This is a genomic window from Paenibacillus anseongensis (assembly GCF_009757995.1).
Classification (GTDB): Bacteria; Bacillota; Bacilli; order Paenibacillales; family NBRC-103111; genus Paenibacillus_E; species Paenibacillus_E chondroitinus.
Genome location: NZ_WSEM01000012.1, coordinates 288,357 through 345,558 on the forward strand (window position 1 = coordinate 288,357; position 57,202 = coordinate 345,558).

Consider the following 57,202-nt stretch of genomic DNA (forward strand, 5'->3'; position numbering starts at 1 on the left):
GACCTGATCGTACAAGCGCAGCAAAGCGATGGTTATTTAAATACATACTTTACGATTAAAGAACCTGGCAAGCGTTGGACGAACTTGTACGAGTGCCATGAATTGTATTGTGCAGGCCATATGATTGAAGCTGCCGTTGCGTACTTTGAGGCTACAGGGAAAAGGAAGCTGCTGGATGCGATGTGCCGTTTTGCGGATCATATTCAGGATGTATTCGGACCCGAGGAAGGTAAGATTCGAGGCTACGACGGGCATCAGGAAATTGAATTGGCCTTGGTCAAATTGTATACGGTAACGAAGCAGGAGAAATATCTCCAGCTTGCCTGCTATTTCATCGATGAGCGAGGACAGCAGCCCGATTTCTTCGATGGGGAGTGGGAGCGTAGGGGAAAAACCTCCATCTATCGCGCCGGTGAAACCCCATTGCCGAGTCTGAGCAGCATTTATAATCAGAGCCATCTGCCTGTTCGTGAGCAAGATACAGCTACCGGGCACTCGGTTAGGGCCGTTTACATGTACACAGCCATGGCTGATTTGGCCAGATTGACCGGGGACGAGAAGCTGCTTGCCGCATGCAAGAAGCTTTGGGCGAATATGACGCAGAAGCAAATGTACATCACGGGAGGCATCGGTTCGACGCACCATGGGGAGGCGTTCTCGTTCGACTATGATCTGCCGAATGATACGGTGTACGCTGAGACTTGCGCTTCCATCGGTTTAGTGTATTTTGCTCAGCGTATGCTGCGTCTCGAGACACGGAGCGAGTATGCCGACGTGATCGAGCGGGCGTTATATAACATCATCATTGGTAGTATGAGTCAGGATGGCAAACGATTCTTTTATGTGAATCCGTTGGAGGTTTGGCCACAAGCATCGGCGAACAATCCCGGCAAACGTCATGTGAAAGCCGAGCGTCAGAAATGGTTTGGATGCGCTTGCTGCCCTCCGAACTTGGCGCGGATTCTCTCTTCACTTGGGGAGTATATGTATACGACTGAACCAGGACGAATCAACTGCCATTTGTTTATCGGCAGCGAAAGTACGATCACGTTGGACGATGCAACGCAAGTTGGGCTGAAACAAGTCAGTTCGTTGCCTTGGCGTGGGGATACTTCGCTTGAACTAAGCTTGGCTCAGCCACGCTCGTTCACGTTGGCTTTGCGCATGCCTTACTGGTGCGACAGCCAACCTCAATTGCTCATCAACGGTGAAAAAGAGGATACGTACGCGGTTGAGAATGGCTATGCGATTATCAATCGAATTTGGACGGATGGTGACACCGTCACTTGGCTGCTTCCGATGGAGGCACACCTCATCCAAGCGAATCCGCTTATCCGCAGCAATGCCGGGAAAGCCGCTATTCAAAGAGGGCCTTTAGTGTACTGCGTTGAGCAGGTCGATAATGGCGCTCCTCTGGCAACACTTAGCCTTCAGAGTGGAACGAGGTTGAAAGTGGACGCCGACACAAGTGCGCTTGGTGGCACAGTGAGGATTGAGGCTGAGGGCTTTAAGGATGCGACACCTGAGGCTTGGGCTTCGGCGGAGCCGTACCGTCGCTGGGCGCCATCGGCGGACCCAGTCGCCTTGCAGGCGGTTCCCTATTTCCAATGGGGGAATCGTGGGGTTGGCGAGATGGCGGTGTGGATTCGGGTACACCAGTGAAAATAGAAAAGAGGCTGCTTTTTGAGGCGGCCTCTTTTTTGTGTTTGCATTTGTACTTGGTCTTGGGCTCTTCGGGTCTTGATTCCTAGAATTCTCGGTTAGAGGGAACTCTGGTACGCTATTTTGCCAATTTGCCACTACTTGAAGGTTTAGTGGGAACTACAGTCCCCTATTTCGATGTATTCCCCTGAAAAAGCGGAGTTTGCGAACAAATAAGACCCCACAGTTCCCCCTAATCGCGAAAAGAGCCCTTTTCGATCAAATAGGGGACTGTAGTTCCCTCTCGTGAGCGAAAGAGACGAGCCCACGAGCCCACACCTACCAAGGCCGCTTCCCGCCGCCAAGCTTCGTCAAAACGCCGTCGTTGGCAGCGTCATAAGCTTGAAAGATTTTCGCCGCAATCGGAGAGGCGCCATAACGCCCGAAGCCCCCTTCGGGCACGACAACCGCAACGGCCAGCTTCGGATTCTCGACCGGCGCAAAGGCGATGAACACGGCATTTTCAACCGAGCCTCCCGATACGCTTTGGGTGGATGTGCCTGTTTTGCGCGCCACATTAAAAGGCAGCTCCTCGATCCCCTCAGCCCCGCTTTTCATCCCATGGATAATCGTGTTCCAATGCTCTTTGGCAAATTCGGCGGAGAAGTCGTCCAGTACTTCGGGCTCTATTTTTCTAACCAGCTGGCCCTGGTAGTCGCGTATCTCATCTACAAATAGCGGCTTCATCCGCTTCCCCCGACTAGCCAACGTGGCGGTGTACTGAGCAAGCTGCAAGGTTGTGGTCTTTTCGTTTTGTCCCCAGGATGCATAAACCATCGCGGATTGATAACTGTCTTTCACAGCATTTTTGATAAAATCATTAGAGCCTGCAAGCTCGCCCGGTAAGCCGCTGCCTGTTTTGACGCCCATTCCAAATTTCGCCATGTATTCCGCCCATTTGGCCGTCACTTCCGGATTCTCCCTGCCGTATTTGGCCCAGAATGGAATCCCGACTTTTTCAGACATGAACGTGTTCGAGGAATGTTCAATCGCCCCGGCAGCATCCATCGCCCCGTAAGCCGCTTTTCCCGAATTGGTGATGGTGCTGTTGCCTCCTTTACCAAAACTAAACGACCCCGTATCGTTATAAACATAACCATTCCCGCTGAAAAAATTCTCCTTAAGCCCTATCAACACGGACATAGGTTTAATCGTGGAACCCATGAACACAATCGACGATGGATGTTTCGCATTTTCTTTCTCGTCTGGATATTTGGCTTTTGCCGTTCGAATGCTGCCATTAGGAATAAAGCTCTCGATTTCTTTGTAGACGCTTGCCGACATGCCGCCGGTCCACGCGTTTGCATCGTAATCCGGATAGTTCGCCATCGTAACCACGCGTCCCGTATCCACTTCCATAGCCACTGCAAACCCGGATGCTGCCTGCATCCCAACACTCAAGTACAAATCATTGGCGTGCGATGGGCTGCGCAAGTAACGAATATGCTCCTCCAGCATGCGTTCTGTCGCTTTTTGGATATCTTTATGTATGCTCAAATATAAATTATTTCCTTTAACGGGAGCCGTGACATCGGCTCTCCCAATGATTTTGTTAACGGCGTCCACGGGGTATGTCTTCCTGCCGTTTCTGCCGCGCAGCTCATCCTGATACATGCGTTCAATGCCATCGAAACCTACATTTTCAGAGCTCAAATATTCTTGAACCATAGGACTGTCTTTATAGATTTCTTTGGCTGTAGGAGAGGTAAAAGAGTTCGTATATCCCACTAAATGCGTAGCAATTGTTGTGTTACCGTCATCATCCAGTTCATAGGTGCGGATGCTTTCCTCCGTTACGTCCAGCCATTTAAATTCATCCCGATGTTCTAAAAGGTAGGCGATCTCTTCGCTGGACAAATCCGCCTTAATTCTTCGCGGAACCCAGTAATAGCTTGGTTTCTTAATTTCAGCCTTATGGTAGTCGTAGCCGATGTCCATGGCTAAAATGATTTCTTCCGGCGTCGGACTTTTCGAGTTTGGTTTGGCATACTTGTCGAAAACATCCACTTTCAGCCGATCCGCGATAGCAATTAACTCATCTAACTTTTGCGCGCTGGGATCAATTCGAAAAAATAAGGATTGCATGGGAATGGTATACGCAAGCGGAGATTTCGAGGAGTCATAGATGTTGCCGCGAATGGGAGCAATTTGTATCGTTTGTGTGCCGTTTCTATTCTCTGCGGCTTTATGTATTTTCGTTTCAACAAACTGCAGCATAGCCAATCGCACGATCAGGATGGAAAATAAGACAAAGGTTACAAAGAAAAAAAGATTGATCCGCAGCGAAAAATGTCTCTTTTGAGCAAGCTCTTTTTTCCTCGGATCATCCGCGATCGGCGATTTCATCACTGTAAGGCCCCCTTCTGTGTCAGGATGTATCCTGAAACAGACGCAGCGGCCTGGCAATAAGTTCACTAAAATTTGGTAAACTTGGCTCACTTCCCAAGACAAGCCCACAAAAAAACCTTCAGCCCCACTTATAACGTGGATTTGAAGGTTTTTTACTCGTTTCTGCCTCTACCAAGGCCTCTTCCCGCCGCCAAGCTTGGTCAATATGCCTTCGTTGGCTGCATCGTAAGCCTGAAAGATTTTTGCCGCAATCGGGGATGCGCCATAACGTCCGTAGCCGCCTTCCGGCACGACGACCGCCACAGCAAGCTTCGGATTCTCGACCGGCGCGAAGGCGATGAACACGGCGTTATCGATCGTTCCGCCTGAGACGGCTTGTGTCGAAGTCCCTGTCTTCCGAGCCACGTTATAAGGCAGTTCATCAATGCCTTCCGCGCCACTCTTCATCCCATGAATGATGGTGTTCCAATCCCCTTTGGCGAACATAGCGGTATTATCTTCCAGCACTTCCGGTTCTACCTTTTTGACTAGTTCACCTTCAAAGCTTCGAATCTCGTCAACGAACAACGGCTTCATCCGTTTACCGCGGCTGCCTAGAGTTGCGGCGAACTGCGCGAGCTGCAGCGTCGTTGTTTTCTCATTCTGCCCCCATGAAGCATAAACCATGGCAGATTGATAACTGTCTTTTTTGGCGTTCTTGGAGAAGTCATTCGAACCGGCAATTTCGCCAGGCAAGCCGCTCCCCGTCTTGACGCCTAAGCCGAACTTCGCCAAATATTCCGCCCATTTATCCGTTACAGCAGGATTTTCCCCACCGTATTTCTGATAAAATGGAATACCGACTTTGGCCGACATGTACGTATTGGACGAGTGTTCGATGGAGCTGGAGGCATCCAAGTTGCCATATGCCGTTCTCCCTGAGTTGGAAATCGAACTTGTCGAATTCGCTTTACCAAACGTGAAGGTACCTGAATCGTAATAGTACTGATTGGAAGGAGTAATCAACTTCTCTGTTAAACCAATCAGAACGGACAATGGTTTGATCGTAGAACCCATGAAAACGATGGAAGACGGATGTTTCGGACGCTCTTTATCTGTGTATTTCGGGTACGCGGTTGTAATCGAACCATTCGCAATATAGGAGCCAACTTCGTCTAAGGTTGCTTGCGAGATTCCGCCCGTCCATTCATTCGTATTGTAGTCCGGGTAGTTAGCCATCGTTACGACGCGCCCCGTGTCTACTTCCATAGCTACCGCATAACCGGCCTGCGCATTCGCCCCGTATTTGATAAAGGCATCATTCCGCGCGTACGGTGTATGTAGAAAAGCAATCTGATCGGCGATCGCCTTCTCCGCCGTTTTTTGAATATCTTTGTTGATCGACAGATACAAATTGTTCCCTTTGGTCGGCTTTGTTACCGTCGCGCGCCCGATAATTTTCATGGCCGCATTAACGGGGTAAATTTTATAACCATTTTTCCCGCGAAGCTCATCTTGGTACATCCTCTCGATGCCATCAAAGCCGACATTTTCGGTATCGAGATATTCCTTGCTGTTTTCGTTATCTTGGTACATCTCTTTAGCTTTTTCCGTGGAATAGCTTTTGAGGTAGCCAATCAATTGCGGAGCGATGGTCGACGGCGATCCGTCTGTATCCATGTCGTCCAATTCGTAAGTACGGATGCTTTCTTCTGTCACTTCCAGCCACTTGAATTCATCCCGGTGCTCTAATAAATAGGCGATTTCTTCTTTGGACAAATCTGTTTTGATTTTACGCGGAACCCAGTAATAACTCGGATCCTTCACTTTGTTTTTATTGATGTCATACCCCAAATCCATAGCAAGTACGATATCCGCGGGCTCCAGCTTCTTGGAATCCGGTTTGCCGTATTTATCAAAAACGTCAGTCTTCAGCTTGTTCGCCATGCGAATAACTTCATCTTTATCCTGCTGAGAGGGCTCGATTCGGAAAAATAAGGACTGCACTGGAATGGTATAGGCAAGAGGTGATTTCGTAGAATCATAAATGTTGCCGCGGATGGGTGCAATTTTATTCGTCTGATTCGTATTTGTATTCTCTGCTGCCTTCAAATCTTTGGCTTGCACGAATTGTAAAATGGCCAAACGCACGATAAGTACGGAGAACAATAAGAACGTTATAAAGAAAAAGATATTGATCCGAAACGAAAAATGCCGTTTCTTCGTGATTTCTTTTTTCTTTGGATCATCCATTATGGATGGTTTCATCACACTCAGATCCTTTCTTACACAATAGCTTGCTGATCATCAAAAAGCTCTAGCAGGGATCGGATACCCTCCCCGGTATGATAGTCGTAACGGATAATGCGAACCGCATCGATGCCGACTTGATTCGGCGCCCACACATCGTTCGTTTCGTGATCACCAATATAAAGGACATCCTTGGCCGCTACACCCGCACGCTCCAGGGCAAGTTGGAAAATAGCCGGATCCGGCTTCTCAAGACCAACCTCTGTCGACACGAGGACAGGATCAAAATAGTGCAGAATTCCTTTATCCTCTAAAATAGCTTTCAATGTCGGTGCAAAATTGCTAATAATTCCTATTCTAAAGCCCTGGGCTTGAAGCCGCTCGAGAAAAGGCTTAACATCATCAAACAATTCGTAATACTCAGGTGCAGTATAAATGTCGTACAGCTCGTGGCAGCAGTTGAAAATCTCTTCCTCTGTCCATTCCTCATGGATACCCAGCTTATGCAGCACATATTTATATAGGTTGACCCAGAATTCACGATCTGACTCCGGAGAACATACAATAAAGTTATCTTGCTTGTTCACATAATAAAATAGACGGAAAGCCTCCGTAAACAGTTCACTGATGTGATCCTCATCCCGCTCTACAGCGCGCAATTGCAGGTATTGTTTCAAAATGGTCTGGGCTGCGGGAATCGTTAACAGCGTGTCCCCGGCATCTAAGTAAATCATTGGATATTCCTGAATGGATTTAGACATACAAACTCCTTCATGTTCTCAAAAATAGCACTTTTAATAGTTTACCACATTTACGAATGGATGAGAAAAACCACAAAAAAGCCTCCTCCCGGATGTCCGTGAGAAGGCGGTTTACTTCCTTTTGTTAATCTTAAATAGGATTAAACATCTCTAATATGCGTTTGGTCAAAATTCGGCGGATTAAACCAGTTGCCCCCACTGGCCACCCAAGTGGAATCCAGAGGCACCCAAATTTTGGACTCTTTCAGATACACTTCGTTCCAAGCGTGAGGTCCATAGCTGCCCTGCCCGTCATAGCCAAGGCCCGTTACAACTTTCACATCCAACCCTACTGCCCTTGCCATTTGAGCGTATAGCCTGGAATAATCGATACAAACGCCTTCCTTGGTGTTGAACGTATCTTCCGGTGTCTGTTCCTTCCAAATGCGCTGTTCTTCATACAGCTTCACTTTATCCCAATCGTAGTGGACTCGGGTGCCCACCCAATTGTACAGCAGCTTCGCCTTCTCTTCGTCCGTGGTTCCGCTGGCGGTGACTTCTTTGGCCGCATCTACAATGTTGCCTGGGACTTTCGCGTCCAGAACTTCATATTTTCGCTGTAAAATATTCGTAAATTCCTGCTCCACCGCCCGGGTAAATACCGGCACCTTATCGGCGATGAAATCCCCGGTGAAGGGAGAAATGACTTCCTTCGCCCCTTTTTGATACATCTGAGAAGACTCGATATAGGGGGTTACCATCGAATGCGGGAATAGAGTGACATAAATGAACAAAACGGCAATAAGAATGAGCGCACGCGCAAAACCGGCCACAGAGCCGATGGCGCCCCCGGAAACCGAGGAAATAAACGAATGGCTGCGTTCCCGATAAGGGTCGCGATGAGCCAGCCAGGGTCCGATGAGCGGATCAATCAGCAGGTTCAGGAGCTGCTTCACAATCATATAGCCGAGCAAGAACAATACGCCGAAACGCAGTAACGCGAAATCTCGAATGCTTGTCAGTGCCGTATAATACGCTTGTTTGAGAGCGCTAATCTCTACGGATGGCACTTGCAGATCCTGACCCTTCAGCCAGGTTTGAAGCAATGGAGATACGAGCTGCACACCTTTCCACGCAACGAACATGGACAAGATGACGACCACCGCTTCCACGAGCATGGATAGCAGATGTTTGGCGGACCCAGACCCGCCTCGGAAAAAGCCCTGAAGGACAGAGCCTGCGAAAGTGAGCACAATCACAATGGATATGAAGTTTATGGAATTGGCTTTGAACCAGCTAATATCCGCCATGACCGCTCACCATCCTTACTTATTTTTCAGCTAACCTGCGTTTTTCTTCGCCTGCTCAATGAAAGCATTCACTGCCGCATTCGCATTCATTTTAAAAGTTTTACCTAGGAAAGTAACCTGCACTTCATCGCTTCCAGCTTTACCTTCAACTTTCAGACTCTTCGTCGAAACGATAAAAGAACCGTCTGGATTTGCTTTGAATTGCGCTTCTTTGGCTTCCGAAGTTAGCGCATTGATCGCTTTATCTTTGACCTCATCGCCAACCTGGGATACGACGCTTGTCCCAATATCCTTTATTTTATCCTTATAACTTGCTCCATAAACGACGAGAGCACCAACTACGACAAGGACAACAATCCATTTAACGACCGTTTTTACAATCCCGATAACAATAAATAAAACAATAATAGCAGCAACTAGTAAATACCAACGATCCTGTGCGAATGAAATCCACTGATCCAAAAGAACCCCTCCTGTTTATCCAAAAGTCCATCCCTATCATACTACAGGGAATCCTTAGTCTTCATCCCTTTTTTTCTTTAACTGCGCCAGTTTTCGCTGAATTTCATCCGTTTGATCGACTCTGCCTCTCGTTTTGCGAAAGGACTGCCGGAGCCGGAATACTAGAAATACAGCGACACAAGCAAGTAAAAGAATCACATAAGCATCCATAGCTTCCTCCATCCCAATTGTGTCAATTATACGGAAAGGTCATATCCATCGGACGAGCGGCGTACATCTTAAGAAAGAGACAAGTCTAAACAAGGTGGTGAGCACATGCGAACAGCCCTTTGGCTGTACTTATTTATGTTTGTGGCTTTTTTTGATTTGCACGCACAGTACCCGATTCTGTCACCTTTCGCCTTATCCTTAGGGGCCGCTCCTTCCTTTATAGGGCTAATCATGGGCGTATACTCGATCACGCACTTGCCTGGCAATCTCATCGCTGGCTATGGCGTGGACAAATACGGCAGCAAATTTTTCATTGTCTTTAGCCTGATTGTAGCAGGGATCATCTTACTTTTTCAATCGAATGTAAAAGATCCATGGCACCTGCTCTACATTCGTTCCATAAGCGGATTTGTGCTTGCCTTCTTATCTCCGGCCTGTTTGTCACTGCTGGCACGCATCGCCAAAGACCGCATCCAACAAAGTAAGCTGATGGCGGGGAACGGCCTGATCCACACGTTAGCTTCCGTGGTTTCTCCTGCTGCTGGAGCCATCCTGGTTGCCAAAATCGGTTTTACAACCGCTTTTTCCGTGTTGGGCTGGATTCTGATCATAACGGGATTCTTGGCTATCTTTGGTGTCAAAGAGAAGCAGATGCTGAGCCAATCCGCCGGCAAGCTTCCCGTTTTGGATCATCACGGCCATGGGATACCAGATGAAGATGCCAACTTTCCTGTCGGTGCGTCCGTTCCTTGGCTATTTTTTCTTATTCCAATGGCGCTTTCCTGCTCTCAAGGCATTCTATTCTTTGAGCTGCCGCTGATGGAATCCGCTAGAGAATCCATTCTCACCTCCGGCGTATTTTTTACACTAATCAGCTTGGGCGCTCTGCTAAGTATCTCATTCTGGTTCCTTAACAAAGTATCGCCATTTATCCGGACTGTCTGTGGAAGCTTGTCATTAGCTGTAGTTTTCTTCGGCTTAGCTATTCAGTGGGCTATCCCTTTACCTGTTTCCCTCTTCCTGATCGGAATGGCCAAAGGTGTTATTTATCCTGCATTAGCTGCCTTGCTTGCCAGCATTACCAGCAGCAGCCGTTATGGCCGCGTCTTTTCTTTGCTCTCGATCTCTTATTCCGTTGGCGCCTTCATCGGCCCTATGATGGCTGGGCAGCTTCGCGACCATATTTCTTCTTATTTCATCGCCTTCTTCATCCTCATGCTGGCACTTTCGCTTTTACCCTTGCGGTCGTTTAAAGCGCCAGTTACGACATAACGCTTCCTGTTCATGGCGGCTTGACCTGTGCAAGCCGTCTTTGTGCTGTCAATCTCTGTCATTTCCCGGGAAATGGCAGCGTATTATTTAGGCAAACGTCGAATGGAATCCTTGGATCACTGCCAAAAACGGGTTATACTACAAAAAAACCTGATGGAGGATAGCCCATGTCGATCACAATCATTGTAGAAGGCAAAAACGACAAAAGCCGCCTAAAGCGCGTCGTTGACGATAGCGTCCAGATCCTTTGCACCTTCGGAACACCTAGCTCGCAAACCTTGGAGGAATTACGAAAAAAAGCCGGAGACAAGCAAGTTTATTTGTTTACGGACAATGACTCTTCGGGTAAAAAAATACGTTTTCTGCTGCGGGATACGTTCCCGGATGCCGAGCAAATCTATACGCGTAAAGGGTATGCGGGTGTCGAAGGAACACCTGAGGAATATCTGATTCAGCAATTAGAAAAAGCAGGCCTGGAGGAGTATATTATCTACCCTTCACCAGATCCTGCTTTTGAATAGTTGATGCCGTTAACTTATTTCTCTTTGGACAAGGTCACCACATCTTTGACAATATGGTCCGCATCGAGTTCCGGATTGCTTGCATCGTAATAATTGCGCAATTTCCCTTTTTTATCAACAAGTAAAATAGCATTGGAGTGAGAGAAGTTTCCGTCCTTCTCCTTAATGACCATGATGCCGAAGTCCTCAGCCAGCTTGTGGGTCTTAGCCTCTTCTCCACGGAGGAACATCCATCCGCTTGGGTCAGGCTTGGACTCAAACTTGCTTCCGAACTCCTTCAGAACAGCCGGTGTATCCCGGTTCGGATCGACGGTGATCGAGATAATTTCGGATTTTGTGCCGAACAGCTCTTTTTTCTTCAAAGCATCCTGGACTTGCGTCAGCAGGAAAGTTGTCGGCATACAAACGTCCGGGCAAAAAGAATAGAAGAAATAAACGAGCCTTACTTTACCATCCGTATCAGCGGAAGCAACGGTCTTCCCATCCAAGTCTTGCAGTTGAAAAGATGGAGATTGCTTCATCGCCGTCAAGCGTTGATCCGGTTCGCTGCTGTTCACCCAAAGCTTATAAGCAAAAGAAGCAATCATTGCAATCAAGATAGCGCCCAGCGCCAGCTTGAACCAATTTTTTTCAAAAAATGTACTCATTCTTGTCATCCGTCCTTCACTAGCTAATCTTTACCGTATCAATGACCATGAGGATCGATAAAAGTGTTAGATACATAATCGAGAAAAGAAACATGCGTTTCGCCCATACAACTTCAGCTTCACCTGTAGCTTTGAAACCCTTCACGCTCATGAACACCCAGATTAATCCGAGAATTGTGGAGCCAATTAAGAAGAGGTATCCTTCATATCCGTAAGCGGTCAACATAACGGTAACCGGAACGAGCAGGACCACATAACGCACCATGGAAATCTTAGTCACGTAAGATCCTTTGACGACCGGTAAAAGCGGGAATCCAGCAGCCCGATATTCTTCCATGCGGCGAATGCCCAGCGCCCAGAAATGCGGCGGCTGCCATAGAAATAAGAAGAGGAACACCAAGATAGCACCTAAATCAACCGTACCGCTAACTGCGCAGTAGCCGATGACCGGTGGCGTCGCACCAGAGAATGCGCCTACAAACGTACTCCAGACGGAGGTTCTTTTGAACCATGCGGTGTAGAGCCAGACATACAGGAACAAGCCGATTAACCCGATCAACGTTGCCAGTGGGGATGCTGCTCCAAAGTAGAGGACAGCCAGTCCAATCGTTCCCAGAATTATGCCGTACCATAACACGACATTGGGTCCGAGTCGTCCACTAGGCAGCGCTCTGTTCTGCGTCCGCTCCATTTTGGCGTCCATTTCACGGTCCAAGTAATTGTTCAGCACCGTACCGCCAGCCATAACTAGAGCCGTTCCGAGCATGGTAAAAAACAAATGGGCCCAACTTACGTCCCAGCGAGCGGCCATCCAATATCCGGCGAAAGCCGTCATTAGGTTGGAATAAATAATCCCCGGCTTCACCAAGCGATAAAAATCCTTTAACGTCACAGGCTCTGCAGATGTTGACTTATTAACCGCATCTATGGCTTCGTTCCTGGCGGAACCTGGTGTCGAATCGTTAGAAACGCTTTCGTAACTAGCTTGATTTTCCACGTCTTGCCCTCCTCTATATCGAACTTCCGAGCTCATTCAATTATAATCTTATTTATCATACCAACCCCTACACGGTTTGACAATGAAGTGGGGGCAGTTGTCATGATATTGTCGATTCTCCTTCCAGTATGCGTGTAAATTAAACTTACCATTCTCTCCCAATGGAAAAAAGACCGCATTCTCGGTCATACCAAGCCATTCCGTTGTGTAAAATTCCAGTTCCCCCTCCAACGAACGCAGGTGTCGCCACATCGCGCGATAGTGAAAAGTGACGTCGTCGTCCTTTAAAGACGAGCGCTTGTTAAGAGCCCGGTTGGAGCGCCACAAAAAATATTCAGTGTAACTGAGACACTTGGCAGGGGTAACCTCTTACCACAAACCTATGGGGAACTACAGGCCACTATTCTAGCAAATTCAGCCCGTTTCCGCTTTCGAGCAGAACTACAGGGCCTTATTTGACCGCTAATCCCGTTTTCTTTCAGAAAACGGACAAATAGCGGCCCACAGTTCCCCTCCGCACGAAAAAGAGCCTATTTCGCTGAAATAGTGCCCTGTATTTCCCCTGGCAAGGAGATGCCGCCCATTGGATAGCTGCAAACCCGACATAAATATAAATCCCAGCACGTCAAAAAAGGAGCCCTGTGGGCTCCTCCAACTTATTTATTAACCATTAATGGGGTTAAAGCAAGCACGCTGCGGCGCAATTCATGCCAAGCTTGGGCAAGAACATGCTGCAATTGCCAGGCATGCCGCCCCATGACCGTGACAATGATCCCGTGTTTATAAGTAAGGCTGGCACCGACACGTACTTGTTTAATGTCATTTATCTTCTCCAGGCACGTCAGCAGGCCATCCAGGTGCTTCGGCCCAAGCTGATCCGAGAAGATATACAAATTCCCCAGATGCGTTTCCTGCTCCCAACTCCCAGGGGCTGTAAGCTGCATATCTCGGGGCTCAATTCTCTGGTTCTGATAATAAATCAGTTCCGTGCCGTACCAAACCTTCATCCGATTCGTATAACGCGAGTACTGAAAAATCTCTCCCCTCTGCGTTCGTCCCGGGCAGAGCACATCAGAGAATATGCACGCAGCTCCTGGAGCAAGATGCACCTCCGTTTCGGAGAAGAACTGTGCATCTTTGTAGAGCATGAGCGGCTCAGGGATGTACTCCAGCAGCGCCCCAGCCTCCACATGCAGCGACTGGCGCTGCGTGCTTCCTTGCTCCTCGGAGGAAGGATGAACCTTCGTGAACGACTGGTTCGTTAGAAAAACACGTGCGCCCTCTTCAAGGCGCACGTTGATTTCGTAATGATCCCCTGACATCAGTCCCGGGGAGCAGTCCATCATGTAAACGCCCAGTTGTTCCACGGGCTGGTCTCCGGTGAACGTATCGTTCTCATAGCGGAACGTTTTGGCGATTTTGAGCGGGGAGGCGTGATATTTGTGAACCAGCTGCGTGAAGCCGCTGCGTACCGCAAATGCTGCCTGAATCTCCCCGGTCACCTTAGGCATGGCTGAACTCCTGCTCCACCCATGTCACAATATCATCAAGACCTGTGCCGCCCATCAGGTTGGAGAAAATATACGGACGGTCGCCGCGCATTTTCTTCGTATCCGAGTCCATGACGTCCAGGCTGGCGCCGACATACGGAGCCAAATCAATTTTGTTAATGATGAGCATATCGGATCTCATAATGCCAGGCCCGCCTTTGCGCGGAATTTTCTCCCCTTGCGCAACATCAATAATATAGATGAAGCGATCCACTAATTCCGGGCTAAAGGCTGCAGCCAAATTATCGCCGCCACTCTCGATGAAAATGATATCGAGATGCTCAAAACGCTGCTCCAACTCTTCAATCGCTTCGAAATTCATGGAAGCATCTTCACGAATCGCCGTATGCGGGCATCCACCGGTCTCCACCCCGATAATACGATCTTCGGGCAATGCTTCCGAACTGATCAGAATCCGCGCATCTTCCTTCGTATAGATATCATTCGTAATCACCGCGATACTGAAACGGTCGTTGAGTTTGCGTGCCAGACGCTCGACCAAAGCTGTTTTTCCGGAGCCGACTGGCCCACCGATACCAATACGCATTGGACGGCTCCGATCGACAGACGGTTTCTCCCATTGATGGTGATGATGATGACCTTGTCCTTGACACATAGTTATTCCTCCTTGAAATTGAATTAAGACATGAACAACCGCGAATAGAGGGTCTCGTGCTGTATCATTGCCAGATCAGCCGAGGGTGAATTCGTATACGCATCCTTAGGATCTAAATGAGCTACGCGCTGCCACTGGCTTCCAATCAACGGAATCACCTTGGCGAGCAGCATTTGGCCTTGCGTTTGGCCCATGGACATGAGCCTGAGAGCACTGTTGATACACGTCATTACACAACTGTACAGATATCCCTCCACCGCTTGATCCAGCGGAACGCCGAGGTGATAGCTCACCCATCCATGTACCATCGGATGATTGGCACTGCAGCGCCCGTCCTTCACGGCTTCGTCTAATGACTCCCAATCCAGTCTGGGATACAAAGCCCGGGATAACTGCAGCAGCCTGCGTCCCATCTTCTGAACGCCGCTTCTCGCCTCACTTGACACCCGCTGCACATGCAGCATGTGGTCGATTGCCCAAAGCTGTTCCCAATCCCCACGGGGAATATGCATGTAGGCTGCTTTGATCACCATCGCATCAGACGATGACCAGCTGTGGAGGAGCATGGTGCTGATGTAAGCCTCAAGCTCATCGACGGTTTCCAAACGTCCTTGCTGAACTAACGTTTCCAAGCCGAAGGAATGTGAAAATCCACCGATCGGCAATGCCGAATCTAGTAGCTGCTGGTAGGCAAGCCAGTGAAACTTTGGGGCTGCTGCTTCTTGCTGCGTGGCCGCTGCCCGCTGCGCCTCATCCATGAGCATCACCTACATTTTTTAAAATAGGAAATATAATTGCGCCATCGGAAGCTTCGTCGCCGGCTCACAGGTGATGGCTTCGCCATCCACTTTGACTTCATAAGTCTCCGGGTTCACTTCTATGGAAGGCGTTTCGTTGTTATGAATCATGTCTTTCTTCGAAATTTCGCGACAGCCCTTCACAGGCTCAACCCGCTTCTGTAGACCGAGCCTCTGCGCGATGCCATTGTCATAAGCCGTTTGAGAAACGAACGTCATCGAGCTTTGGGTCAAAGCTTTGCCGAAAGCCGCAAACATCGGCCTTCCGAACACAGGCTGCGGTGTTGGAATAGATGCATTGGGGTCCCCCATTTGCGCGTACGCAATGCTGCCGCCTTTGAGCACCAAATCAGGTTTAACCCCGAAGAACATCGGGCTCCAAACCACCAGATCCGCGAATTTGCCCGGCTCTATGGAACCAACCAGATGCGAAACGCCATGCGTAATCGCAGGGTTAATCGTATACTTGGCAATGTATCGCTTGATGCGGAAATTGTCGCCTTCCTCCGTATCCGGAGCGAGCGGTCCCCGCTGTTTCTTCATCTTATCCGCCGTTTGCCAGGTGCGAATGATGACCTCCCCAACCCGGCCCATCGCCTGCGAATCCGAGCTCAGCATGCTGAACACTCCAAGATCATGCAGAATATCCTCGGCAGCGATCGTTTCCGGGCGAATCCGAGAATCGGCAAATGCCACATCCTCAGGAATCCGGCTGTCCAAATGATGACAAACCATGAGCATATCCAAATGCTCTTCAATCGTATTAATCGTGTAAGGACGTGTCGGATTGGTCGAAGACGGCAGTATATTCAGCTCAGCAGCGGCCCGGATGATATCCGGCGCATGCCCTCCGCCTGCTCCTTCCGTATGATACGTGTGGATGGTACGGCCTTTGATGGCCGCCAGCGTATCCTCCAAAAATCCCGCTTCATTTAATGTATCCGTATGAATAGCGACCTGAACGTCATATTGATCGGCTGCCTTCAGGCACGTGTCGATGGCCGCCGGTGTCGTTCCCCAATCTTCGTGCAGCTTCAAACCGATGGCGCCAGCTTCAATCTGTTCGATTAATGGCGCCAAGAAGGAGGAATTTCCCTTCCCTGTGAATCCCAAGTTCATCGGGAACGCTTCAGCAGCTTCCAGCATCCGCTGCATATGCCAGGCGCCAGGCGTGCAGGTTGTCGCATTCGTACCTGTTGCCGGTCCTGTACCGCCGCCGATCATCGTCGTCACGCCGGAGGACAGCGCCGTTTCGATCTGCTGAGGGCATATATAATGAATGTGAGCATCAATGCCTCCAGCCGTTACGATTTTACCTTCGCCAGCAATGACCTCCGTGCTTGCTCCGACAATCAGATTCGGGTGCACACCATCCATAATATCGGGATTGCCGGCTTTGCCAATTCCGACGATATGTCCATCCTTGATGCCGATATCGCCTTTCACAATCCCCCAATGATCGATAACGACAGCGTTCGTGATCAGCGTGTCGAGCACGCCTTGATCTCGGGTGGCGCCACTCGACTGTCCCATGCCGTCCCGGATGACTTTCCCTCCGCCAAATTTGCATTCGTCCCCATAGACAGTGTAATCATGCTCAATTTGCGCCCATAATTCCGTATCCGCCAACCGAATAGCGTCGCCGGTCGTAGGCCCGAACATCAGCGCGTAGCTCTTACGATCTATTTGACTCACACGCTTTTCCCCTCCCATGCCTGCCATCTAGCTCTCGTCTCATTGGACATCTGGTCCTTAACCGCCGGCCCTTCGCTCAAGTTATTGAGCCCATAGGACAATTTGGCTCCGCCCAACTCAACAAGCTGAATCGGCTTTTGCTCGCCAGGTTCGAACCGAACGGCCGTCCCCGCCGGAATATCCAGATGCATGCCGAAGGCCAGTTCTCTTGGAAAAGCCAACGCTCGGTTCACTTCAAAAAAGTGATAGTGGGAGCCCACCTGAATCGGTCGATCCCCTGTGTTCGTGACGATGACTTCGACGGATTGTCTGCCTTTATTCATTTCTATAACGCCTTTGTTTATTCGATATTCTCCCGGAACCATCTTCTCGCCCCTTTCAATCGATTCATCCATTTCGTTAGGTAATGGGTTGGTGAACCGTCACCAGCTTCGTGCCATCGGGAAATGTAGCTTCTACCTGTACGTCATGAATCATCTGAGGAACACCTTCCATAACCTGCTCTGCTTTCAAAATGGTCGTACCGAACGCCATCAGCTCGGCAACTGTCATGCCATCTCTGGCGCCTTCCATAATTTCAGATGTAATAAGTGCAATACTTTCGGGATAATTCAGCTTTACGCCTCTGGCCAGTCGCCGCCTTGCTAAGTCTGCAGCTACTGTTATGAGGAGCTTTTCTTTCTCACGTTCGGTTAAATGCACATCATCACCTCTTCAAAAACCGAATAATGGGATTCTTTTACACTTATTATATTCGGATATTTCATGCTTGTAAATCTTTAATGTCATATTAATTAACATAGAACGCTTGATTTTTCTAATTATTTTCCATATTTTATACATCGAACACAAAGAATTTGCATTTCCTTGTGCATGAATCACAAAACGAAAACCAATTTATGTCATGAATATTGACATTAACCTTTTACCCACTTTATCATAAGCCTTGTAATCCAAATCTTGTAAGTAAGGGAGTGGGACGAATCATGAGAGAGATAAGAAACAAGGGGAAGCTCACCGTCGCTTTAAGCATGGCATTGATGTTGGTCGCAACGGGCTGTGCAAAGTCGGAGCCTACTGCAACCACCGCAGCAACGAAGGCGGCAGAAGTCAAAGCGGAAACGAAAGACGAGACTGTACCTGTTGGTATTCTTCACTCTCTGACGGGCACGATGTCCATTAGTGAAGTATCTGTACGAGATGCGGAGTTAATGGCGATTGATGAAATTAATGCAGCTGGGGGACTCTTAGGCAAAAAACTAAAGCCCGTCATTGAAGACGGCGCATCCGATTGGCCTACTTTTGCAGAGAAAACTAAGAAGTTACTGCAGAAAGACAGCGTTGTGACAATTTTCGGTTGCTGGACATCAGCCAGCCGTAAAGCGGTCCTTCCGGTCGTCGAGCAAAACAAAGGATTATTGTGGTATCCCGTTCAGTATGAAGGCGTGGAATCCTCACCGAACATTTTCTATGTCGGCGCAACAACGAACCAACAAATTATCCCCGCTGTAACCTGGCTCCTCCAAAACAAGGGCAAGAAGTTCTACCTCCTCGGCTCTGACTATGTTTTCCCAAGAACAGCCAACAAAATTATTAAAGAGCAGCTTAAAGCCGAAGGCGGCACCCTTGTCGCTGAAGAGTATACGCCGCTTGGTCACACGGATTACAACACAATTATTAGCAAAATCAAAAAAGAGAAGCCGGATGTTGTTTTCAATACACTCAATGGCGATAGTAACGTAGCTTTCTTCAAGCAATTGAAAGACGCTGGCATTACGGCCAAAGACCTAACAACGATGTCGGTTAGTATTGCCGAGGAAGAAGTTCGCGGTATTGGAGCTTCTGTTCTGGATGGACACTACACAGCTTGGAATTACTATCAAACAACGGACACACCGGAGAACAAAAAATTCGTTGAAGCCTACAAAGCAAAATACGGGAAGGACCGCGTAACGGATGATCCGATCGAAGCCGGTTACACCGCCGTTTATCTATGGGCAGAAGCCGTTAAAAAAGCAGGCTCTTTTGATGTAGAAAAAGTAAAAGCAGCTGCCAAAGGCATCGAGTGGAATTCACCGGAAGGCAAAGTTACCATCGATGGCGAGAACCAGCACATTTCCAAAACGGCGCGTATCGGCCAAATTGGCGCCGACGGGCTAATTAAAGAAGTATGGAATTCCGGTCAACCGCTGAAGCCGGACCCTTTCCTCAAAACGTATCCATGGGGCGGCGAAGTAACGAAGAAATAAAGCTCACCGATAGGATTGCTCTTGAAACCAGGTCTGCCTGACGGCAGCCCTGGATTTCATTATTTTACTCGGGGTTCACTAAGGGGGAAGCATCGTCATGAGTTTGCTGCTGCTTCAATTATTCAACGGCCTAAGTCTCAGCTCCATCCTGCTCCTGATTGCTATTGGGCTTGCCATTACATTCGGACTTATGAATGTCATGAATATGGCTCACGGTGAGTTTATTATGATCGGAGCTTATATGGCCTATCTGGTCCAGCACGGGTTCCAGAAATTCCTGCCCGCCTCAGCTTTCGGCTGGTATTTCGTCGTTTCGCTCGGGGTCGCCTTTGCTGTAGCCTTCCTCGTCGGTTGGCTGCTGGAAGTTTGCCTCATACGGTTCATGTACGGCAGGCCTCTAGATAGCCTGCTTGCCACATGGGGCGTCAGCTTAGCCCTGCAGCAGCTGGCCAGATCCATATTCGGCGCGCCTAACGTCGCGGTGAAAGCTCCCGAGTGGTTGGAAGGTGGACTCCGCCTTACAGCAGACCTCACGCTGCCTTACAAGCGCCTCTTCATTATTGCGCTTGTCGCGCTCTGTATCTTCGTGATCTATATGTACCTATATCACTCAGCAGGCGGCAGACGGATGAGAGCCGTGATGCAGAACCGCCAAATGGCTGCTTGCCTTGGCATTTCTACACGCCGAGTAGATGCGCAATCATTCGCTTTTGGCTCTGCAATGGCCGGCATTGCCGGATGTGCGCTAACCTTGGTCGGACCTATTGGACCAACAATCGGCACATACTACATCGTTGATGCCTTTATGGTTGTTGTGCTCGGCGGCATCGGGAAGCTGATTGGGACGGTCGCCGGAGCTTTGGGCATCGGCGTGTTCAATACCGCGTTGGAGTACACAACCAGTGCGACAATTGGCAAAGTACTTGTCTTCACACTGATCATCGCCTTCTTGCAATGGAAACCGATGGGACTTGTGACGATCCGTTCAAGATCCTTAGATTGAAGAAAGGATGTGGCATCTTCCATGCTTTTCGCCGGACAATCCAAGTTGAAACTGATGGTTTACACCGTTTTTTTAATCGTGTTGGCCTTTGCGCCACTGTATTTGTCTGACTTCCGCCTTTCGCTTCTCGGCAAGTTTCTCGCCTATGCCATTATTGCCATGGGCATTGATCTCATTTGGGGTTACACCGGCATCTTGAGTCTCGGTCATGGCGTATACTTCGGGCTCGGCGCCTACTGTATGGCTATGCATCTGAAACTAGCCGCGAGTCCGGGAGAGCTGCCTGATTTCATGTCCTGGAGCGGTGTCGAAAGCTTGCCTTGGTTCTGGATTCCCTTCCATTCGGCAGGCGCAGCTTTTCTGCTGGCCCTCATCATTCCTATGATGGTCGCCTTCATTTTAGGTTATTTTACCTTTCGCAACCGGATTAAAGGCGCCTTTTTTTCCATCCTGTCGCAAGCTCTTGTCATTATTACAGTGACCTTATTTGTTGGCCAACAAGGCTACACAGGGGGAACGAATGGGCTTACGAACTTTGACTCCTTTTTAGGCTTAAACCTGCAAGCAGAGTCAACCAAGTTGCTCTTCTTCTATCTCACCTTAGCTGTCGTTGCTATCGTGCTAATCCTATGCAGCCTGCTCGTCACCAGCCGTATGGGCAATATTCTGACCGCCATCCGCGATGGAGAAAATCGGGTACGTTTCATCGGCTACAATCCGGTCACGTACAAAGTTTTCATATACTGTGCTTCTGCAGGATTGGCCGGACTCGCCGGCGTGCTCTTCGTGCTTCAGGAAGGAATCATTTCCCCCGCTCAGATGGGGATTGTTCCCTCGATTGAAATGGTGTTATGGGTCGCTATCGGGGGCCGCTCTACCATTGGAGGCGCTGTTCTCGGAGCTCTCGTGACCAACGCCGCCAAAACAACGTTCAGCGAAGCCTATCCCGCTTGGTGGCCCATCATGCTCGGCGCGATGTTCATTATCGTTGTGCTTTTACTCCCCAAAGGAATTGTCGGCACCATTACGCACTACACTTCCAATTGGAAGAAGCCTGTGCTGCCCAAGCCCATTTCTTCCTCGCAAGAAGCCAGATAAGCTGGCCGTCATTTGTTTCATGAATAAAAGAAGGAGGAACCTCCCATGCTCGGACAATTAGCAGAGCAACAAACTGTGCCTGTGCCTGGCGCAAAAATATTAAGCGTAAAAGGGCTCGAGGTCAGCTTCGACGGTTTTAAAGCCTTGCGCAATCTCGACTTTTCCTTGGAATATGGCGAGCTTCGCTTTCTCATCGGGCCCAACGGGGCCGGTAAAACAACGCTCCTGGATGTCATTTGCGGGAAAGTGAAACCTTCGCTAGGTGAAGTTTTTTTCAAAGACACCATTGATCTTGCCAAGCATCAAGAGCACCAAATTGCACAGCTCGGGATCGGACGCAAATTCCAAGCCCCCTCTGTCTTTTCAACCTTAACGGTATTTGAAAATCTAGCCTTATCCATGAAACAAAAGCGCGGACTTCTCAGCGCGCTCTGGGCCAAAACGACCAGCGAGCAGCGGGATCGCCTGCACCAAAGACTTGCTATGATCGGCCTGCAAAGCAAGGCCAAAGAACGCGCCGGCTCCCTTTCTCACGGGGAGAAGCAGTGGCTCGAAATCGGCATGCTGCTGATGCAGGAGCCTGATCTCCTGCTGCTTGATGAGCCGGCAGCCGGCATGACGGATAGCGAAACCGAGAAGACGGGCGAGCTGCTCCATGAAATCGCAGCGGATCAAACGATTATTGTGGTCGAGCATGACATGGCATTTGTTCGCCAATTTGCCAAAACAGTCACCGTACTACATGAAGGTACCGTCCTTCGCGAGGGCACGATGCTGGATATCCAGAATGACGATAGGGTTGCTGAGGTTTATCTGGGAAGGAGAGTGGAGCGCGGTGCTTAATCTTCAAAATATCGAAGCCGGTTATGGGGAAAGTATGGTCGTTCGCCAAGTAAACTTACTTGTGAAGCCTGGACAGATCGTTTGTCTAATGGGACGTAACGGCGTAGGCAAGTCAACGCTCATGAAGAGCATTATGGGTCTGGTTAAGCCCAAGTCCGGTTCCATTCACTATAACGAGCGGGACATCACGGCCCTTCCTCCGGATCAACGCGCAAAATCGGGCATCGGTTATGTGCCGCAAGGCCGAGAAATCTTCCCTCAGTTATCGGTTGAGGAAAACTTGCTGCTCGGCCTCGAAGCCGCGACAGACGGGAGAAAGAAGCTGCCCGAGTCCCTCTATGACACCTTCCCCGTTCTGCGGCAAATGCTGCACCGCAAAGGGGGAGACCTCAGCGGCGGACAGCAGCAGCAGCTGGCAATCGCCCGTGCTCTAGCTGCAGGTCCGAAACTTTTGCTGCTGGATGAACCTATGGAGGGCATCCAACCTTCCATCGTGATGGAGATTGAAGCCATTATCGAATCCATTAAACGGAGAAGAGAGATAGCCGTCTTATTGGTCGAGCAAAGCTTGGAGTTCGCCACGAGCATCGCGGATTATTATTATGTCATAGACCGGGGGACGATTGCCGCCGAAGGTCATGCCGAGCAGTTGAGCGAAGATCAAGTTCGAAAGCACTTAACCGTATGAATTCGTTCCTGAATGCTCACCCTACCATAGGAAGCTGGATTACTTGACCTAACTTTAGGCATCAAGTACCATCCAGCTTCCTTTTTTCTTTTTTGAAAAGAAATTGAAATTATTGCCTAAAAACTGGACGGCACAAAATGGATAATGATAACATGTTACATATAGGATCGAATGTTGCGTCCGGCATATCGAGCACCGAGCCTTTTGAAGGAAAAGGAGGGGAACGTTTATGTCTAAAGTTTTAATTATTGAAGATGATCTAAGCATTGGTGAAATGATGTCCATTTATTTGTACGAAGAAGGTTATCAAGTCATGCGGGCGGAGAATGGCCGTCAAGGAGAAACCTTATTCCGGGATTTCAATCCTGATGTCATTGTTCTTGATATCATGCTGCCAGATGTTGACGGAATCCAGCTATGCACTTCCTTCCGAACAGCTTCGACTATACCCATTCTCATGGTTTCGGCCAAAAGTGAAGTTTCCGACCGAATCAAGGGTCTGCAAACGGGAGCAGATGATTACTTATGCAAGCCTTTCTCCATGAGAGAATTAGCTGCACGGGTACAAGCCTTATTGCGCCGTTCGACCTCTTTTGCCCATGTCGCAGCTGCCGCAGCCGAGCCCTCATCCAATCAGATCGTCTACCTGGATCTCGAGAAACGGTGTCTTTTTGTACATAACAAATTAATAGAGACCACGTTCTCCGAATTCGAGATTATGAAGCTATTATGGCAAAATCAAGGCCGTGTTTACAGCCGCGAGGAGCTGCTCAACCGGGTACGCGGTTTCGATTCCTATGTTACCGAGCGCGCCATAGATGTACATATCGCAAACCTTCGCAAAAAAATAGAAACCGACCCGAAAGAACCGAAATATATTAAAACCGTCTGGGGTGTCGGATATAAATTTTTACTGAGTTAAGCTCCCTTTTGGAGCTTTTTTATTTTGCAGATGAACGGGGAAATCAGTCACCAAATAGGCGAATGCACAATATGATGAGGTGTATGCTTCACAAGAAGAAAGCTTCCACAAGGAAAGCTCCAAGGAGGATTTACAGTTATGTTGAATAACCCTTACAAAATTGGCAATCAAGCGCAAATGCCAACATTCAGCGGAACTCCATACCCAGCCTACCCGGTTCCAACAGCAATTACGAACAAAATGGTTCCTATGCAGCCTAGCGGCTCCACGCTGCCACCTACAGGAACTGGCCTGCAAACCGGTGTAAACGTGCCTGGCTTACCGATGGAAGAATCTTATATCGAGAATATTCTGCGGCTTAATCTTGGCAAAATGGCTACGCTCTACATGACATACGAAAATAACTCGCAATGGAATGCCAAAATTTTCAAAGGCAAGTTGGAAGCAGCAGGACGCGACCATATCATCATCAGCGATCCGGCTACAGGCATGCGCTACTTACTGCTTATGGTGAATCTGGACTACATCACATTCGACGAGGAATTAAATTACTACTATCCCTATGCCAACAGAAAATAATACGGATGCTACATCTTAATAAACCGCTAACCTTAACCAAGGCAGCGGTTTTCTTTTGTTATTCAAACGGTGTAAAATGCCACATATGCAGCTTGCTTAATCCACCTTTGACCCACTTTTCCCACGCTGCCTGGTTGCCCTGCCCTCCGCCTTGCTGCAATCGTTCTTCCTTTATAGCGATATATTCATCTCGGCTCACTTCGCTCCAAATTTCTACAAAAAGTCCTGGCTGGTCCGTTCCCTCCAATACCTCCAATCGCCCTTCCCGCTTTTGCCACTCCTGCATATAGATGAGAAAAGAGTCCCGATATTCGGGATTTATGGCATACTCTACAAAAACTTTAGACATTTTTAGATCTCCCTCTGATTTATTTTTTACTCCAAAATGGTAAACTAATAAGAAGACGGAAAATGACCTTAGGAGGAGAAACCCACTTGGACACAGGAACACATCTTGTTATTGGCTTAGGGTTAGCAGGACTGTCGCAGATTGATCCCAGCGTTTCCGCGGATTCAGCCGCTACAACTGCTGTCTTCATCGGAACCGTTATCGGTTCACAGATTCCGGATGTGGACGGGCTGCTTCGTTTCAAGAATAACGCCACGTATATCCGCAATCATCGCGGTCGTTCCCACTCTTTGCCGGCTTTACTGATTTGGACGCTATTGATCACTGGTGCACTCGCTTTATTTTTTCACGGAGTCCCTCTGCTGCATCTAGGAATGTGGGTAGGGATCGCAGTTTGTTTTCACGTTTTCAGCGACTGTTTCAACACATATGGTACACAAGCCATTCGGCCCTTTTCTGAAAAGTGGGTATCGTGGAACATTATCCATATCTTCGATCCCTTTATCTTTTCGAGCCACATAGCGGCTATCTTCATGTGGTCCTTCCACGTGGCTAGTCCAAAGCTTGTTTTCCCAACCTTATATGGCATCATCGCCCTTTACTACATTTGGCGCACGCTTGACCATTACATTGTAGAAAAAGGCCTTTACCGGAAGGATCCGACTTTCCAGCATGGCGATCAGTACACGCTTATTGTAACATTCAACCTCTACGTCTGGAATGTCGTAAAAAGAAGAGCAGACGGCACTTTCCAACTGGGCGAGCTTAAAAATTCCAAGCTCAAATGGTTGGATACCGTGAGATGTGAGGATCATCCAGCCGTCGAAGCTTCCAAGAAGCATGAAGACATTCAAGCTTTGCTGTATTTCTCATCGTTCACCTGTGCGGAAGTGAAAGAACATCGCTGGGGTTACGAAGTCAGATGGGCCGATGTGCGTTATCGCCACCGTAAGCAATACCCGTTCGTTGGCGTCATCCATATGGACCACAATTTCAAAACACTCGATTCTTACGTAGGCTGGGTCAACGACACCAGACTGGAGAAGAAACTTCGAGTAGATCTCTATTAAGCGAAGAGACGCGTGCCATGACGCGTCTTTTTCTTTTCCGTGAAAAAAAGCCCAGAGGTTTTTTAGGCCTCTGAGCTTTTATATTACAATAATCGGGAAAACTAATAACGGGTTATCGCTTCTTAGCTGCGGAAGCCGGATTGACCAGCCAACGTTTGCTCAGCGATTTGCACTAGACGACGAGTGATGTTACCCCCGATTGAACCTGCATCGCGAGTAGCCATATAGCCCATGTAACCATCTTGAGGAATTTGGATGCCCAGTTCTTGAGCTACCTCATATTTCAATTGATTTAGAGCTGCTGTAGCTTGTGGAACGGCCAAAGTGTTGCTGTTACGAGATTGTGCCATAAGGATCAGACTCCTTTCAGTCAGCTATGATCTTTGATGTATTTGCAAGCTTGCAAACATAGTATGTGGAGGAAATGAATTTATATGCACAGCGCTCAAAAAAGTTTAGAATAAGAAGACACTGTTTAAACTTCTAGAAAGTAGGTCACGTTCATGAGTAAACCGCTCGCGCTTTTATTCGCTATAATCGGCACGCTTCTGCTTGCCTCCATCTCCCTATTTATCGCACTCCGGCAGCCATGGATGATTCTCGTTTGCACGATCATCGCGTTAGGCTTTATAGGATATGGCTTTGCCGTTAAGGCAAAAATTCGCAAGAGAAATTCCCGGCCGTAACCACGACGGCTGCACAAAAAAAAGAGCTCAGCAGCAATTACCGCTGTTTGAGCTCTTTTCGTATTTTTTTAGATGACTACGAAGCCCATCCGCTTCTTCACTTCAAGCAAGGTTTCGTTAGCAACTTCAGCAGCCTCTTCCGCACCTTTTTTCAAAATATCAAAAATCTCACCGGAACGGCGAATCTCCTGATATCGCTGTTGAATCGGCTCGAGGACAGCCACGATTTGCTCTGCCAGATCCTTTTTGAACGGTCCATAACCTTGACCATCATAGCGGGCTTCAATCTCAGCTACACTCATCTCAGCAAAATGCGAGTAGATCGAGATCAGATTACTAACCTCCGGTTTATTCTGCGGATCGTATTTCACTTCACGGCCAGAATCTGTCACGGCACGGCTAAGTTTCTTACGGATGACAGACGGGTCATCGAGCATGGCAATGTAGCTTCCAGCATTTGGACTGCTTTTGCTCATCTTCTTGGAAGCATCGTCCAGGGACATGATTCTTGCGCCAATCTCCGGCATATAAGGCTGCGGCATCACGAACATATCGCCAAAACGGTTGTTAAAGCGGTTAGCCAGATCGCGAGTAAGCTCCAAATGCTGCTTCTGATCGTCCCCAACCGGGATCAAATCGGCATTGTACAAGAGAATGTCTGCCGCCATGAGCGATGGATACGTAAAGAGGCCTGCGCCAACGGATTCCTTGCCTTCTGATTTATCTTTGAACTGCGTCATGCGTTCAAGCTCGCCCATATGCGTCAGTGTCGTCATAATCCAGCCGAGCTCCGCATGTGCGTGAACATGGGATTGCAGGAAGATGGATGCCTTATTCGGATCTAGCCCCGCCGCAATATAAAGCGCAGCAATGGACTCCGTTTGTTCTTTCAACGCTGCAGGATCCTGCGGCACCGTGATCGCGTGCATATCCACCACCATAAAATAACAACGGTGCAAATGCTGCAGCTTCACATAGTTACGAAGAGCGCCGATATAATTCCCAATTGTCAGCTGGCCGCTGGATTGCATGCCTGATAATACTCGTTTCATTGTGAAAATCCCTCCACATTCCTCATAAAATTTGCTTTTTTGTACGTTTAACAGTTAAAAAAGACAACAAAAAGGCCTCTCCCCGCAAGGGACGAGAGACCGTGGTACCACCCTAATTTGTCCATGGATGAGCATAAATTGCCGCATAGACCTTCAGGCTCTTGTAACGGAGAGCAGCCGTTCGGCATACTTGTCAGATTCGGATGTTCTTCCGGCCTAGGTTCCGGCAACCTTGATCTGTGTTCAGCCTCAAGCTCAAGGATCCATTCAGTTTGCTCGTTACACCGGTTCGCACCAACCACCGGCTCTCTGAGTAACGGGATACAAACGTACTTGTTCCTGTCATCGCTTATTGATTTTATATAATTATACACCTTGACTTTCCATTGTCAACCAAGGTCTTTGTCCTATCTTTCCCTGCATGGACATAGGATAGATAACATACGATCCTATCATCAACGGGCAAAGGGGTGTCACTGCATTGTCATCAACACTATACCGGTGGAGTCTTCCCATCTCCACGGTGATTTGCGCATGTCTTCTCATCCTCATTCTAACGACGAGAGAACTTCCGCCAATGGCGCCGATCCTGAAAGATATCAAGCATGTATTTGCTGCTTTTATGGACATTTTCCTCGACGCCCTGCCTTTTATGTTCATGGGGGTCCTACTCTCCACCGTCGTTGAAAACTTCATCCCGGAAGCGTTCATCCGGCGTATGACACCCAAGCACCCGCTTGGCGGCATCCTGTTTGCCTGTGTGCTGGGGATTATGTTCCCGCTCTGCGAGTGCGGCATGATACCTTTCGTTCGCCGGCTTATGCGCAAAGGAATGCCTGTGTATATCGCCGTTATTTTCATACTCGTCGGACCGATTCTGAATCCAATCGTGTTCGCGTCTACCTTCATGGCTTTCCGCAGTGCGCCGGAAATGGCTTATTCACGCATGGGGCTCACCTTCGGAGTTGCGCTCGTTGTCGGTCTCCTCCTGACCCGCTTTCTGAAAAGCAGTCCGCTGCGCCACGCCAATAGCGGGCATGCGTCTGAGCACATCCACGTGCATGAGCATAACGGTCACGGTCACGATCATCATCATGACCATGTCCATTCGCATGATCATGCTCACCACCACGATCACGGCCACAACCACTCTCACGGTGACAGCCGAATTGCCACCATGCTCAGCCACGGCACATCTGAGCTATATGAAATGAGCAAATACCTAATGCTCGGCGCTTTCCTAACCGCATTAATTCAAACCTTCGTCGACCAAGACAGCTTATCCGCCATCGGCCAAGGGACTTTCGTCTCTCATGTCTTTATGATGGGTTTTGCCTACTTGCTTTCGTTATGCTCCACAACAGATGCCTTCGTAGCCGCCTCATTCGCCAAAACGTTCTCTCCAGGCTCTCTGCTAGCTTTCCTCGTCTTCGGCCCAATGATCGATGTCAAAAGCACGCTGATGCTGTTATCCATCTTTAAAGCCCGTTTCGTGCTTACGCTCTCCATTGTTGTTGCAATTACGGTTTTGACCGGTTCCTTGCTATTTATGCATTTCTTTTTATAAAAAAGCATATAAAAACGGCCAGAGCTCATAAGCCCTGGCCGTTTATTATTTTACCATTTCAGAATAGCCCCGGCACTCGCGTTCGTTACCATTTTCGTGTAACGCGCCAAATATCCGGTTTTAATTTTCGGTTGGAACTCTTGCCAGCTTTCGCGGCGCTTCGCCAACTCTTCATCGCTGACTTGCAAATTGATTTTGCGGCCATCCATATCGACATCGATAATGTCGCCATCATGAACGAAAGCAAGTGGTCCGCCTTCAGCAGCCTCTGGAGACATATGACCGATGGAGATACCGCGGGATGCCCCTGAGAAACGTCCGTCTGTAATCAAGGCTACTTTCGCGCCTAGACCCATACCAACGATTTGGGACGTTGGAGCTAGCATTTCCGGCATACCAGGTCCACCTTTAGGCCCTTCATAGCGGATTACAACAACGTGGCCTTCTTTCACTTTGCCATTGGCAATGCCGTAAAGCGCCTCATCCTGGGAATCAAAGCAGATCGCAGGACCTACGTGACGCCCACCAACGGATTTGTCTACCGCTCCGACTTTAACAATACTGCCCTCAGGAGCAAGGTTACCGAACAGAACAGCCAGTCCGCCTCTTTCGCTGTGCGGGTTGCTTAACGGACGAATAACGTCCGTATTCTGGATTTCACAACCAGCTACGTTTTCACGAATCGTTTGTGCTGTAACGGAAAGACGATCGCCATCGAAAGCGCCTGGCTTTTTCAATAGCTCGTTAATAACCGCGCTAACGCCACCGGCTAAATGCACATCTTCAATGTGATAATCGGAAGCTGGAGCGATTTTGGCAAGGTGAGGAACACGCTCTGCCACTTCATTAATACGAGCAATTGGGTATTCGATGCCAGCTTCAGCAGCGATAGCCAATGTGTGAAGAACCGTATTCGTGGAACCACCCATCGCCATATCAAGTGCAAACGCGTTGTCAATCGCTTCAATCGTTACGATATCACGCGGTTTAATGTCTTTTTCGATCAATGTCATCAGTTGTTTCGCGCAATCTTTCACGAATTGCTTACGCTCTTCAGCAACAGCCAAGATCGTACCGTTACCTGGCATAGCAAGGCCTAGACCTTCTGCCAAACAGTTCATGGAGTTCGCTGTGAACATACCGGAACAAGATCCGCAAGTCGGACAACCGTATTGCTCAAGCTCTTCCAGACCTGCTTCATCCAATTTACCTGCTTGGAAAGCACCTACGCCCTCGAAAACGGAGGACAAGGAAATGGATTTACCATTTTTATCTTTTCCGGCTTTCATTGGGCCACCGCTAACTAACATCGTAGGGATGTTAACGCGAAGCGCGCCCATGATCATACCCGGCGTAATTTTATCACAGTTAGGAATACAGATAAGACCATCGAACCAGTGCGCGTTTACGACTGTTTCCAAGGAGTCCGCAATAATTTCACGGCTTGGCAGGGAATAACGCATACCGATATGCCCCATTGCGATACCATCGTCAACACCAATCGTGTTGAACTCGAAAGGAACGCCGCCTGCTTCACGGATCGCTTCTTTCACCAGCTTACCGAATTCTTGCAAATGGACATGCCCAGGGATAATGTCTATATAAGAGTTACAAACCGCAATGAACGGCTTGCCGAAATCTTCCTCTTTAACGCCGGCTGCACGCAACAAACTGCGGTGTGGAGCGCGGTCGAATCCTTTTTTAATCATGTCGCTACGCTGTTTTGGATGAGCCATTCTCTATTCCTCCTAGATTACAATTCTTTTGTAAAAACAATGAATCTATCATATCACACTTTTCGTCAAAATTCTCCCTTTAGTGTACTGACGCGTCAATGTAAAAGCAAGGGTTTATTTTCTGCCAAAATCAGCCTTGATTTCTCCCCACTTTTTCGTGTCCCATTTCACGATCTTATTCGCGTAGCTGTTCGTCCGAAGCCACTTCAGCGCCCGGTCAACGAGCGACCAAATTTCTTCTGTAGAAGCATCCCGAACTAAATTGGTCGAAACTTCCTTTTTGCGAATCCAGCTTAAAGCTGTGACCGAATCCGTATAAATGGTTTTGTTGCTGCCCTGCTTTTGTAAATAAGCCAGACCGTGCACGATCGCTAAAAACTCGCCCAAATTATTCGTACCCTTGGAAATGGGACCTTGGTAAAAAAGAATTTCTCCCGTCCGTGTATCGACTCCCTTGTACTCCACAATCCCCGGATTCCCGGAGCAACCCACATCCACGGACAGACTGTCATAGTCCACTTCCGGAGCTGTTTCAGGGGTAGCCGATTTATTGCCGGAAGCTGAAGATGACGACGCGCCAGGCTTTCCTCCAAAATTCAGCGATTTCTGCCAGCCTTTCTCCAAAGCTTGTCGCGCCTCCGCTTCGGACTCATATGATTTAAATCTCGCTTGCGGAAATCCTTTGGTCTGCGCCTGACAATCTGCCCATGATCGATAGATCCCTGGCTTATGCCCCACCCAAACGACATAATATTTTACTGCTGCCATCCTATTCACTCCGTCGTTGTTGATGTAATTGATGTACCAGCCCTTCAACTACTTTCACCGTATCTGCAAAATAGGGCCTATAGTCCAACCCTTTGATAAATGCCAAATAGGTTTCTCCGATCTCCAGGACCTCTTTCCTGTAGTGATCAGATGGTATGTTGTGGGTCTCAAGCTCGCGGTATGTGCCGTTTGTTCGCTCTTCAACCGAGATCAGCTGAATTTGCTCCTCCGGCAAATGATGCACGACAAATGAAAATCCCCTGCACTCCGGGTCTCCGCAGCCGCAAACAAAGAAGGGCATCTGCTCCCATTGATCCGGTGGTGCAAAACGATTCGGCTCCGTATCGCTCAGTGCACTGTACAGCAGCGCAGGGAGCCCCACATCGACGCATAGCGGTTCTTCAATAATAACGCTGTCGTCTACCGCCATGCGGACATCCGCCTGTATGATTTGCAAGTCTTTATCAAGGGACCAGCCCTTTACAGATAGTTCAAACATGATTTCGCCTCCGCTCTCCCATTGCTTTTCTTATTATAACAAAGACTGTCCAATCCTGCTTTTCCACCCCTAAAACATTACCGGAAATTTCCAGTAAATTTGATGAGTATATTTTACAAAAGAGATTATACTACCTATTACTGGAGGTGATATCAGATGGCAGGACAATCTCGCAGCAGCAACTCTTTAGTTGTTCCACAAGCTACAGCAGCTTTGGATCAAATGAAATATGAAGTTGCTCAAGAACTAGGTATCCAGATTCCTCAAGACGGTTACTATGGCTACATGACGTCCCGTGATACAGGCTCCATTGGGGGCAGCATCACACGTCGCCTCGTTCAAATTGCTGAACAACAGCTAGCAGGCGGCAGCGCTAACAGATTTAGCAGATAACATCTCTCCCATACTTAAGCAAGTGAGGGCTTTCCTTGAAGTAGCTGCGCTACTGAAAGGAGGCCCTCCTTTTTGCATCTGGGAACCGAAAGAGGACTGCTCGCAAGAAGCAGTCCCCTTATGGATTAAGGTTTTACATCATAGATCTTATACAGATCATCGAGCATGAGATTAGCTGCTTTCACGCCGCCAGCCGTATTCCATGTCGCATCATTCACTTTTACTAATTTATTGTCTTTCACAACTTTGAGGTTTTTCCAAAGCGGATCATTCATCCATTCCTGCTCTTGCTTCGTTCCTTTACCATCGCCAAGCTCATATGTAAAGTAGAACACGCGGTCTGCAGCATCCAATTCCGTCAAACGTTCTTTGGTAATATCCTCAAAAGATTTCTCATCGCTTTTCGGATCTGAACGCGGGAATCCAATTTGTTTGAAAATAACACCAGTGAACATATTTCCATAGTAGAAACGTGTTTTACCGCCCATGAAGCGGACAACTGCGATTTTCTCTTTCAGCTTATCGCCTGCTTTGCTTTTGAAATCATCAATACGTTTGTCGAAGTTCGCAATGATTTTGTCGCCTTCCGCTTTCTTGTTAAGCGCCTCGGCATACAAAGCGAAGTTGCTTTTCCACTCACCGCGTAATGTCTCCGAATAAACCGTTGGAGCAATCGCTTTAAGTTGGTCGTACACTTTCTCATGACGCATTTTGTTACCGATGATTAGATCCGGTTTCAAGGATGCAATCAACTCCAGGTTTGGCTGTGATTCTCCACCAACTGTCGTTACACCTTGCATATCAGCTTTGATATGATCAAACCATGGATTTCCGTAGTAGGATTCAACCGCACCCACCGGTTTAACTCCAAGAGCAATAAGGGCTTCTGTTCCCTCATTCGTCAAAATAACTACACGCTTCGGCTGCGCAGGTACAGCGGTTTCCCCCATCGCATGCTTAATCGTACGAGGAGCATCGGACTTAGCGGATTCTTGCGGTGCTGCAGATGCGGATGCTGCTGGCTGAGCGCTAGGCTTTTCTCCACATGCTGCTAAAACAATAGATACTACAAACATAATGGCAACAAGAGCCCAAGCTCTTTTTAACTGTATTTTTTTACCAAACATCTTACTATGTTCCCTCCACACGTTTCAATTAATGATGTGATAACGATTATCATTATCTAACGTACATGGTACTCGCTTCCGCAGGTTCTGTCAATCGAAATTGATAATGATTCTCAAAATCGTTGACTTCCCCTGCCTTTCTCTTTAAAATAAACGAAGCATCTAATAAGGAAGCAGGCACTTATCTATGAATTCTTCAAATAACGAACGACTATATCCTTTATACAAAGGTATTGGACTGCTGGCAGCCCTTATCGTGCTTGCCGTGATGATGGTTTGCAGCGTCAGATTCGGTCTACATAGCTATACTTGGGCACAGGTCATGCAATCATTTGACCATTTAACGAATCCTTCGAACGAATCCATCATTATTCAGACCGTTCGAATACCCAGAGCGTTAATCGCCGCACTCGTAGGCGGAAGCCTGGCTGTTGCGGGGGCGCTTATGCAAGCAATGACACGAAATCCACTTGCGTCGCCAAGTATTTTTGGCATTAACTCAGGCGCAGCCTTTGCCATCGTGTTGTCTGTTGGATTTTTCAATGTATCTAGTCTGACACAGTTCACATGGATTGCATTTCTGGGTGCTGCTGTGAGTTCTGCCCTCGTCTATGGGCTTGGCTCCTTAGGCAGAGATGGCTTAACGCCGATGAAGATTACGCTGGCGGGTTCATCGATGACGGCCTTTTTCGCTTCGCTGACTCAAGGCATTTTGCTAGGAAATGGTAAAGCGTTTGACCAAGTCCTCTACTGGCTTGTTGGGTCGGTTGAAGGAAGAACCATGGCTATGCTCCAATCGGTCTACCCTTATATCTTAATTGCCTGGGTAGGAGCGTTTTTACTTGCGCCGCACATCAACATCCTGTCCATGGGAGACGATGTCGCCAAAGGGCTGGGACAACGCACGATTTACATAAAATTCATTACCGCAGTCGTTATCGTTGTATTGGCAGGGGGCTCCGTCGCCGTTGCAGGTCCGATTGTTTTTGTCGGGATCATCATCCCGCATATCGTCCGGTTCCTCGTAGGCATCGATTATCGCTGGGTCATTCCTTACAGTGCAATTCTAGGCGGCATCCTGCTCGTTGGCGCTGATGTCATCGCCCGTTTCATCGTTATGCCGAAGGAAGTTCATGTTGGCGTAACGACAGCCATTCTCGGAGTTCCCTTCTTCATCTACATTGCTCGCAAAGGGGGGCTGCTGAAATGAGTCATTCCAATCGACATATGACGTTTCGAAACAAAGGTTTTTCCTATAGAGTCAGCAAGAAATCTCTCCTTGTATCACTGATCTTGCTTCTAGCAGTCATTATTGTCATGATCCTAAGCACAGGAATAGGCAGTATTTATATCAAGCCAGTTGAGGTTGTACGTGCCGTTTTCGGCTATGGGACGGATCCCAGCAACATGATTGTCCGATCCCTGCGTTTGCCTCGGGTGATTGTCGCTATGTTAATCGGCGCATCCCTGGGGGTTGCCGGTTCCATCCTGCAAGGGATTGTGCGAAACCCGTTAACTTCGCCGGATACGATTGGTTCAACAGGTGGAGCTACACTCGGAGCGGTTTCCTTTTTCTTCTTTTTCTCGGATAAAATCAGCATTCACTGGCTGCCTGTTGCCGCCATTCTCGGCGCATTCATCGCTACTTTGCTGGTCTACTCCCTCTCATGGAAAAATGGGATTACCCCGCTTCGCCTTGTCCTGATCGGCACAGGATTCACAGCCGCGATGAGCGCGCTCTCTTATTTGATGATGATATCTGGACCTATCATTCTTGCGAATCAGTCGCTAACCTTTATGACTGGGAGCATCTATGGCGTCTCTTGGCAAAAGGCGGTCTATCCGCTTCTACCTTGGGTATCGGTGCTGATTCCGATCATCTTCTTATATGCGCGTCATATTACGGTGCAATCCTTAGGCGAAGACATCGCCCGCAATGTGGGCAGCAGCGTACAACGCCAGCGTTTTCTGCTCATCATTTTGAGCGTAGCCCTTTCTGGCGCCGCCGTCGCATTCGGAGGAGCCATTAATTTCATCGGCCTCATGGCTCCGCATATCGCCCGCAAGTTGGTAGGACCCAGCTTCGGATCGCTGATTCCCGTTTCGGCGTTAACTGGTTCCTTACTCCTACTTCTTGCCGATCTGGCGGGAAGGTTCGTATTCAAACCGCTCGATATTCCAGCCGGCGTGTTCACAGCTGCCATTGGAGCGCCATTGTTTATCTATGTCTTGTATCGCAGCAGAAATCGCGGTTAACATTCAAATACAGCAAACACCCCCGGTCATCCATGCGACCAGGGGTGTTTCTATTATAGGATAAGTGCTAAATCGTCTTGGCCATGCTAGCCATATTATAATTGGTTTCAAACGTAATGCTAGCCGACAATATTCCTTGCCTAACCGTGAAATCAAAGTAAATTTCTCCATGTGTCCAACTTTTCTTACGCTTCAACGATTCAAGCGCCATCTGACGAAAAGATTGATACTGAATCTCCGTGAGACCTTTGACCTTAATTTCTGGAAGTACGCCGTCCTTGCTTTCGAACGGGAGATGCTTCACGCCAAATTTGCCAATTTCATTATTCCTGATGTGCACAAACACTGTACCTGAACTTACATGCGATAGCTCATCTTTAATCCTTCTAAACACCAAATCGATTTGTCTTGCAAGTGATATTTGATCCAAACTCATCATCTTCCCCCTTAAGTTTTTAAATTTTACTTATTATGTAAATTACGACTGTAGACCTATTATATCGACATAATTTACAAATTTCAACAATTTATTTTAATATCCTTAAAATTTTTACTATTCTTAATACTCTCTTTATGTACACTACTTGTATCCATCGAATCCGAACGATATTTGTCGAATTTGTGTAGAATATTTCCAGATTCAATGTTATAATTTTCAAACATAGTCCATTATTCCTGCATACATTACAAATTTCGCAAGGGAGTCGGTCAATTTGGATAAAATGTCAACTTTATCTTTCAGAAAGAAATTACAGTTAGGCTGCTATGGGTTAATAGGTTTAAACTGTGTATTTCTGCTAGTCCTTACAATATCATCGGAATGGAATCGCTTACTAGGAATTATTTTCCTGGTTTTGCTCCTTGCGTTAAGCTACCCTTTCATTAGATGGTTTGAAAACCAATTGACAGAACCTGTGGCCGACCTGTCCCGCATTGCACTCAACATTTCCAAAGGCGACTTTTCTCAAAAGGTAACGGTAACGTCCGACGATACACTAGGTCAACTTGGCCAGTCCTTCAACAAAATGATCGACAAACTGCGTGATATTCTTCGCGATACAGGATCCATATCCAAGCAAGTTTTCCAAACCAGCCGCGATATTTACTCCAAGAACGAAAACTTTCGCACGGTCCTGGAACAAGTGAGCATTTCGGCCCATGAGCTGGCTGCCGGTGCCGGTCAAATCTCAGAAGAAGTATCCGGTGTATCGATTACGACCAAAGACATAGAAGTGAAGATTGTCAATTACGCAGGTTCCGCCAAGGAAATGAAAGATCGCTCCGATCAGATGATGACGCTGGTTGAGAAGGGTCGTACTTCCGTTGAAAGCCAAGGCGTCGGCATGAAGCGAAATGTAGAAGTGACGCAGCAGGTCTCCGAAACCATTGACATGTTGGCTCGTCAAGCGGCCGGTATTACGAACGTAACCCGCTCCATTTCGGAGATTGCTGAGCAAACGAACCTGCTGTCGCTTAACGCTTCCATTGAAGCCGCCAGAGCCGGCGAGCACGGCCGAGGTTTTGCAGTCGTCGCACAAGAGGTGCGCAAGCTTGCTGAGGAGTCCACGTCCCTTACTCGTGAAGTGTTTGGCTTCGTCAAGAGCATTGAGCAGGGCATCCAGGAAGCCATTCGCAGCATTCAAGTCAACGAAGATGTCGTTAGAAAGCAAACCGTACTTATCGATCAAACAGAAACGGTCTTCGCTCAGATTGTCGATAGCGTTGGTTTTATCTCGGAAGAAATTAACCGCTTTGCCGAAGAAAGCGAACAAATGCTAGTCAGCTCCGAGCAAATTGCTGCTGCCATGGAGAACATCTCGGCAATCACGGAGGAATCTGCTGCAGGAACACAAGAGGTTTCGGCCTCCATGAACGAGCAGATCTCTACCGTCCAAGGCATTGTCTCTCAGGCTGAGGAAATGACGCGGGTTGTTACCCAACTGCAGCAAACCATTCAAGTCTTCAAGCTGTAAGATTAATCTTATATACACAAAAGGGATGCCCTAGCGTAGATACAATCTACCTCCAGGATATCCCTTTTTCTTTTTAAACCTGAACTTTCGCTTCTGTCAGCCGCATGAATTCCTTCACATCTTGAATCGCCATGTCCACAGCGCTTTGCCAGAAGTCCGGCTCAGTCAGATCAACACCAAGGTGCTTCTGTGCAAGCTCTTCCACGTTCATGCTGCCCGTATCTCTCAGCAGAGAGATGTACTTATCTTCGAAAGCCGCGCCTTCTTGCACTGCTCTCGCATAAATACCAGCGCTAAACATATAGCCGAATGTGTATGGGAAGTTGTAGAAAGGCACATCCGTTGCATAGAAATGCAATTTGGCCGCCCAGAAATGCGGATGATAGCTGCTCAGCGCATCTTGGTAGGCAACCTTCTGAGCGTCTACCATCAGCTCATTCAGACGCTCCACGCTTACAAGTCCTTGACGGCGCTCGGCATAGAAGTTCGTTTCAAAAATGAATCTCGCATGAATATTCATGAAGAAAGCGATCGCCCGCTGGATTTTATCTTCAAGCAAAATGATACGCTCTTCATCGGTCGAGGCGCTCTTCACAACAGCGTCCGCAACGATCATTTCCGCGAACGTAGACGCGGTTTCCGCCACGTTCATGGCGTACTCTTGCGCGAGGGCAGGCATATCCGTCATAACGTGCTGATGGTAGCCGTGGCCAAGCTCATGCGCAAGCGTTGAGACGTTGTTCAGCGTGCCGCCGTACGTCATGAAGATCCTTGTCTCTCCCGCGACCGGGAACGATGTACAGAAGCCGCCTGGGCGCTTCCCAGCGCGGTCCTCAGCTTCAATCCAGCGATTCTCGAAGGCTTGCTCCGAGAAGGCGGCCAGCTTCGGACTGAAGCGCTCGAACTGCTCAATAATGAGGCTTGCGCCTTCATCGTATGAAATTTTCTTCGAAGAGTCGCCTAGCGGTGCATCGACATCCACCCACGCCAATTTCTCAACGCCAAGCAGCTTCGCTTTACGGTTCAAATATTCGACGAAGATCGCTTTATTGCGGTCGATAACCTCCCACATGACATTCAGCGTCTTCTCTTCCATGCGATTAATCGCGAGCGGCTCTTTATGTATGCTGTTCCAGCCTCTGTATTTGTACACTTGAAGGCGGAATCCGGCCAGATGGTTCAGCGCTTCTGCGCAGTAATCTTCCTTGTCTGTCCAGGCCTTTTCCCAACTGTCAAATAAGGCAAGCCGTTCTTCACGGTTCTCTGTATGCAGCTTATTAAACGCTTGGCCGGCGGAAAGCTCAACCGTTTCTCCGTCAACCTCCACAGGCATGCGGAATTGACCTACGGTAGAATTATACAAGTCGCCCCACCCATGATAGCCGTCTACGGCCAAATCATTGATTAATGCTTCTTGTTCCGGCGACAGCTTTTCTTGTGCCAAAGCACGACGTTCATGAAGCGGAAATGCGATTGCATGGAACGGTTCTTTCTTCAAAATCTCTGACCACACCGCATCCGGAATACCTGTAAGCACTTGGTCAAAATGTGTAAGTGACGACAGATGCTCAGCGTATAAGCTTTTGACCTGTCCATTCAATACAGGCGCTTTCTTATCCTTCTGATTATCGGCTAGCAGACAGCCTACAAAAGAATCAGCCTCGTGAATATTTTTCAAATTACTCTGGAACAATTCAACCAGCTTCGCAAGACCATCCGTTTCTGCTGCTTGCTGTGGGGATGGTGTGTTCCGCACCTGCTCTTGGAAAGCCGCAATCGAAGCTTGAAGCTCCTTCAGATGTGCTGCGAATGCAGGAGACTCACTTCCACCATGAAAAAAAGTTTCTAAATTCCACGTTTGATTAAGAGGTAAATGAAGCAAAGCCATCACCTTTCCTTTCCTACTTTCATTAAATCATAAACGGTCTATCAGGAGCAATCATCGTAATCTTCCTCATTGCTTATAGGTAAGAAGTATGATTCAATAAAATAAAGTTCCTGCAAAAAAATCGGAACGGGATGGTGTGATAACAATAATGAAACCGTTACAAATTTCTCCAGAAACAGCCGTCAAATTGGCTGAGCAGCTTAAAGTACCTTTGGAACATCTCATGCATATGCCACAACATATTTTACTTCAAAAATTAGCAGAGCTCGCGAAAACTTCCACTTCGGAAACAAGCGAACCAGAATCGAAGTAAGCTGTGTTGTTTCCTTTTGCCAACACTTGGCCTTATGACATTGTAATGAAGGACGTTTATGTGGCCGAATGTCCGTTTTGCCATAGCTCCAATGTGCTGCTGCCGCTGAAAATCCACGAATTGAAATCCATTCACGAAGGTAAAAAAAAGCTGCTTGTGTTTCCTTGCTGTCACAACAAGCTGACGCTCATTGACACAGACCGCGATTATTTATTGGCGGACACCGCTATACGAACGAAACAATCGTAGCTTTCAAGCGCAAGGAGTAGAAAGAGTTCCTATGAATGAGTATCTCGTTCCTTTGACAAGTGCATGCACGCTAGTCACACTGAATTACGTGGCTATGAAAGTACGAAGCAAGATGCTGACCGATTCCTTCGAGCAGCTTCTTGCGCCTTTGCTCACCGGTCTTGCTTGTATCATCATGATGCTCGAACCTCTGCCTGAGCCGCTCGGTCTCATAGATTTACGCTCCTTGCCTATCTTCATGGCCGGCTTACGTTACGGCATGCCGATTGCCCTTCTTTCAACCGTCTTACCGACGGGCTTCAGCCTCATTTCACATGAAAATCATGCCTGGTTCAACATCGCACAAGATTTGCTCGCTCCTGCACTAATTAGCTCCCTGTTTCATAATAAAGAATACCGCAATGGCTTCTTGGACATTCCTATTCGACACGGTCTCCAAATATGCACGTATGTCTTTCTCTTACGCCTCCTGATTCATGGACTGCTCATTAGCCGATTGTCCTGGCCTTATGTCGGTGATCAGCTTTTCATGCTAGCTATCATGTCCGCTACTTTCATTACACTCATTATTATGGTCAATGATGAAAATAAAAGTTGGCGCTTACAACGCCAGATGGAGCTGCAAGCCAATCAAGACAGCTTAACCAAACTTCCTAATCTGCGCAGTTTTATGCCCATTGCCAACAATGCTCTCCATCGAAGACAAATGTCTATCATGATGATCGATTTGGATAATTTCAAACAATATAATGATCTCTTCGGGCATCTGGAAGGTGATCAACTCCTGAGAGAAATTAGCCATGTCCTTCGGCACCATATCCGAGAAGAGGATTATCTCGCCAGATACGGCGGGGAAGAGTTCATTCTTCTCAGTTCGGAGACCGATCCGATTAAACTTAGCCTATACGCTCAACGTCTATGCTTTATGGCTGCCCAATCGTTCCTTCATAAAAACCAAAACGTCGCAACACCTATCACAATTTCTATTGGCATTTCTACCGCTAAATCGCCCCAGGCTGAATTAACTCAATTGATCTATGAAGCCGATCAAGCCCTCTATGAATCCAAACGTCAAGGAAAAAATCGGTTCACCCACTACAAGGAACTCCAAGTGCTTGATCAAAAAATGAACGCTTAACTATGCAAGGGATCGCACTCAAGCAATCACCACATCACATAGGCAAGCGTTCATCTCATTTTTTAAGCGAGCTATTAAGTAGCTTGTTTCATTTCGTCCGGCAGTTCCATACGGATGGCGAGCATATCCTCGCGAGTTACAATCCATTGTTCGCGGCTTGCTCGAATCATCGCAGCGTCCATGATTTTACGGTCGTTAATGATGCGAGAAAACCATTTGACTGCGTCATTGAAACGGCCCAATCTGCGGTTGAGTTCCCCCATCAGAAACATGAGCCTTGCATTGTTGAGCTCCATGCCTTCATTTTCATATACATGCACATACGCTTCCAAGGCAAAAGTTAAGAATCGCTTCTCTTGCTCCCAATCGCCTTTGGATCTGTATAGCCACGCCAAGTGGTGAAGAAGTCCTGCTACAACGCGGGATTTCTCCTCTTTAATTTGCGCGCTGACCAGCGCCAGCTTGTAACCCTGCAGGGTAGACTCCCACGTTCGTTCGCCGCCAAAGCTGCGCATCGTCCAGTTCTTCGCAATCTTCTCGTGAAAGGCTTCACGTTGCGCTGACTTCCACTTATCTGAAAAGTTTTCCGTATGCGCATAACCGCAGTAAGGACAAATCCTCACGATATAGTAATCAGGGTTGATGCCCTTATAGTGAACGCAGAAATCCGCGTCTGTTTTGCTCGCTTTTTTGAAGCTCGGACGAACCTTCATGGATTTGAAGGAATTGTCGCAATACGTACATTTCACTGAAATCTCATACAAAGGTTCAACCATCTTGAAACCCCGCCTCTTCTCTGGAAAGTATAGGAAAGAAGAACTATTCTTCTTCAGGTGTATTCACAAAATGATAAGCGGAACCCTTCAAGCGTTGCAGCAAAAATTCCCGTAGATCCTGCGGCAAACCCACTTCCTCCATAGCTCCGGCCATACAGCCTAACCATGCGTCTGCACGTTCCACTGTGATAGGAAAAGGCATATGCCTCCCTCTCATCATAGGGTGTCCATGGACATCGGAATACAGCGTCGGACCTCCAAAAAATTGGCTTAAAAACATATATTGTTTATCCATAACGGGTTCAATATCCGAAGGGAACAGCGGCGCCAACAAAGGATTCTTCAGCACTCTAGGATAAAATGCTTCCACAATCCGGCGAACCGTCTCTGCTCCCCCCATCAATTCATACAGCGTATTGCGTTCTTGCTCTGACATGGTGAGAACCTCTCTGCTCGTAATGACTTAATAGTTTTCTACATCCTCATCCCCTGCATGCATAAGCGTTTCTCGAATGACAAACACGAACATACAAACGACCAAACCGACGATGACACTTGTCATTTGAATCACTCCCGCGGCCTAGGATATAAGACTATTACTAGTCCTATTTTACCATAAATACACTTACATAACAGTACCAAAGTCTAAGTTTTTTAGGCCGGCATGTCTGTCCCATTTCCTTCATATAGTTGAGGAGGAGGTGTAGAGTTCCATGGAGAAAAGAAACTTTACCGCGGCGCTACTTATGGCCTTTGTTGTTATTGCCATTATTCTATGCTTATTTGCCTTCCCTCATGCCGGACTTCAAGCAGCCTTGCGCGGTGTTTCCATTTGGTGGGACGTGCTCTTTCCCGCACTCTTTCCCTTCTTCGTCATCTCCGAAATTATGCTTGGCTTCGGCATCGTTCACTTCTTCGGCACACTGCTGGATCCGATGATGCGCCCCGTCTTCCGTATCCCGGGCATCGGCGGCTTCGTCGTGGCTATGGGCTTCGCAGCCGGGTATCCTGTCGGCGCCAAACTGACGGGCCAGCTATGGACCCAAAAGCTCGTAAACCGCGAGGAAGGCGAACGGCTCGTCGCATTTACAACAAGCTCTGATCCGATCTTTTTGATTGGAGCTGTCTCAATAGGCTTCTTCCATGACGCCTCACTCGCTATCATTCTGGCTGTAGCTCACTACGGAGGCTCTCTCATGATTGGATTGATGATGCGATTCCATGGCAAGAGGAGCCGCCCTACCAAGCAAAATAGCGCCAGCCAAGGCTGGATATGGAAGCGAGCTTTTGAATCCATGCATGATGCCCGCATGTCCGATGGAAGATCCATCGGTACGCTTCTCAGCCAATCCGTCCTACAATCGGTAAATTTAATTTTCGTTGTAGGTGGACTTGTTGTCTTCTTCTCCGTTGCCTTGGAAGTCTTAACTCAAGCTAAGGTCATGAATGCCATATACATGCTCATCGATTCCCTCTTGCGCTTCACAGGACTTCCCCTTGAATTGTCACAAGCCGTTATGAACGGTCTATTCGAGGTGACGATCGGGGCCAAAGCTGCTGGCAATGCTCCTGCTGCACTGGCGCTTTCCAGCAAAGTTGCCATTGGAGCGTTCATTTTATCATGGGGAGGATTGTCGGTGCATGCTCAGATCGTTAGTCTGTTAAGTCATACCAACCTGCGCTATATGCCTTTTTTAATCTCCCGTTTCATCCATGCCTTGCTTTCCGCAGCTATTGTGATTATTTTTTGGGAGCCTTTGCAGGTGTTCCGAGACGCCAAAACGGTTTTCATGCCGCAGTATGATCCAACATCTCCAGTACTCAGCTATCTCAGGCTCCTTCTCCCTATGAGCGGAACCGTTATCTTGGCTGCTTTTACTGTCATTGCGGGGCTCTTTGCTGCATATTCCTTACTTAGACTCGTGTATGAAAAAGTTGGTGGAACAAGATAATAGGGGTAATTACCATGACAATGATAATTACAATCATGATGATAAAAGGGAGTGAACATACCGTATGCAAAACTCCGTCCTCCGTGTAGCCAAAACATTGCCTACTGCGATTGAACGTTTATCCGAGCTGGCCATTAATCTATGGTTTAGTTGGAACTATGATGCGCTGCAGCTTTTTGCACAAATGGATCCTGTCAAATGGGCTCAAACCGGCCATAATCCCGTTCGTCTCCTATATGAATTGGACGATGCTAAACTTGATGCTTTAAGTCATAATGCGGAATTCCTAACCCGGTATCGACAAGTGATCGACAGGTTCGACGCTTATTTAAACGGACCCACCTGGTTTCAAGAAAAACATGGAGATCGAGGCTACGTCAAAGTTGCCTATTTCTCCGCCGAATTCGGGTTCCATGAATCATTGCCGATCTATTCGGGAGGCCTTGGCATCTTGGCTGGCGATCACGCGAAATCAGCCAGCGACTTGGGCATTCCCTTAGTTGGTGTTGGCCTTCTTTATAAAAAAGGCTACTTCACGCAAAAAATCGATGCTTCAGGCGGACAACAAAGCCACTTATACGATTATGACTTTGCCAAACTTCCGATTGCGCCGGTTCTTCACCAAGGCGCACCTCTCACCGTTTCGATTGATATGCCGGGCCGGGCCATCACCTTGCAGATTTGGCAGGTGCAGGTCGGACGCAATCGAATTTATTTACTCGACGCCGATCATGAAGCCAATCAGCACGCGGATAAAGAGCTGACCGCACAGCTATACGGCGGGAATCAGGATACACGAATTGCGCAAGAAATCGTGCTCGGCATTGGCGGCGTCAAAGCGCTTCGTGCGCTGGGCATTTACCCCAATGTGTACCACATCAACGAGGGTCATGCAGCTTTCCTTACTTTGGAGCGAATGAAGGATCTGCTGCATCTTGGTCTGCCTTTTCACGTGGCCGTCGAAACTGTCCGCTCGGCTACCGTCTTTACAACACATACACCCGTTCCTGCGGGTCATGACACGTTCTCGATCGGGATGGTGGAGCATTATCTCGGTCCGCTGTTCAACGAGCTGTCACGACATAAGCAGGCGATCATAGCACTCGGACTTGACCATCATACAGGTCAATTTAATATGACGCATTTGGCCATGAATACGGCCGGACTCCGCAATGGCGTCAGTAAGCTGCATGGGCAAGTATCCCGTGAAATGTTCAAAGAATTTCATGGACACATTGACGCTAGCGAAGTCCCAATCGGTTCCATAACAAATGGTGTTCATTTGGAAACCTGGACCGCTTCAAGCTGGAAAGAACTGCTGGACCGCTTCCTGCCTGGCACGTGGCGAGAAGAGCAAGCCAACAAGCACCAATGGCAGCAAGTGGAGGTCATCCCTGATGAATCCATCTGGAAAGTGCACCAGCAGTTGAAAGATGATTTAGTGAGCTTCGCTCGCCAGAATTTGATGGAGCAGCGCAGGCGCAATGGAGAAACCGAGCAGCGGATTGAAGAAGTTAGACATTATTTGAATCCAAAAGCGTTAACCATCGGATTCGCGAGACGATTTGCCACCTACAAGCGAGCTAATCTGATTTTTAACGATTTGTACCGGCTTAAGAAATTAATTAATGACCCTGAACGGCCGGTCCAGTTCATTTTTGCCGGCAAAGCTCACCCTGCCGATTATCCCGGCCAAGAGCTTATCCGTGAAATTTACCGTGTTTCGAAAATGAAAGAATTCGAAGGCAAAGTCGTGATGCTCGAAAACTATGACATCAATATGGCTCGCTATCTCGTACAGGGTGTAGACGTCTGGCTGAATAACCCTCGAAGACCTCTTGAAGCCAGCGGAACTAGCGGACAAAAAGCGGCAATGAACGGTGTGCTTAATTTTAGCGTGCTGGATGGTTGGTGGGAGGAAGGCTACAACGGAACGAACGGTTGGGCGATTGGTTCCACAGGTACGGCCGATTGGGCTGCGCAGGAGAAAGAAAATACCCAGTCCATTTATCACATTCTGGAGAAAGAAATTATTCCCTTGTATTACAACCAAGGAAGTCTCCCTCATCAATGGATTAGCCGGATGAAGCGCTCTATCCAATCGCTCAGCCCTGTATATAATACACACCGCATGGTACAGGATTATACGGAAGAGACCTATTTGCCGACAGCGGATCGAGCACGCTTATTTGTGGCTAATCAGTATGAGGTTGCGACGAAGGTTGCCGATTATAAGCAGTTCATCCGTAATAACTGGTATCAAGTAAAAATCATTGGGATCGATGACCGCTCCGCCAAATTATCTACGGAAGTGCCTTTAAGTGAAATCAAACCAACAACCAAGGAAGTGAGTGCGCAGATTTATTTCGGATCTATTTGGCCGCAGGATACAGCGGTAGAGATCATTTATTACGAGGACAACGGTGAAAAATGGGAACAAAAAATCATCCCGATGGAGTCATCAGGCGAACTGATTGAGCACGTGCAGAGCTATAAAGCAAGCATACCCGGACATCTCGTCCATGGACCGCACTTCTCCATTCGCGTTCGACCTATTTCGACAAATTTCGCCCATTCTTTTGAGCTTTCACTAGTAACGAGCACATTATCATGGCAATAAATGTATGAATCCCTCTATTAAGCCCCTTTTGGGGCTTTTCTTATTTTCTTTTATAAATTATTATGAAAAGAGAACTTACGGTATGTGTATGCGTTCATGAATGCAAATCTAACCACTTGGTGATGCTATGGATTGGAATAAGGCACTAGAATTGGCATATATCGCACCGAACTCCGATTGTCATTTGATTGTTGTCGGTGAGTCCAAAGATGGACAGCCTTTTTGCTATGAAGATAATTTCTACATTGATAAAATTGGAGAAGATTCCTTCACAGTTTGTTTAGAGCTCGTGGGCGTGTTTCCATTCGACAAACTTGAACATGTTTCTTTTATTGAATTTTCTTTTAAAGACCGTGGAATTTTATACTATACGCACGTGGAGTTACTTCAACTTGAGTTAAAAAAAGCGATTTGTTACCTCACGCTATCTATTCCCGAAGAGATTCTGCAGCATCAGAACCGACAGCACAACCGGGCCAAGATCTCCCTTCGAACACCCATTACCCTTCAAATTGTCGGCATTCGCGGCTTATCCGCACGCAAGGGCGTCGCTTTCTCTGGACAGCTGCTTGATATCAGTGCAGGAGGTCTTTCTTTTGTTACGACAAATCGGCTTTTTTATCCCTTATTTCTGGAATTCAGCTTCTTATTATCAGGGTTTCCCCACCCCATTACCGCTTATGGCGAGATCATAAGGGTGACAAATTTCAGCAACGATTCCTATCGTGTCGCTGCCAAATTTCGGCATACACCTGAATCTATCTTGCAAGAAATTGACAAATACTGCACGCTTCAATAGGAGGAAAACGATTGAAATACAACGTCATTGAACGAGGCGATGATATCTCCAAGGAGCTGACTGCACGGTTCCACGCGCTCGCCGCTGAACAAGGTATGCCAAGGGATGAAGAGAATCCCGACATTGTCCTTTCCATTGGTGGAGATGGGACGATGCTGCAAGCCTTTCACAATTATGTACATCGACTAGATGACATTGCTTTTGTCGGGCTTCATACCGGACATCTGGGCTTTTTCGCAGATTGGAAACCACACGAATTAGATCATCTGGCTTCACTTGTGTTCAATGTGAGCACCCCTGAAGACCTTCATATTGTCCAATATCCCGTTGTCGAGATCGAGATCACGACTGAAAATGGCGTGGAGACGCATCTGGCTCTCAACGAATTTACGCTGCGGGGCATTGAAGTATCGCTCGTTGCACGTCTCCACATCAACGACGAAATGTTCGAGATGTTCCGCGGTGACGGCATCTGCATATCCTCGCCGGCCGGGAGTACGGCTTACAACAAAAGCTTGGGCGGAGCCATGGTGCATCCTTCTTTGGAAGCCATTCAGGTTGCCGAGATTGCTTCAATCAACAATAGAGTTTACCGAACTTTAGGCTCGTCCATGATTTTGCCAGCGCACCATCACTGTGACATTTATCCCAAAGCACATCAGAATATGCTGCTTTCCCTTGATCATAAGTACATGCAGCGCAACGATGTCGTTTCTATTCGCTGCCGCGTTGCTTCTCATGTCAAAGTAAAGTTTGCCAGATTCCGTCCCTTCCCTTTCTGGAACAGGGTTCGCGAAGCTTTTGTAGGATTAGAGTTAAAATAAGCCAGAAAAAAGACGCCTTCCTTCCTCTTGCGAGTGGGAATGGCGTCTTTTTACTTAACTGCTCACTAACTCCTATGACGTGGTCGTCGATGGCTCAGACGGAACCTGCTGTTGCTGCTTGTTTCCATTTACTTTTTCAATAATGAAATACGCGCAACCAAAGTTGCAATATTCATTCAAGTAATCCTGAAGAGCGGCAATGGAGGTTTCCTTCGTTGCTTTGGGGTGGATTTCCTTGAAGAAACCTCTCAGCCTTAATTGGCTGTACCCCCAGTCGCCAACAATATAATCATAACGCTCTAAAACTTCGCTGAAGCGTTCTTTGAATACTTCAAAGTTCCAGCCATTTTTATGGTCGGTAACGAGCTCGTATGTTTTATTGGCAATATGAATCATGATGGTAGGAAGCTCTCCTTTCTATGACTCGTTCGTGTTCTAAACGTTCGATGCCGATTTAACCTGCTCATGGGCATGGTATGAGCTGCGTACCAATGGCCCAGACTCAACGTGTTTGAATCCGCGCTTCATGCCTTCTTCTTTGAGAAGAGCGAATTGCTCAGGTGTGTAATATTTGGACACGGCCAGGTGAGTTGTCGACGGCTGCAAATACTGCCCAATCGTCATAATATCGCAATCGACGGCACGCAAATCGTCCATCGTCTGCAACAACTCGTCCCATTCCTCCCCTACGCCAATCATGACGCTGGATTTGGTTGGGATGTTTGGGGCAATGCGTTTGGAACGTTGAAGCAGCTCCAATGAACGGCGATATTTCGCCTTGGAGCGGACGCGGTCTGACATGCGTTCCACGGTCTCCATATTGTGATTTAGAATATCCGGCTTCGCTTCAAGAACCGTAACCAAAGATTCTTCACGGCCCAAGAAATCCGGAATCAGCACTTCTACCGTGCAAAGTGGCAGCTTGCGGCGAATCGCTTTGATGGTTTCCGCGAAGATCATCGCGCCGCCATCCTGCAAATCATCGCGTGCAACAGAAGTTACAACACAGTGACGCAGCCCCATTTGTAAAGCAGCGTCAGCCACGCGTTCAGGCTCTTGCAGATCGAGCTCCGTAGGCAGCCCTGTTTTCACAGCGCAAAAACGGCACGCACGCGTACAGATGTCACCCAAAATCATGAACGTAGCCGTTCGATTCGCCCAGCATTCATGAATGTTTGGGCATTTAGCTTCTTCACAAACCGTATGCAGCGTCTTCGAACGCATCATTGATTTAATTTCTTTGAAATTTTCATCTGTTTTCAGATTAATTTTTAACCAGTCTGGTTTTCTCTCTAATGGTTTTGTAGGCATTATATTTCCCGCCTTTTATTTGGTTTCTCAATGTTGTTATTATATCATGAATGCCTGACAAAACAATCCACTTTGCCAGCCAGTTGTGATACACTTATCTAGATGGACCAAAACAGCTCAGCTATTTACATATAGGCTGTATGGGAGGAAAGAAACATGAGCATACAAGAAGTAACGCGAGAGAAGGATCGCAAGCTTGGCGAGATTTTAAGAGGCATGGGTCGTGTATTGATCGCCTTTTCCGGCGGAGTAGACAGCACGTTTGTCCTCAAGCGTGCACAGCAAGAGCTCGGTGATCAAGTTCTGGCCGTCACAGCGGCATCCGAAACATTCCCGTCACGGGAATTCGATGCAGCCGTCGAGCTTGCTGAACAAATTGGTGTCCGCCTGTACAAAACAGAGGTCAAAGAATTGGAGAATGCCAATTTCGTCGCCAATAATCCGGACCGCTGCTACCATTGCAAAACGGGTCTTTATTCACATCTGCAGCAATTAGCCAAAGAATTAGGTTATCCCTATATTCTGGATGGTTCCAATATGGACGATCTCGGTGATTACAGACCGGGGCTGCAAGCCAAGAACGAACAGGGCGTCCGCAGTACGCTACAAGAGGCTGGGATGACCAAAGATGAAATCAGACAGCTTTCCAAAGAGTTAGGTTTACGCACTTGGAATAAACCGTCTTTTGCTTGCCTGTCCTCCCGTATTCCCTACGGAACACAAATTGAGAAGTGGAAGATTGACCAGCTGGACGAAGGCGAGTACTTCCTTTCACAACTTGGTTTATATCAAGTACGCGTACGTCACCATGAGAAAATTGCCCGGATCGAAGTCATGCCGGATGAAATACATAAAGTGGTGGAGCATCGCGACGCAATCTATGAAAAGTTCAGTAAGCTCGGCTTTACTTACGTAACGCTGGATCTGCAAGGCTACCGAACTGGCAGCATGAACGAAGTGCTGTCTAAGGAAACCAAAGAAAAGGTGAAAGAAGCATCCTTATGATGGACTTGGATAAGATTTTGAAGCTCGTACAGACGGGCGATCTGGACGTCGAAGAAGCCAAAAGGCAAATCATCAAGGAAGGCGGCGGCGAAGGCCCCGGCAACCTTGATCTCGGATTTGCCCAGCTGGACATCGATCGCGAGAAGCGCACTGGCTTCCCCGAGGTTATTTTCGGGGAAGGCAAAACCGCCGAGCAGATCGAGGCCATCTTTCGGCGGCTGATGGAACACACCGACCGCGTGCTGGCTACGCGGGTCGACGCAGTCAAAGCCGCCCATGTTATCGCTGCCGTGGAAGGCGTCACCTACCACGAAACAGCCAGGGCGCTCACTTGGTTCAAGCGACCGATGTTGAAAGTCCACGACGGCTATATCGCCGTCGTGTGCGCAGGGACCTCCGACCTCCCCGTGGCGGAGGAGGCCGCTCTTACGGCAGAATGCCTGGGCAGCCACGTCGAACGCGTTTTCGACGTTGGTGTAGCCGGCATTCACCGGCTCTTCCGCCGGCTGGAACTTATTCGCGGTGCTAACGCGATTGTGGTCGTTGCCGGCATGGAGGGCGCGCTCGCCAGCGTGCTTGGCGGGCTCGTATCCAAACCTGTCGTTGCTGTGCCGACGAGCATCGGGTATGGCGCACACCTTGCAGGCGTGGCTCCGCTCTTGTCCATGTTAAACAGTTGTTCACCTGGTATCTCTGTCGTAAACATTGACAACGGCTTTGGAGCCGGCTATTATGCAGGGCTCATTAACAAAAATATGTCGAAACGAGCGTGAGATTCGTACCATGCGTATTCTATATTTGGACTGCTTCTCCGGAATCAGCGGCGATATGACACTTGGCGCTTTGGTTGATGCAGGGGCAGACCGGGCTTATATTGAAAGCGAGCTAACCAAAATTAAGCTTGAACCGTATGTCCTGGAATGGAAGCGTGTAATTAAGCGCGGAATTTCTGCACTAAAATTGGACGTCATCCTAGATCCGGAGCACCCGCCTAAGAAACATCGTCATTACTCAGAAATTGTCAAAGTCATTCAAGGAGCTGGATTTAATGATCGTGTCACATCGCTCAGCTTAGCCATCTTTGAGAAAATTGGCATCGCTGAAGCAAAAATCCACGGCATTCCAGTTGAAAAAGTGCATTTCCACGAAGTGGGAGCTATCGACTCCATTGTCGACATCGTGGGTGTAGCCTTGGCTATCGACTCTTTGCAAATCGAGCGCATCTTCGCATCCCCTGTACCGTTAGGCTCAGGAATCATTCATATTGATCATGGCACATACCCGGTTCCCGCTCCGGCAACCTTGGAAATGATGCGTGGTTTACCCATCGCTTCAACGAACCATAGCCTTGAGATGACCACGCCAACTGGTGCAGGTATTATTTCCGGAATAGTGGACGAGTTCTCCAAAAGCTTTCCGCCAATGATCGTAGATACCATCGGATACGGGGCAGGTACAAGGGATTTGCCTAATCAACCTAACGTGCTTCGTGTCGTGGTAGGTAAAGTGGATCCTTTCATTGGCAAATGGCAAGTCGGTCATGAGCACATCGCACATGAACATAACCACTCTCATGGCCATTCTCATGACGATCACCATCACCACCATGACCATGACCATGATCATCATCACCCGCATACGCATGATCATCAATAAGAGCAAAAAGCCTCTTCCTGAACTTTAGGAGGAGGCTTTTTTGTGCTGCAGCATAAACTGCATTCTAACTTCTTCATAGACCAATTTCAACGGCACCTGATACTCTTTGGCTATCCGTTCACATTCTTTAAATTCAGGGGCATACTGCACCAATTTACCTTGGTGATAACCAGCTTTTACCGTTAACAGTCCCCATTTGGTATCCACTTGCTCGAATTCTCTACCTAATCTATGGCAGGAAGCGTGCATATATCGAATGCCCAGCGTCGTTGTTTCGCTAAAGATTACATCTTCAATGGAAGAAAGTCGTGCCGCTTCAACCAGCACATTCAACATAATGCCTGGCCGCCCTTTTTTCATAATAATCGGTACCACATAGACATCATTAGCTCCAATATCGAAGAGCTTGTCCATAATATAAGAAACCCACTCTGGATTCATATCATCCAAGTTCGCCTGAATTAACAACATCCCATCGTCAACATGCTCTTCCCTGTGATTAAAGCTCACTCTTCTCACCTCATACAGGCATCATAGCAAAAAATGGTTGAATACGAAAGTTGTAAGGATAAACTTCCACAGAAGAGTACATCCTAAGAACTAACATTTCAGGAAGGATGATAGTGATGAAAAGCAAACCTTTTTGGGCGCGGGTTCTAGCTTGTTGCCTCCTCCTATCAGTAGCCGAATCAGGGACTCACTCACGTATGGCGGCTTCCCAAGCTGCTGCATCTGAACAGTCTTATGCCCCAGCTCCGTCGAAGGTTAACCCCAACCTGAACGCTGAGCGGAAAGAACTATTTGAGAAAACGAGTATAATTTCTGATATCCCTTGGGCTTACTTAGCTGCTGTCGATCAATATGAAAGAACAATGAATATTGCTAAGAAAAGGCCTGTGCACAAAGGAATTACAAGCATCTATTTCCCTGAGTCGGATTGGGCCGGCATGCTGAATCCAGACCAACAGGATACGAATCCAAAAAGCATTTCCTTTTTTCACGGCTACGGACGAGATGGCTCGGGGGATGGGATCGCAGAACGAAACAACGATCTGGATTTATTAGCCTCAATGGCCTTTCTCATGAGCAGAAACGGAACAAAAGAGGAAAATTTACTCATTAACCTATGGAATTATTATCAAAACTCACGCAGCGTCGAGCGCATCAAACAATTTGCTACTATTTTTAATACACTTGGCACACTCGACCTTGGAGAACATGCATTCCCACTTCCAGTGAGCGCGGATTACTCCTATCGTAGCACTTGGGGAGACAGCCGCGGCTGGGGAGGGCACCGCTCTCATGAAGGAACGGATTTATTTGCTCGGCATGGAGTGCCTGTCAGAAGCACTTGCTACGGTATAGTAGAAGTGAAAGGTTGGAATCCATACGGCGGTTGGCGAATTGGGATTCGCGATGTGAACAATATATATCATTACTACGCCCATCTTTCCGGCTTTCAAAAAAGTCTCAAAGAAAATGATATTGTCAAACCCGGGCAAACCATCGGTTGGGTTGGCAGCTCGGGTTACGGCAAGCCTGGAACGTCAGGGAAATTTCCGCCACATCTCCATTTTGGTCTTTATCGGGATAATGGGTTAACGGAATGGAGCTTCGACCCTTACCCTTCTCTCCGAAAATGGGAACGCGAAGATCGAAATAAAAGAAGAAAATAAGCCGCTCCCTTATGGAGTCGGCTCTTTTTGTATCGTTTCTTGTGATTGAATTGCGTCTCCCTTTGGTAACGTTGTTCCGACATTCGGAACCTGCGGAAGCGATAAGCTGGGCAGTCCTGCGTCCTTACTCCCTCCTACAGGATTGCCTTTGTTATCGTAATAATAAGTTGGAACATCCCCTACTACAAGGGAGTATGAAATTGGTATCTCCGTTTCTACAATCTCTGTATCTGAGTCAAAGGGGATAATAACCGATACTTCAGCAATAATGCGGACATAAACTTCGAACATCACCATATTGATCCCTGCATTTTGGGAGCGCGTGTTTAAATCAACTTTCACATTGCCAACCGGCAGCAGCCTAATCGGAATATCAGGACCAAACGAAGCGAGAATCGCACTGTTCATCGCTTGCCCAACTGGAATATGCTCAGAGATGGATTGTAAATGATCAAGCTCGCCTTGCACGGTTTTTATCGTATCTGACGTGATGCGCATATGTTCATTATAATTTAACATGAAACCTGTTATTTTTCCGTTTTTGTCCATTTTCCAATCGATAAGCTGCTCTGCTTTTGTATTCCCTGCCACATGATCCGCAATGGCGCTATTGATTGCCTGTGTGGCAATCTGCTTAATTCGAACTTTCGCCAAGTTCATCAGTGGTGGTCTAAGATTGTGTTCAACATAAATAAAAAACTGCACACAAAATAAGACAAAGATGAGAAGACTGATTAACAGCACCTTTTTGCGGTTTGATTTCCCTGTAGGTCTGCTTCTCCACCGTCGCCTTTGCAGCATCCCATTCCCCCCTTGCCCCGCTTGTCATTAGTACTACCTTATGCGGACATGGAGTGAAAAAGAAGCCTAGGAGCTGTCCTTCTTCCCACTGGATCCCGCCCCCCTCTACTGTTCCAATGTTCATATGCTATGGGCACTATCCCATTTACTCAGAAGTATAAAAATGATTTTACATATAATTATTTCCAAAAATATATTGCAATAAGAACATATGTTTGATATTATTTGAACAAGAACATAAGTTCCTATTTTTCATTTCAGGGAGGGCTAGATGGATTTTTCTCATATGTCTTTCGAGCAGTTTAAGAGTCGTTTCTCCACTGAAGATCTTTGCGCGCAATATATTTTTCACATGAAATGGCCTGAAGGCTTTATCTGCCCAAAGTGCAGCCATCGACATGCCTATATAACCAAAACTCGTAAACATCCTTTATACGAATGCAGCGATTGTCGTTATCAAGCCTCTCTAATCTCAGGAACCATTATGGAAGGTAGCCGAACCGAGCTGCGCAAATGGCTGTTAGCCATATTCCTCGTCTCCCGTACCGATCAGGGAACTACAGCTATGAGTCTTTCCAATCTCATTCAGGTTACATACAAAACCGCTTGGCTAATCTTACATAAGATTCGGTCCTTTATTCAAAACTCCGACACACAGAGTCCCCTCTCAGGCTCCGTTCGTATTCATTCAGCCATTTATGGCCGCCCATTCAATCCTTCTGTTCATAGACACCCACAAGAGCACCTTCTTCTCGTAGGTTCATCAAGTAGTGAATCGCGCGACTCAAGCTATATCAAAATCAAACATGTTCAGCTTTCTTCCCCAAAGGAAAGGCATATTTCTCGTAACGAAATTCATACATTTCGCAAACAGCATATTGAAACTGACACACAGAATGTCGAGATTATTACTGGTTTCTACACTCCAAAACGTCTTCGTCCATTGCTCGAAATTGCCAAACAAGCTAGCAGCTGGATTAACCAAACCTTCCATGGTCTTGGAGCCAAACACTTGCAAGCATATTTAGACGAATTTTGCTATCGCAGGAACCTCACCGCAAGGTACATTTCTATTTTCACTCATTTAAGCGAGCTTTGTTTTTCCAAATCGGCACACACATACACATGATCTGAGTCACGGGGATAGTGGCCATATGCAGAGCCAACATAAATAAAACCACCTTCAAAGAAGGTGGCTCAGGAGTTTACATGTATTAGTGATAAATGATTAGTAACGATCCATAATCAGCTGAGTTTTCAAAGAATCTTGAGCTAAGAACCATCCTTTACCTTGCAAATACGTAATCAGTTCATCATGCTTGGCTGAAGCTGTCGATTGACTAGTTGTTTTGAATGATGCTTCTACAACATACTCTGTCCCTGTGCCTGCTGCATTCCGAATTGGCCATACTTCGATGTATAGTTGCTGACCACTCCAAGTACCAATCGAGCGTTTGGCAAGTACGGGGCCATAAATACGAGAGGAAGACAGTTTGCTAGTCCCCCATCCGCTTGAGACCCAGTTATTAAATTTATCAGGAGCATTGTTGATAAGAAGACTGCGTGAATCAGCTTGGTTAGGAAGATCCATACCGCTATATCCTGATTTGCTGCCACTTTTCGTACGAGTAATACTCAAGGTTTTCTTTTGGTAACCCCATTCAATTTGAGCTTCATACCCTGTATCCCCTGAATTGAAGCCCTCTTGGTTAGCTAAAGTTAGCGCGCCATTGATATCATTACCTGTGATGGCATAACGTTTTTTATAACTAAGTTCGAAATCGTTCTCGCCTTCTGTTTTGCGAATTCTCGGACTCCATCCATTGTTGTAAATATCTTCAGCATTCGTGTCGAGAAATTGAACATTCATTTTCGTTACGGTTTCCGGCATGCCAAAAGCTGATCTCACGGTGCTTGTTAGCTTGAAGTCCGACCCAAGAACGGCACTCGGATTAAGAAGAAGCTTGACCTCATAATCCGGAACCATGTTGCTTGCAGCCGATGCAGATTGAGGGGCACCTCCAAATCCAACTAATGCACTTGTTCCTACGAGTGCAGCCATGACCAACTTTAATGCCTTTTTCTTAAACATTATTTCAACTCCTCTACGTTTTTGGAAAGGTTTCCCTCTCAGACAAGAGCATAAAGAAGTTTTGTCATTGGATTGTCAGCTGAACGTGTCTTTTTTGTAAAAGAATTTACTCACTCTGGACAGAATCACGCAAGTACTGGAAAAAACT

At 47.7% G+C, this 57,202-nt stretch carries 60 protein-coding genes and 1 other annotated feature (2 of these 61 only partly in view); of the genes, 29 read left to right on the top strand and 31 right to left on the bottom strand.

Annotation, left to right across the window (positions count from 1 at the left end; all coding sequences use genetic code 11):
- Positions 1-1,662, top strand: partial view of a glycoside hydrolase family 127 protein gene (locus GON05_RS13740; RefSeq protein ID WP_157319645.1) — the 3' portion only. 321 nt of this gene lie to the left of the window's left edge; the window shows 1,662 of its 1,983 coding nt (coding positions 322-1,983); its start codon lies beyond the left edge, outside the window; the stop codon is at positions 1,660-1,662.
- A 318-nt stretch (positions 1,663-1,980) separates the two neighbouring features.
- On the opposite strand, the gene GON05_RS13745 is transcribed toward GON05_RS13740, so the two are convergent.
- The 6 genes from GON05_RS13745 to GON05_RS13770 form a co-directional block, all read right to left on the bottom strand.
- Positions 1,981-4,047, bottom strand: a complete 2,067-nt coding sequence (locus GON05_RS13745; RefSeq protein WP_157319646.1) for a peptidoglycan D,D-transpeptidase FtsI family protein — start codon at positions 4,045-4,047, stop codon at positions 1,981-1,983.
- Positions 4,048-4,218: 171 nt separating this feature from the next.
- Positions 4,219-6,297, bottom strand: coding sequence for a peptidoglycan D,D-transpeptidase FtsI family protein (locus GON05_RS13750; protein WP_157319647.1), 2,079 nt, complete (start codon positions 6,295-6,297; stop codon positions 4,219-4,221).
- Between the two features lie 17 nt (positions 6,298-6,314).
- On the bottom strand, positions 6,315-7,040 hold the full coding sequence (locus GON05_RS13755; protein ID WP_157319648.1) for an HAD-IA family hydrolase: 726 nt from the start codon (positions 7,038-7,040) through the stop codon (positions 6,315-6,317).
- Positions 7,041-7,180: 140 nt separating this feature from the next.
- Positions 7,181-8,329, bottom strand: a complete 1,149-nt coding sequence (locus tag GON05_RS13760) for a transglutaminase domain-containing protein (protein WP_157319649.1) — start codon at positions 8,327-8,329, stop codon at positions 7,181-7,183.
- Between the two features lie 30 nt (positions 8,330-8,359).
- Positions 8,360-8,791, bottom strand: coding sequence for a hypothetical protein (locus GON05_RS13765; RefSeq protein ID WP_127452967.1), 432 nt, complete (start codon positions 8,789-8,791; stop codon positions 8,360-8,362).
- Positions 8,792-8,845: 54 nt separating this feature from the next.
- A complete protein-coding gene (locus tag GON05_RS13770; RefSeq protein ID WP_181646396.1) occupies positions 8,846-9,001 on the bottom strand; it encodes a hypothetical protein in 156 nt (51 codons plus the stop codon).
- A gap of 105 nt (positions 9,002-9,106) precedes the next feature.
- Between GON05_RS13770 and GON05_RS13775 the strand changes: the two genes are divergently transcribed.
- Together GON05_RS13775 and GON05_RS13780 are read left to right on the top strand one after the other, a co-directional pair.
- Positions 9,107-10,273 carry an MFS transporter gene (locus GON05_RS13775; protein ID WP_157319651.1) on the top strand — a complete coding sequence of 389 codons (1,167 nt, stop codon included), beginning with the start codon at positions 9,107-9,109 and terminating at the stop codon, positions 10,271-10,273.
- Positions 10,274-10,440: 167 nt separating this feature from the next.
- Positions 10,441-10,794: a toprim domain-containing protein gene (locus GON05_RS13780; protein ID WP_127452971.1), complete on the top strand. Its 354-nt coding sequence runs from the start codon at positions 10,441-10,443 to the stop codon at positions 10,792-10,794.
- 14 nt (positions 10,795-10,808) lie between these two features.
- On the opposite strand, the gene GON05_RS13785 is transcribed toward GON05_RS13780, so the two are convergent.
- The 8 genes from GON05_RS13785 to GON05_RS13820 all read right to left on the bottom strand — a co-directional run bounded on the left by GON05_RS13785 (position 10,809) and on the right by GON05_RS13820 (position 17,798).
- Positions 10,809-11,441: an SCO family protein gene (locus GON05_RS13785; protein WP_127452973.1), complete on the bottom strand. Its 633-nt coding sequence runs from the start codon at positions 11,439-11,441 to the stop codon at positions 10,809-10,811.
- 19 nt (positions 11,442-11,460) lie between these two features.
- Positions 11,461-12,438: a heme o synthase gene (gene cyoE, locus GON05_RS13790; protein ID WP_246069033.1), complete on the bottom strand. Its 978-nt coding sequence runs from the start codon at positions 12,436-12,438 to the stop codon at positions 11,461-11,463.
- A gap of 656 nt (positions 12,439-13,094) precedes the next feature.
- Positions 13,095-13,949 carry an urease accessory protein UreD gene (locus GON05_RS13795; RefSeq protein WP_157319652.1) on the bottom strand — a complete coding sequence of 285 codons (855 nt, stop codon included), beginning with the start codon at positions 13,947-13,949 and terminating at the stop codon, positions 13,095-13,097.
- A complete protein-coding gene (gene ureG, locus GON05_RS13800; RefSeq protein ID WP_157319653.1) occupies positions 13,942-14,604 on the bottom strand; it encodes an urease accessory protein UreG in 663 nt (220 codons plus the stop codon). Before ureG ends, GON05_RS13795 begins: the two co-directional genes overlap by 8 nt.
- 23 nt (positions 14,605-14,627) lie before the next feature.
- A complete protein-coding gene (locus tag GON05_RS13805; RefSeq protein WP_338114070.1) occupies positions 14,628-15,368 on the bottom strand; it encodes an urease accessory protein UreF in 741 nt (246 codons plus the stop codon).
- Between the two features lie 12 nt (positions 15,369-15,380).
- The gene (gene ureC, locus GON05_RS13810) at positions 15,381-17,096 is read right to left on the bottom strand and encodes an urease subunit alpha (RefSeq protein ID WP_181646397.1); all 1,716 of its coding nucleotides are present in this window, start codon (positions 17,094-17,096) and stop codon (positions 15,381-15,383) included.
- Positions 17,093-17,461: an urease subunit beta gene (gene ureB, locus GON05_RS13815; RefSeq protein WP_157319654.1), complete on the bottom strand. Its 369-nt coding sequence runs from the start codon at positions 17,459-17,461 to the stop codon at positions 17,093-17,095. Before ureB ends, ureC begins: the two co-directional genes overlap by 4 nt.
- Positions 17,462-17,495: 34 nt before the next feature.
- Positions 17,496-17,798: an urease subunit gamma gene (locus GON05_RS13820; RefSeq protein WP_127452987.1), complete on the bottom strand. Its 303-nt coding sequence runs from the start codon at positions 17,796-17,798 to the stop codon at positions 17,496-17,498.
- A 284-nt stretch (positions 17,799-18,082) separates the two neighbouring features.
- Between GON05_RS13820 and urtA the strand changes: the two genes are divergently transcribed.
- The 7 genes from urtA to gerQ all read left to right on the top strand — a co-directional run bounded on the left by urtA (position 18,083) and on the right by gerQ (position 24,478).
- Positions 18,083-19,345 (top strand): urea ABC transporter substrate-binding protein, encoded by a 1,263-nt coding sequence (gene urtA, locus GON05_RS13825; protein ID WP_246239097.1) that lies wholly within the window; start codon positions 18,083-18,085, stop codon positions 19,343-19,345.
- 97 nt (positions 19,346-19,442) lie between these two features.
- Entirely contained in the window at positions 19,443-20,348 is a 906-nt protein-coding gene (gene urtB, locus GON05_RS13830) for an urea ABC transporter permease subunit UrtB (RefSeq protein ID WP_157319655.1), read from the top strand.
- 54 nt (positions 20,349-20,402) lie between these two features.
- Positions 20,403-21,446, top strand: coding sequence for an urea ABC transporter permease subunit UrtC (urtC, locus tag GON05_RS13835; protein WP_246239136.1), 1,044 nt, complete (start codon positions 20,403-20,405; stop codon positions 21,444-21,446).
- A 45-nt stretch (positions 21,447-21,491) separates the two neighbouring features.
- A complete protein-coding gene (gene urtD / locus GON05_RS13840) occupies positions 21,492-22,289 on the top strand; it encodes an urea ABC transporter ATP-binding protein UrtD (protein WP_157319657.1) in 798 nt (265 codons plus the stop codon).
- Positions 22,282-22,977 (top strand): urea ABC transporter ATP-binding subunit UrtE, encoded by a 696-nt coding sequence (gene urtE / locus GON05_RS13845; RefSeq protein WP_309491821.1) that lies wholly within the window; start codon positions 22,282-22,284, stop codon positions 22,975-22,977. The genes urtD and urtE overlap by 8 nt, the downstream gene beginning before the upstream one ends.
- Positions 22,978-23,206: 229 nt before the next feature.
- Positions 23,207-23,899, top strand: coding sequence for a response regulator transcription factor (locus GON05_RS13850; RefSeq protein WP_157319659.1), 693 nt, complete (start codon positions 23,207-23,209; stop codon positions 23,897-23,899).
- Between the two features lie 138 nt (positions 23,900-24,037).
- The gene (gene gerQ / locus GON05_RS39295; RefSeq protein WP_246239099.1) at positions 24,038-24,478 is read left to right on the top strand and encodes a spore coat protein GerQ; all 441 of its coding nucleotides are present in this window, start codon (positions 24,038-24,040) and stop codon (positions 24,476-24,478) included.
- Positions 24,479-24,536: 58 nt separating this feature from the next.
- Here gerQ and GON05_RS13860 read toward each other — a convergent pair whose 3' ends face one another.
- On the bottom strand, positions 24,537-24,827 hold the full coding sequence (locus GON05_RS13860) for a hypothetical protein (protein ID WP_157319660.1): 291 nt from the start codon (positions 24,825-24,827) through the stop codon (positions 24,537-24,539).
- 86 nt (positions 24,828-24,913) lie between these two features.
- On the opposite strand from GON05_RS13860, the gene GON05_RS13865 reads away from it, so the two are divergent.
- Positions 24,914-25,897: a metal-dependent hydrolase gene (locus tag GON05_RS13865; protein WP_157319661.1), complete on the top strand. Its 984-nt coding sequence runs from the start codon at positions 24,914-24,916 to the stop codon at positions 25,895-25,897.
- A 122-nt stretch (positions 25,898-26,019) separates the two neighbouring features.
- Here GON05_RS13865 and GON05_RS13870 read toward each other — a convergent pair whose 3' ends face one another.
- A complete protein-coding gene (locus GON05_RS13870) occupies positions 26,020-26,247 on the bottom strand; it encodes an alpha/beta-type small acid-soluble spore protein (protein ID WP_127453002.1) in 228 nt (75 codons plus the stop codon).
- A 153-nt stretch (positions 26,248-26,400) separates the two neighbouring features.
- Here GON05_RS13870 and GON05_RS13875 point away from each other — a divergent pair, with 153 nt between their 5' ends.
- Positions 26,401-26,583 carry a DUF5325 family protein gene (locus GON05_RS13875; RefSeq protein WP_127453004.1) on the top strand — a complete coding sequence of 61 codons (183 nt, stop codon included), beginning with the start codon at positions 26,401-26,403 and terminating at the stop codon, positions 26,581-26,583.
- A 68-nt stretch (positions 26,584-26,651) separates the two neighbouring features.
- On the opposite strand, the gene trpS is transcribed toward GON05_RS13875, so the two are convergent.
- The gene (gene trpS, locus GON05_RS13880; protein ID WP_127453005.1) at positions 26,652-27,635 is read right to left on the bottom strand and encodes a tryptophan--tRNA ligase; all 984 of its coding nucleotides are present in this window, start codon (positions 27,633-27,635) and stop codon (positions 26,652-26,654) included.
- Positions 27,636-27,719: 84 nt separating this feature from the next.
- Positions 27,720-27,990, bottom strand: a binding site (T-box leader).
- Between the two features lie 126 nt (positions 27,991-28,116).
- Between trpS and GON05_RS13885 the strand changes: the two genes are divergently transcribed.
- Positions 28,117-29,202 carry a permease gene (locus tag GON05_RS13885; RefSeq protein ID WP_246239101.1) on the top strand — a complete coding sequence of 362 codons (1,086 nt, stop codon included), beginning with the start codon at positions 28,117-28,119 and terminating at the stop codon, positions 29,200-29,202.
- Positions 29,203-29,252: 50 nt separating this feature from the next.
- Here the strand turns inward: GON05_RS13885 and ilvD are convergent, their stop codons facing one another.
- The 3 genes from ilvD to GON05_RS13900 all read right to left on the bottom strand — a co-directional run bounded on the left by ilvD (position 29,253) and on the right by GON05_RS13900 (position 32,205).
- On the bottom strand, positions 29,253-30,938 hold the full coding sequence (gene ilvD, locus GON05_RS13890) for a dihydroxy-acid dehydratase (RefSeq protein WP_157319662.1): 1,686 nt from the start codon (positions 30,936-30,938) through the stop codon (positions 29,253-29,255).
- Between the two features lie 114 nt (positions 30,939-31,052).
- Positions 31,053-31,706 (bottom strand): ribonuclease H, encoded by a 654-nt coding sequence (rnhA, locus tag GON05_RS13895; RefSeq protein WP_157319663.1) that lies wholly within the window; start codon positions 31,704-31,706, stop codon positions 31,053-31,055.
- Between the two features lies 1 nt (position 31,707).
- A complete protein-coding gene (locus GON05_RS13900; RefSeq protein ID WP_127453011.1) occupies positions 31,708-32,205 on the bottom strand; it encodes a hypothetical protein in 498 nt (165 codons plus the stop codon).
- A gap of 156 nt (positions 32,206-32,361) precedes the next feature.
- Here GON05_RS13900 and GON05_RS13905 point away from each other — a divergent pair, with 156 nt between their 5' ends.
- A complete protein-coding gene (locus tag GON05_RS13905) occupies positions 32,362-32,598 on the top strand; it encodes an alpha/beta-type small acid-soluble spore protein (RefSeq protein ID WP_127453012.1) in 237 nt (78 codons plus the stop codon).
- 125 nt (positions 32,599-32,723) lie between these two features.
- Here GON05_RS13905 and GON05_RS13910 read toward each other — a convergent pair whose 3' ends face one another.
- Positions 32,724-33,725 carry an ABC transporter substrate-binding protein gene (locus GON05_RS13910; protein ID WP_157319664.1) on the bottom strand — a complete coding sequence of 334 codons (1,002 nt, stop codon included), beginning with the start codon at positions 33,723-33,725 and terminating at the stop codon, positions 32,724-32,726.
- A gap of 187 nt (positions 33,726-33,912) precedes the next feature.
- On the opposite strand from GON05_RS13910, the gene GON05_RS13915 reads away from it, so the two are divergent.
- Both GON05_RS13915 and GON05_RS13920 read left to right on the top strand, forming a co-directional pair.
- Entirely contained in the window at positions 33,913-34,935 is a 1,023-nt protein-coding gene (locus tag GON05_RS13915; protein ID WP_157319665.1) for a FecCD family ABC transporter permease, read from the top strand.
- Positions 34,932-35,981 carry a FecCD family ABC transporter permease gene (locus GON05_RS13920; RefSeq protein WP_157319666.1) on the top strand — a complete coding sequence of 350 codons (1,050 nt, stop codon included), beginning with the start codon at positions 34,932-34,934 and terminating at the stop codon, positions 35,979-35,981. The genes GON05_RS13915 and GON05_RS13920 overlap by 4 nt, the downstream gene beginning before the upstream one ends.
- A 67-nt stretch (positions 35,982-36,048) precedes the next feature.
- Here GON05_RS13920 and GON05_RS13925 read toward each other — a convergent pair whose 3' ends face one another.
- Complete coding sequence (locus GON05_RS13925) at positions 36,049-36,417, bottom strand: O-methyltransferase (RefSeq protein ID WP_127453016.1); 369 nt, start codon at positions 36,415-36,417, stop codon at positions 36,049-36,051.
- Positions 36,418-36,883: 466 nt separating this feature from the next.
- Between GON05_RS13925 and GON05_RS13930 the strand changes: the two genes are divergently transcribed.
- Positions 36,884-37,954 carry a methyl-accepting chemotaxis protein gene (locus tag GON05_RS13930; protein ID WP_307719930.1) on the top strand — a complete coding sequence of 357 codons (1,071 nt, stop codon included), beginning with the start codon at positions 36,884-36,886 and terminating at the stop codon, positions 37,952-37,954.
- 73 nt (positions 37,955-38,027) lie between these two features.
- Here GON05_RS13930 and GON05_RS13935 read toward each other — a convergent pair whose 3' ends face one another.
- Entirely contained in the window at positions 38,028-39,842 is a 1,815-nt protein-coding gene (locus GON05_RS13935; protein WP_157319668.1) for a M3 family oligoendopeptidase, read from the bottom strand.
- Between the two features lie 148 nt (positions 39,843-39,990).
- On the opposite strand from GON05_RS13935, the gene GON05_RS13940 reads away from it, so the two are divergent.
- Genes GON05_RS13940 through GON05_RS13950 form a run of 3 tightly spaced genes read left to right on the top strand, consistent with a single transcriptional unit; the run spans position 39,991 to position 41,542 of the window.
- The gene (locus tag GON05_RS13940; RefSeq protein WP_145666680.1) at positions 39,991-40,155 is read left to right on the top strand and encodes a YycC family protein; all 165 of its coding nucleotides are present in this window, start codon (positions 39,991-39,993) and stop codon (positions 40,153-40,155) included.
- A gap of 6 nt (positions 40,156-40,161) precedes the next feature.
- Positions 40,162-40,404, top strand: a complete 243-nt coding sequence (locus GON05_RS13945; protein ID WP_127453219.1) for a hypothetical protein — start codon at positions 40,162-40,164, stop codon at positions 40,402-40,404.
- Between the two features lie 31 nt (positions 40,405-40,435).
- Complete coding sequence (locus GON05_RS13950) at positions 40,436-41,542, top strand: GGDEF domain-containing protein (protein ID WP_157319669.1); 1,107 nt, start codon at positions 40,436-40,438, stop codon at positions 41,540-41,542.
- A 74-nt stretch (positions 41,543-41,616) separates the two neighbouring features.
- On the opposite strand, the gene GON05_RS13955 is transcribed toward GON05_RS13950, so the two are convergent.
- Complete coding sequence (locus tag GON05_RS13955; protein ID WP_157319670.1) at positions 41,617-42,318, bottom strand: DUF2225 domain-containing protein; 702 nt, start codon at positions 42,316-42,318, stop codon at positions 41,617-41,619.
- Between the two features lie 43 nt (positions 42,319-42,361).
- Positions 42,362-42,754, bottom strand: a complete 393-nt coding sequence (locus GON05_RS13960) for a globin domain-containing protein (RefSeq protein WP_157319671.1) — start codon at positions 42,752-42,754, stop codon at positions 42,362-42,364.
- Positions 42,755-43,031: 277 nt separating this feature from the next.
- Between GON05_RS13960 and ylbJ the strand changes: the two genes are divergently transcribed.
- The 4 genes from ylbJ (at position 43,032) to GON05_RS13980 (ending at position 48,513) form a co-directional block, all read left to right on the top strand.
- The gene (gene ylbJ / locus GON05_RS13965) at positions 43,032-44,270 is read left to right on the top strand and encodes a sporulation integral membrane protein YlbJ (RefSeq protein WP_157319672.1); all 1,239 of its coding nucleotides are present in this window, start codon (positions 43,032-43,034) and stop codon (positions 44,268-44,270) included.
- Between the two features lie 64 nt (positions 44,271-44,334).
- A complete protein-coding gene (glgP, locus tag GON05_RS13970; RefSeq protein ID WP_157319673.1) occupies positions 44,335-46,890 on the top strand; it encodes an alpha-glucan family phosphorylase in 2,556 nt (851 codons plus the stop codon).
- 127 nt (positions 46,891-47,017) lie between these two features.
- Complete coding sequence (locus GON05_RS13975) at positions 47,018-47,689, top strand: PilZ domain-containing protein (RefSeq protein ID WP_157319674.1); 672 nt, start codon at positions 47,018-47,020, stop codon at positions 47,687-47,689.
- A gap of 11 nt (positions 47,690-47,700) precedes the next feature.
- Positions 47,701-48,513, top strand: coding sequence for an NAD kinase (locus GON05_RS13980; protein ID WP_157319675.1), 813 nt, complete (start codon positions 47,701-47,703; stop codon positions 48,511-48,513).
- 72 nt (positions 48,514-48,585) lie between these two features.
- On the opposite strand, the gene GON05_RS13985 is transcribed toward GON05_RS13980, so the two are convergent.
- Entirely contained in the window at positions 48,586-48,909 is a 324-nt protein-coding gene (locus GON05_RS13985; protein WP_127453036.1) for a YutD family protein, read from the bottom strand.
- A gap of 39 nt (positions 48,910-48,948) precedes the next feature.
- Positions 48,949-49,824, bottom strand: coding sequence for a lipoyl synthase (gene lipA / locus GON05_RS13990; RefSeq protein ID WP_157319676.1), 876 nt, complete (start codon positions 49,822-49,824; stop codon positions 48,949-48,951).
- A 156-nt stretch (positions 49,825-49,980) separates the two neighbouring features.
- On the opposite strand from lipA, the gene larE reads away from it, so the two are divergent.
- Genes larE through larC form a run of 3 tightly spaced genes read left to right on the top strand, consistent with a single transcriptional unit; the run spans position 49,981 to position 52,485 of the window.
- Positions 49,981-50,829, top strand: a complete 849-nt coding sequence (gene larE, locus GON05_RS13995; protein ID WP_157319677.1) for an ATP-dependent sacrificial sulfur transferase LarE — start codon at positions 49,981-49,983, stop codon at positions 50,827-50,829.
- Positions 50,826-51,602, top strand: a complete 777-nt coding sequence (gene larB, locus GON05_RS14000) for a nickel pincer cofactor biosynthesis protein LarB (RefSeq protein WP_157319678.1) — start codon at positions 50,826-50,828, stop codon at positions 51,600-51,602. Before larE ends, larB begins: the two co-directional genes overlap by 4 nt.
- A gap of 10 nt (positions 51,603-51,612) precedes the next feature.
- Positions 51,613-52,485 carry a nickel pincer cofactor biosynthesis protein LarC gene (gene larC, locus GON05_RS14005; protein ID WP_157319679.1) on the top strand — a complete coding sequence of 291 codons (873 nt, stop codon included), beginning with the start codon at positions 51,613-51,615 and terminating at the stop codon, positions 52,483-52,485.
- Positions 52,486-52,509: 24 nt separating this feature from the next.
- On the opposite strand, the gene larC2 is transcribed toward larC, so the two are convergent.
- Positions 52,510-52,995, bottom strand: coding sequence for a nickel pincer cofactor biosynthesis protein LarC2 (gene larC2, locus GON05_RS14010; RefSeq protein WP_181646398.1), 486 nt, complete (start codon positions 52,993-52,995; stop codon positions 52,510-52,512).
- A gap of 197 nt (positions 52,996-53,192) precedes the next feature.
- Here larC2 and GON05_RS14015 point away from each other — a divergent pair, with 197 nt between their 5' ends.
- Positions 53,193-54,161, top strand: coding sequence for a M23 family metallopeptidase (locus GON05_RS14015; RefSeq protein ID WP_246239103.1), 969 nt, complete (start codon positions 53,193-53,195; stop codon positions 54,159-54,161).
- Positions 54,162-54,170: 9 nt separating this feature from the next.
- Here GON05_RS14015 and yunB read toward each other — a convergent pair whose 3' ends face one another.
- On the bottom strand, positions 54,171-54,962 hold the full coding sequence (gene yunB, locus GON05_RS14020) for a sporulation protein YunB (RefSeq protein WP_246239104.1): 792 nt from the start codon (positions 54,960-54,962) through the stop codon (positions 54,171-54,173).
- Positions 54,963-55,233: 271 nt separating this feature from the next.
- Between yunB and GON05_RS14025 the strand changes: the two genes are divergently transcribed.
- Entirely contained in the window at positions 55,234-56,091 is an 858-nt protein-coding gene (locus GON05_RS14025) for a transposase (protein WP_157319681.1), read from the top strand.
- 99 nt (positions 56,092-56,190) lie between these two features.
- On the opposite strand, the gene GON05_RS14030 is transcribed toward GON05_RS14025, so the two are convergent.
- Positions 56,191-57,054 carry a hypothetical protein gene (locus GON05_RS14030; RefSeq protein ID WP_157319682.1) on the bottom strand — a complete coding sequence of 288 codons (864 nt, stop codon included), beginning with the start codon at positions 57,052-57,054 and terminating at the stop codon, positions 56,191-56,193.
- A 106-nt stretch (positions 57,055-57,160) separates the two neighbouring features.
- Positions 57,161-57,202, bottom strand: partial view of a LysR family transcriptional regulator gene (locus GON05_RS14035; RefSeq protein WP_157319683.1) — the final stretch only. The gene runs 858 nt beyond the window's last position; 42 of the gene's 900 nt are visible here — the last part of the coding sequence; its start codon lies beyond the right edge, outside the window; it ends in the stop codon at positions 57,161-57,163.

Excerpts from the sequence above, each read along its gene's own strand:
- GON05_RS13745 (WP_157319646.1), bottom strand. The coding sequence starts at position 4,047 with ATGAAATCGCCGATCGCGGATGATCCGAGGAAAAAAGAGCTTGCTCAA.
- GON05_RS13750 (WP_157319647.1), bottom strand. The coding sequence starts at position 6,297 with ATGAAACCATCCATAATGGATGATCCAAAGAAAAAAGAAATCACGAAG.
- GON05_RS13755 (WP_157319648.1), bottom strand. The coding sequence starts at position 7,040 with ATGTCTAAATCCATTCAGGAATATCCAATGATTTACTTAGATGCCGGG.
- GON05_RS13760 (WP_157319649.1), bottom strand. The coding sequence starts at position 8,329 with ATGGCGGATATTAGCTGGTTCAAAGCCAATTCCATAAACTTCATATCC.
- GON05_RS13770 (WP_181646396.1), bottom strand. The coding sequence starts at position 9,001 with ATGGATGCTTATGTGATTCTTTTACTTGCTTGTGTCGCTGTATTTCTA.
- GON05_RS13775 (WP_157319651.1), top strand. The coding sequence starts at position 9,107 with ATGCGAACAGCCCTTTGGCTGTACTTATTTATGTTTGTGGCTTTTTTT.
- GON05_RS13780 (WP_127452971.1), top strand. The coding sequence starts at position 10,441 with ATGTCGATCACAATCATTGTAGAAGGCAAAAACGACAAAAGCCGCCTA.
- GON05_RS13785 (WP_127452973.1), bottom strand. The coding sequence starts at position 11,441 with ATGAGTACATTTTTTGAAAAAAATTGGTTCAAGCTGGCGCTGGGCGCT.
- GON05_RS13795 (WP_157319652.1), bottom strand. The coding sequence starts at position 13,949 with ATGCCTAAGGTGACCGGGGAGATTCAGGCAGCATTTGCGGTACGCAGC.
- ureG (WP_157319653.1), bottom strand. The coding sequence starts at position 14,604 with ATGTGTCAAGGACAAGGTCATCATCATCACCATCAATGGGAGAAACCG.
- GON05_RS13805 (WP_338114070.1), bottom strand. The coding sequence starts at position 15,368 with ATGCTCATGGATGAGGCGCAGCGGGCAGCGGCCACGCAGCAAGAAGCA.
- ureB (WP_157319654.1), bottom strand. The coding sequence starts at position 17,461 with ATGGTTCCGGGAGAATATCGAATAAACAAAGGCGTTATAGAAATGAAT.
- urtA (WP_246239097.1), top strand. The coding sequence starts at position 18,083 with ATGAGAGAGATAAGAAACAAGGGGAAGCTCACCGTCGCTTTAAGCATG.
- urtB (WP_157319655.1), top strand. The coding sequence starts at position 19,443 with ATGAGTTTGCTGCTGCTTCAATTATTCAACGGCCTAAGTCTCAGCTCC.
- urtC (WP_246239136.1), top strand. The coding sequence starts at position 20,403 with ATGGTTTACACCGTTTTTTTAATCGTGTTGGCCTTTGCGCCACTGTAT.
- urtD (WP_157319657.1), top strand. The coding sequence starts at position 21,492 with ATGCTCGGACAATTAGCAGAGCAACAAACTGTGCCTGTGCCTGGCGCA.
- GON05_RS13850 (WP_157319659.1), top strand. The coding sequence starts at position 23,207 with ATGTCTAAAGTTTTAATTATTGAAGATGATCTAAGCATTGGTGAAATG.
- gerQ (WP_246239099.1), top strand. The coding sequence starts at position 24,038 with ATGTTGAATAACCCTTACAAAATTGGCAATCAAGCGCAAATGCCAACA.
- GON05_RS13860 (WP_157319660.1), bottom strand. The coding sequence starts at position 24,827 with ATGTCTAAAGTTTTTGTAGAGTATGCCATAAATCCCGAATATCGGGAC.
- GON05_RS13870 (WP_127453002.1), bottom strand. The coding sequence starts at position 26,247 with ATGGCACAATCTCGTAACAGCAACACTTTGGCCGTTCCACAAGCTACA.
- GON05_RS13875 (WP_127453004.1), top strand. The coding sequence starts at position 26,401 with ATGAGTAAACCGCTCGCGCTTTTATTCGCTATAATCGGCACGCTTCTG.
- trpS (WP_127453005.1), bottom strand. The coding sequence starts at position 27,635 with ATGAAACGAGTATTATCAGGCATGCAATCCAGCGGCCAGCTGACAATT.
- ilvD (WP_157319662.1), bottom strand. The coding sequence starts at position 30,938 with ATGGCTCATCCAAAACAGCGTAGCGACATGATTAAAAAAGGATTCGAC.
- rnhA (WP_157319663.1), bottom strand. The coding sequence starts at position 31,706 with ATGGCAGCAGTAAAATATTATGTCGTTTGGGTGGGGCATAAGCCAGGG.
- GON05_RS13900 (WP_127453011.1), bottom strand. The coding sequence starts at position 32,205 with ATGTTTGAACTATCTGTAAAGGGCTGGTCCCTTGATAAAGACTTGCAA.
- GON05_RS13905 (WP_127453012.1), top strand. The coding sequence starts at position 32,362 with ATGGCAGGACAATCTCGCAGCAGCAACTCTTTAGTTGTTCCACAAGCT.
- GON05_RS13910 (WP_157319664.1), bottom strand. The coding sequence starts at position 33,725 with ATGTTTGGTAAAAAAATACAGTTAAAAAGAGCTTGGGCTCTTGTTGCC.
- GON05_RS13915 (WP_157319665.1), top strand. The coding sequence starts at position 33,913 with ATGAATTCTTCAAATAACGAACGACTATATCCTTTATACAAAGGTATT.
- GON05_RS13920 (WP_157319666.1), top strand. The coding sequence starts at position 34,932 with ATGAGTCATTCCAATCGACATATGACGTTTCGAAACAAAGGTTTTTCC.
- GON05_RS13925 (WP_127453016.1), bottom strand. The coding sequence starts at position 36,417 with ATGAGTTTGGATCAAATATCACTTGCAAGACAAATCGATTTGGTGTTT.
- GON05_RS13935 (WP_157319668.1), bottom strand. The coding sequence starts at position 39,842 with ATGGCTTTGCTTCATTTACCTCTTAATCAAACGTGGAATTTAGAAACT.
- GON05_RS13940 (WP_145666680.1), top strand. The coding sequence starts at position 39,991 with ATGAAACCGTTACAAATTTCTCCAGAAACAGCCGTCAAATTGGCTGAG.
- GON05_RS13950 (WP_157319669.1), top strand. The coding sequence starts at position 40,436 with ATGAATGAGTATCTCGTTCCTTTGACAAGTGCATGCACGCTAGTCACA.
- GON05_RS13955 (WP_157319670.1), bottom strand. The coding sequence starts at position 42,318 with ATGGTTGAACCTTTGTATGAGATTTCAGTGAAATGTACGTATTGCGAC.
- GON05_RS13960 (WP_157319671.1), bottom strand. The coding sequence starts at position 42,754 with ATGTCAGAGCAAGAACGCAATACGCTGTATGAATTGATGGGGGGAGCA.
- ylbJ (WP_157319672.1), top strand. The coding sequence starts at position 43,032 with ATGGAGAAAAGAAACTTTACCGCGGCGCTACTTATGGCCTTTGTTGTT.
- glgP (WP_157319673.1), top strand. The coding sequence starts at position 44,335 with ATGCAAAACTCCGTCCTCCGTGTAGCCAAAACATTGCCTACTGCGATT.
- GON05_RS13975 (WP_157319674.1), top strand. The coding sequence starts at position 47,018 with ATGGATTGGAATAAGGCACTAGAATTGGCATATATCGCACCGAACTCC.
- GON05_RS13985 (WP_127453036.1), bottom strand. The coding sequence starts at position 48,909 with ATGATTCATATTGCCAATAAAACATACGAGCTCGTTACCGACCATAAA.
- lipA (WP_157319676.1), bottom strand. The coding sequence starts at position 49,824 with ATGCCTACAAAACCATTAGAGAGAAAACCAGACTGGTTAAAAATTAAT.
- larE (WP_157319677.1), top strand. The coding sequence starts at position 49,981 with ATGAGCATACAAGAAGTAACGCGAGAGAAGGATCGCAAGCTTGGCGAG.
- larB (WP_157319678.1), top strand. The coding sequence starts at position 50,826 with ATGATGGACTTGGATAAGATTTTGAAGCTCGTACAGACGGGCGATCTG.
- larC (WP_157319679.1), top strand. The coding sequence starts at position 51,613 with ATGCGTATTCTATATTTGGACTGCTTCTCCGGAATCAGCGGCGATATG.
- GON05_RS14015 (WP_246239103.1), top strand. The coding sequence starts at position 53,193 with ATGGCGGCTTCCCAAGCTGCTGCATCTGAACAGTCTTATGCCCCAGCT.
- yunB (WP_246239104.1), bottom strand. The coding sequence starts at position 54,962 with ATGCTGCAAAGGCGACGGTGGAGAAGCAGACCTACAGGGAAATCAAAC.
- GON05_RS14025 (WP_157319681.1), top strand. The coding sequence starts at position 55,234 with ATGGATTTTTCTCATATGTCTTTCGAGCAGTTTAAGAGTCGTTTCTCC.
- GON05_RS14030 (WP_157319682.1), bottom strand. The coding sequence starts at position 57,054 with ATGTTTAAGAAAAAGGCATTAAAGTTGGTCATGGCTGCACTCGTAGGA.